This window comes from Thioclava sp. DLFJ5-1 (assembly GCF_002020115.1).
Lineage (GTDB): Bacteria > Pseudomonadota > Alphaproteobacteria > Rhodobacterales > Rhodobacteraceae > Thioclava > Thioclava sediminum.
In genome coordinates, this window is sequence record NZ_MPZU01000002.1 from 564493 (window position 1) to 619209 (window position 54717).

The following is a 54717-nucleotide window of genomic DNA, read 5'->3' on the forward strand; positions in this document are numbered from 1 at the left end:
AAAAGCTGTCCGAGGTGCGACAGGGTGTCTGGAGGCAAGATGGCGGGACATGGGTATGAATCGGGGCGGCTGAACCTGCCCTTCGTGGGAATTTCCACTTTCGGCAAGCGCGCTTACGTGGCCGATTGGCATGCGATCGAGGCGGATGTGGCGGTTATGGGCGCGCCCTTCGATTTCGGCACCCAGTTCCGCCCCGGCGCACGGTTCGGGCCGCGGGCGGTGCGCGAGGCCTCGACCCTGTTCTCCTTCGGCCATGCCGGGGCTTACGATCACGAGGACGACGCGACCTATCTCGGGCCGGAGGTCACCATCGTCGATATCGGCGATGCCGACATCGTCCATACCGACACGGTGAAGAGCCACGCCAATATCGAGACCGGCGTGCGGGCGATGCTGAAGGCGGGCGCGCTGCCGGTGGTGATCGGCGGCGATCATTCGATCAATATCCCCTGCATCCGCGCCTTCGCTGAAGACTGCGCCGAGAAGGGCCCGATCCATATCCTGCAGATCGACGCTCATCTCGATTTCGTGGACGAGCGTCACGGCGCGACCGAAGGCCACGGCAACCCGATGCGCCGCGCCGCCGAGAAGGGGTACGTCTCGGGGATCACCGCACTCGGCATTCGCAACGTCTCCTCGACCTCGAAGGAGGGCTATGACGCCGCCCGCGCGATGGGCGACGATTTCCTGAGTGTGCGGCAGGTGCGCAAGCTGGGGGCCGAGGGCGTGCTGGCCCGCATCCCCGACGGCGCGCGGATCTATGTCACGATCGATATCGACGGGTTCGACCCCTCGATCGCGCCCGGCACCGGCACGCCGAGCCATGGCGGGTTTCTCTATTACGAGGTGCTGGAGGTCCTGCAGGGCGTGGCGAAGCGGCACGAGGTCGTGGGCATCGATCTGGTCGAGGTCGCCCCCGATTACGACCCCACCGGCTCCACCCCGATCCTTGCCGCGCAAGTGCTGCTGAATTTCCTCGGCTTCATCTTTCATGCGCGACAGTCCGGCGGTGCGCCTGCGGCAGGTTGAGGGAGCCTCCGGCGGGGATATTTTCCTCAAGGAGAAGGGTTAACCGGGCAGCACCCAAAGGGTCGCTCCGAGGCTATGCGGCTGCGCGCCGGTGCCCAGTTTGAAGCGCATCCGCCCTGCCCCGTCCTCGCTATCCACCGCGCCGAGATCGAGCTGCCGGATCCCACGCGCCTTCAGCCGCAGCGCCGCGTGCCAGAGCATCAGGTTGTGCGCGCCCGACCCGCGCCCCTCCGGCCCGGTCCAGCCGACATGATAGCTCGCCCCCTCGCCATGGAGTAGGAAGATGCCGCCCGCGAGGCGCTGTCCCTTGGAATCCTCGATGCGCAGCGCGAGAAGACCCGCCGGGTTGTGATCCGCCCAGGCGCGCGTGAAGCCGGGCGGCAATGCGCGGTAGCCACGCGCCCGTTGCTGCGCGGCATCGGCGGCGAGAAGCCAGTCGATCTCGGGCTCCAACCTCACCCGCAGCCCCACGCGCTCCGCCGCCGCCAAGCGATTGCGCCATTTTCCGGCCAGCCCGGCGCGCAGCGCCTCGGTCTCGGGCTGCAAGGACCAAAGCGCATGGTGGCGGGGCGTGATCAGCGGGACCAACCCAACCCCGGCCATCGGCGCGTCCGGCGTCGCGAGGATGATCCCCCATCGGCGCGCGATCCGGCGCAGCACCGCGATTTGGAGAGAGCGATCAAGGCCCGGAGCGAAGACCGGCCCGCGCGACAGAAGCCACAGCCCGCCGCGCCCGATCATCTGGGCCAGTGCGATCCGCCTGCCCTCATGTGTGATCTCGAGCCGCAGGACGCGCCGCCCCCGCGCGGCAGCAAGCGTCCCATAGAGCGCCGCTTGCTGAAAGGCTGGCGGGCGCCCCGGCGCAAGCGCGCGCAACGCCCGATCCCAGCCCGCATCGGGGCCTGACAATTGCGTGAGACGGACAGGTTTCATCGCCGCCATTAAGGCTTGCTTTACCTAAGCTGGGGTTAATGACGGCGTGAAACATGACAACCCTGAGGCGAAATGGCCCGCGCTCCTGAAAATCAATCGCGCGCAAAGCGCAGACAGCCCCCGCCTGCCGGAACGTCGTTGCAGGCGCGCAAGACCGACGGGCCGCCACATCTGCCAGCTCCACGTGCCACGCTTTGGAGTGCGGTTTTGGTCGCGCTCTTCGGCGCGGCTCTCTGGCTCGGCCTTCTTGCGATTCTCAAGTTTTCCAACGGCTTCTAAACGCTTCAGTTCAGAACTTGACGCGAACGTCACCTTCGAGTGGCCGCAAAGACACATTTTTCCGTGCATGCGGGCAACAGAACGTGACGTCATCGTGAAGCGCAGATTGATTTACACCTTCCGGCTGGTAGCGTCAGCGAAAGGAATTCCTTCGAGACGTTAGGATCTCCTTCGGGACACGTTAGGGAAGAGGAACATTATGAAACGTGTGATGACTTCGATGGCCGCACTCGCGATTGGCGCAGGCGCGGCCCATGCGGGCGGGGTGGAGCGTTCGACGCAATCGGTCGGCATCCTGTTCGAGCAGGGCAACTACGCCGAAATCGGCTTCGGTGCGTTCAATCCGGACGTGTCGGGTTCGGTGAGCTACGGACCCTTTGGCAACCCCTCTTCGGGCGACATGGCGCCCGGCTATGGCACGGTGAGCCTTGGTTACAAGCAGCATCTGAGCGATCAATGGGACCTCGCGGTTATCTTCGATCAGCCGATCGGTGCAAAAGTGAACTATCCCGCTCAGCCCGCTCCGCCGGCAGGCTATCCGCTCGGTGGTTCTCAGGCATCGATCAAGTCCGCGGCTATTACGGCACTGCTGCGCTACAAGATGCCGAACAACGTATCGTTCTACGGCGGTGTTCGTAGCGAGAGCGCGTCGGGCAAGGTTTCGCTTCCGTTCCTGAACTACAAGATGAAGACTTCGGACGAGACCGATTTCGGTTATGTCGTCGGGGTGGCTTGGGAGAAGCCGGAAATCGCGGCACGCGTGGCTCTGACCTACAACTCCAAGATCACGCATGATTTCAGCGCAACCGAAGAAACCGTCGCCGGTACCTTCAATTCGAACTTCGAAACCACCGTACCGGAATCGGTCAACCTCGAATTCCAGACCGGGATCATGAAGGATACTCTGCTGATGGGCTCGGTTCGCTGGGTGCACTGGACCCAGTTCGATATCTCGCCCAACGCATACACGCAGAGCCCTCTGAATGGCGGCGTCTATGGTCAAGGTGCGCTCGTCGAATACACGGACAACACGATCACCTACAATCTCGGCGTTGGCCGTCGCTTCAACGACCAGTGGTCGGGTGCGATCATGTTCGGCTACGAGAAGCACACCGGCAAACCGACCGGGAACCTCGGCCCGACCGATGGCTTCAAGTCGGTCTCGCTGGCTGCAAGCTACCAGGCGACCCAGAACATCAAGGTGACCGGCGGCGTTCGCTATGTCGATATCGGCGACGCGACCACCAATGGCATCAACGGCGACTTCACCGGCAATGACGGTTGGGGCGCGGGCCTGCGCGTCGGGATCAACTTCTGATCGCAAGTCACTGAAAAATTAGGAATAGCCCCGCTTCGTGCGGGGCTTTTTCTTTGGACCTCGGCAATGCCGCAAGTTCCGGGTGGTGCGTGTCGCTGCCGCCCGCTAGATCGAAGCGATGAAACACGCACCCGCCCCTTTATCCCTCACCCCGCTCGCCTGGGCGCTGCTCGCGGCGCTGGCGCTGATCTGGGGCTCGTCCTTCCTGTCGAACCGCGCGGCCCTAGAGGGTGCGGGCGTCTTTACCGTGGTCTTCCTGCGCGTGGCCTCGGGGGCGGTGCTGATCTGGGCCTATATCGCGCTGCGCCGCCTGCCGGTGCCGCGGCACCCGATCTATCTCGGGCATTTCCTGATCATGGGGCTCTTGAACAACGCCATTCCCTTCTCGCTCATCGTCTGGGGGCAGAAGCATATCGATAGCGGGCTGGCCTCGATCCTGAACGCCTCGACCGCGATCTTCGGAGCGCTGGTCGCGGCCGTTGTTTTCACCGACGAGCGGCTGAGCGCGCGCAAGGCCACCGGCATCGCGGTCGGCTTCGCGGGCGTTGTGGTGGCGATCGGACCGGATGCGCTGAAAGGGTTCGATCTGACCTCTGCCGGCCAAGTTGCCGTGCTGGGCGCGGCGCTGAGCTACGGCTTCGCCGGAGCCTATGCGCGCTTTGCGATCAAGGGGTTACGACCCGAAGTTGCAGCGGCTGGGATGCTCACCGGCGGCGCGATCTGGACCCTGCCGATCCTGCTTTTCACCGAAGGCGTGCCGAGCTTCGACTATGCGCCCTCGGTCTGGATCGCGATGCTTTGGCTCGGCTTCGGCTGTTCGGCGCTGGCCTACCTGCTCTATTACCGCATTCTCGCGATCGCAGGCGCTGCCAACCTCGCCCTCGTCACACTCCTGATCCCGCCCGTCGCGATCCTTGCGGGCTGGGCGATCTATGGCGAACGTCTGGGTTGGGCGGAGGCCTTGGGCTTCGCGATCCTCGCGCTTGGCCTGATGATCCTCAACCGCCGTCCCAAAACCCCGTGACGCGCGCGCCTTGCCGGGCTACACCGGGGCGAAAGACCAATGGGGACGACATGATCTATTCCAATCGCGCCGAGTGGCTGGCCGCCAAATCGAGGAAGGTTGCGCTGTTCGGCATGTCCGGCCTCGGCAAGACCTGGGCTGCGAACCTTCTGCGCGACGAGGGCTGGTTCCACTACTCCGTCGATTACCGGATCGGCACGCGCTACATGGGCGAATATATCGCCGACAACTTCAAGCGCGAGGCGATGAAGAACCCGTTTCTGGCGGAGCTTCTGCTGTCGGACTCGGTCTATATCGCGTCGAACATCACGTTCGAGAACCTCGCGCCGCTCTCGACCTACCTCGGCAAGCCCGGTGATCCTGCCAAGGGCGGGCTTCCCTTCGAGGAATATCTGGAACGGCAGAGCCAGCACCGCACGGCGGAGATGGCGGCGCTGCTGGATACGGCGCATTTCATCGACCGCGCGAAGCAGATTTACGGGATCGAGAATTTCCTGTGCGATTCCGGCGGCTCGATCTGCGAGGTGGTGGACCCCGACGATCCGGAAGATCCGATCCTGACCGCGCTGTCGCAGAACCTGCTGATGGTCTGGATCGAGGGCTCCGACGCCCATACCGAAGAACTGATCAACCGCTTCTCGCGTGCGCCGAAGCCGATGTATTATCAGCCCGAGTTTCTGGCCGCGAAATGGGCCGAATATCGCGATCTGAAAGGCGTGGCGGAGACGGAGGTCGACCCCGACGATTTCGTGCGCTGGACCTATGCGCAGGCGTTGGCGCATCGTCAGCCGCGCTATGCGGCGATGGCGAAAAACTGGGGCGTGACGATCCGCGCCGAGGATCTCTACCTTGTCCGCGATGCAAAAGATTTTACATCGCTGATCGCTGATGCTTTGCCCGCGTGAGCCAAGACGCTTCACGCATCACTTTAACTTCACCCTGTAAGAGACTGAGAAACAATGCCGATCAAGTTGCCTGAAAACCTCCCCGCCTTCGACATCCTGTCGCGGGAAGGCGTGATGGTGATGTCGCCCGAACGGGCATCCCGGCAGGAAATCCGCCCAATCCGGATCGGCCTTCTCAATCTCATGCCGAAGAAAATCCAGACCGAGAACCAGTTCGCCCGGCTGATCGGAGCGACGCCGCTGCAGATCGACTTCCAGTTGATCCGCATGAGCGAGCACCAGACCAAGAACACCGCCGCCGCGCATATGGAGGAGTTCTACCGTCCGTTCGAGGAGGTCGAAGCCACCGGCGAGAAGTTCGACGGGCTGATTATCACCGGCGCCCCGATCGAACATTTGCCTTTCGAGGAAGTGACTTACTGGGAAGAGCTCAAGCGGATCTTCGACTGGACCCAGACCCATGTCTTCTCCACCTTCGGCGTGTGCTGGGGCGGAATGGCGATGGCCTATTACTTCCACGGCGTGAACAAGCATATGCTCGATCACAAGGCGTTCGGCTGCTTCCGGCACCGCAATTGCGCGCCCGCCTCGCCCTATCTGCGGGGCTTCTCGGACGATCTGCTGATCCCTGTCAGCCGCTGGACCGAGATGCGGCGCGACGAGCTGGAGGCGGCGGGGCTGGTGACGCTGATCCATTCCGACGAAACCGGGCCCTGTCTGGTCGAAGATCGCGCCCATCGTGCGCTCTATATCTTCAACCATCTCGAATATGACAGCGGCACGCTGAAGGAAGAATACGATCGTGACGTCGCGTCGGGGAAACCAATCAACGTCCCCGCGAATTACTATCCTGAGAACGACCCGAGCCGGGTGCCAACCAACAGGTGGAAAAGTCACGCCCACCTGCTTTACGGCAACTGGATAAACGAGATTTATCAGGAAACGCCGTATGATCTGGCCGAGATTGGTAACTAGCCTTGTCGTGTTGCTGCTCATCCTGAGCGGCGCGACTTGGGGGTTGGAGAGCTGGCGGGCCCGCATGGCGGAGCAGCGCTATCCGCCCAACGGCATCTTCGTCGATGTAGGCGATCAGCGCGTGCATATGGTGATCAAGGGCGATCACGGTCCTGCGGTAGTGTTGATCCACGGCGCGTCGGGCTCGGCCCGCGATCTGACCTTCGATCTCGCCCCGGAACTGGCGAAACGCTATCGCGTTTTCGTGCCCGACCGTCCGGGGTTTGGCTATTCCGACCCGTTGCCCGCGGATCAGGACACGATCGAGAACCAGGCCAAGCTGCTGCAGAAAGCGACCAAGATGGCGGGCGCGGACGATCCTATCGTGCTCGGCCATTCCTATGGTGGCGCGGTGGCGATTGCATGGGCGGTGTATCAGCCCGACACGCTCTCGGGTCTGGTGCCGGTCTCCGCGCCTTCGCATAGCTGGGATAGCGGGCTGCCGCTTCTCTATGAGATCACGTCGCCGCCGATTGGTCAGGCGGCTATCGTGCCGCTGATCTCGGCTTGGACCCCGCCTGCGATCATCCGCTCCGAGGTCGAGAGCGTTTTCACGCCGCAGGAGATGCCCATTGGCTATCTGCACTGGTTCGGCCCCGGCATGACGCTGCGGGTACAGACGATGCGGGTGAATGCCCGTCAACGCGCCAGCCTGAAGTCGGAAATTCAGGCGATGATCCCGCATTACCCCGATCTCGACCTGCCGGTGGTCTCGGTTCATGGCACGGCCGACACCATCGTGGGCGAGCAGATCCACGCGGTGCCGTTCACGAAGGAGGTGCCGGGGGCGGAACTGATCTCGCTCGATGGGATCGGCCATATGGTTCCGCATGTCGCGTTGCAACAGACGGTCGCCGCGGTGGATCGTGTGGCCGAGCGCGCGGGATACGATATCCCGATGCGCCCGGCGGCGGAATGAGGGGCGACTGAACGCCGCCTGCGCCCCCACCTTGCACGCACGTCACAGACATGTGGCGCCGCTTTCTCCGGATGCGGCGCCGCTTGCACCGCCTCGGCCCGCGCAGCATACTGCCGTGAAACGACAAAAGGCAGATCATGGCCAAGGACAAGAGCGACCCGCCGTTCGACATCCCCTTCGTGGGCGACATCACCCGCTACCTTGAAGACGAAGCGCCCGACGCCGTGCGCGAGGCGATCGAGGAGGCGGGCAAGGATGACATGCTCTCGCCCTCCTATCCCTATGACGAGGAGATGAAGCGCAAGAAATACGACCGCCAGATGGAGGCGCTTCAGGTCGAACTGGTTAAAATGTTCTGGGACGCCAAGGAGACCGGCAAACGCATCGCGGTGATTTTCGAGGGGCGCGACGCGGCGGGCAAAGGCGGCACGATCGGACGGATGCGGCAGAACCTGAACCCGCGCTCGGCCTATGTCGTGGCGCTGCCCAAACCCACCGAGACCGAAGCCACGCAATGGTATTTCCAGCGCTATATCGACTGGCTGCCCGCGGCGGGCCAGATCGCGATGTTCGACCGGAGCTGGTATAACCGGGGCGTAGTCGAGCATGTCTTCGACTTCTGCACGCCCCAGCAGCGCGAGCATTTCTTCTACCAGCTCCCCGATTTCGAGAAGATGCTGGTGGATGACGGGGTCATCCTCGTGAAGCTCTGGCTGAACGTGGACCGCGCAGAGCAGCTGCGTCGTTTCCTAAAGCGCGAGAAGGACCCGCTCAAGCAGTGGAAGCTGAGCTGGATCGACGTCGAGGGGCTCAAGCGCTGGGACGCCTATTCCGAGGCGATCCAAGAGACGCTCGAGCGCTCCGACACCGACCATGCACCCTGGACCGTGATCCGTTCGGACGACAAGAAACGCGCCCGGATCGCCGCAATCCAGACGGTGCTCAACGCGGTCGATTACGCTCATAAGGACCCCGAGGCGATTGGCGAGATCGACGAAAAAATCTGCGGCGGCATCGACGTTCTGAATGTCTAAGCAAGGCTATCATCACGGCAATCTGCGTCAGGCGCTCGTCGCCTCCGCGCTGGAGCTGATCGAGGAGAAGGGCCCGACCGGGTTCACGCTCTCGGAGGCGGCCAAACGCGCAGGCGTGACCCCGGCGGCGGTCTATCGTCATTTCGAGGGGCGCGAGGATCTGATCGCGGAATGCGCGCGGCAGGGCTATCTGATTTTCGGCGATCTTCTGGATCACGCATGGAACGGCGGGAAGCCTTCGGCGCTGGCGGCGTTCTCTGCCGTGGGCCGGGCCTATCTCGCCTTCGCCCGGAAATATCCCGGCCACTACATGGCGATGTTCGAAAGTGGCATCTCGCCCAACCGCTCGCCCGACCTTGCCGCGGTGGCGAGCAAATCGAGCACCGCGATGGAACGCGCGACGCGGGCCCTGATGGAACATGTGCCGCCGGCTAAACGCCCACCCGTCGCGATGGTCGCAGCCCATGTCTGGGCCATGAGCCACGGTGTGGTGGAGCTTTACGCGCGTGAGGGAAATCGCTCGCCCTACGCCCCCGAGGATCTGCTGGAAAGCGGCATCGGCGTCTATCTGCGCGGCCTCGGCCTGATCGCCCCGGATTGAGCCGCCCTGCCCCGATTTTGCCGCGCCGCGGCATCACCCGCGCATAGAAAACGGGCGGAGGTTTCCCCCCGCCCGCGTAGATCAGACGATCCGCCTGAGATCAGAACTTGTAGGACGCGGTGAGGTTCAGCGTCGTGGTGTTCAGATCGTTAGTGGTGCCGTCGAAGTTGTTGCCGTCACGATAGTCGAGCTCGGTCCCGACGGTCCACTTCGGGTTGATGGCGTATTTCATGCCGATACCAACCAGCGGAACGGTGTCGGAATAGCCGTTGCCCGCACCGTCTTCTGCGTCGACATAGGACGCACCGAGCGTGCCGTAGAACAGCATGTTGTTGTAGGGCGCACCGGCGATCATCTTGAGGTCGGTCATCGATTTGACCTTCGCACCGGAGTTGCTGTCGTCGATGTTCGCAGCGTTATAGGCCAGTTCGCCACCGAGGACATAGTTGCCGAAGTCATAGAGGTAGCCAGCGTGGGCACCGCCGACGACGCCGTCGCCGTCGATCGACTCGTTGGCTTTGCCGTAGCCGAGTTGAACACCGGCGTAGAAGCCGTCCCAGCTGAACTGTGCGGGCGCCACTGCGACCGGTGCCGGGGTGACCTCGGGGGCCGGTGCCGGGGTGGTGTAACCGCCCGCCATTGCGGCGGAGCCAGCGAGTGCCAGAATGCTCGACGTAACGATGATACGTTTCATGTTTCTCTCTCTCCTGTCTTGGGGGTTCATCCCCCGTTGAGACGTTTTGGATCAGATCCGTTGCCCGGACCTATGCCCCCTGAATGCGAAATCAATCCGGTTGGTTCCAAGCATGAGCGGCGCTTTGCCGAACGTGTCACAAGACGTGATCGAACTGGCGAATGCTGCAGGCGCAAAATGCATTGGCAAGACTGGACAAAGCGGGGGTTCCTTTGGTTAATGAACACACGTTCATTTCCAGGGAGGATCACATGGAGTTGAGTGAAATTCGTGCCGTCATCACCGGCGGCGCCTCGGGTCTCGGGGCTGCGACCGCCCGGCACTTCGCTGAGTCGGGGGCCCAGGTGACGCTCTTCGACCGCGACCGCGCGGGGGGCGAGGCCTTTGCTGCCGAGATCGGCGCGACCTTTGCCGAGGTCGACGTGACCTCCGAGGACAGCGTCGCCGCCGGGATCGCCGCCGCCTTCAAAGCGATGGGCGGCATCGACGTCGCCGTCAATTGCGCGGGCATCGCCACCGGAGAGCGCGTCGTGGGCCGCGAGGGGCCGCACCGGCTCGAGAGCTTCGCGCGCACGATCGACATCAACCTCGTGGGTAGCTTCAACGTCGCCCGTCTCGCCGCCGCCGAGATGGCCCGCAACCCCGGCCCTGAGCGCGGCGTGATCGTCAACACCGCCTCCATCGCCGCCTTCGACGGGCAAAAGGGTCAGGCGGCCTATGCAGCCTCGAAAGGCGGCATCGTCGCGATGACCCTACCGCTGGCCCGTGATCTCGCCAGCCAGGGCGTGCGCTGCTGTGCCATCGCGCCGGGCATTTTCGCCACCCCGATGATGAAGGGCCTACCGCAGGAGGTGCAAGACAGCCTCGCCGAGGAAGTGACCTTCCCGAAACGGCTCGGCGATCCGTCGGAATACGCGAAACTCGCCGGTTTCATCGTCCAGAGCGGCTATCTGAACGGCGAAGTCATCCGCCTCGACGGGGCGCTGCGGATGCGTTGACCTCACGTTTATGACGGCTTTGCGAAGTATCTGAAAATTTCGTCGAAAAACGGGTTGCAAGGGCGCGCGAGGGCGGCTAAATCCCGCCCTACAAGACGACCCCTGATGCGGAGAGGTGGCAGAGTGGTCGAATGCGGCGGTCTCGAAAACCGTTGTCGGTGAGAGCCGACCCAGGGTTCGAATCCCTGTCTCTCCGCCACTTTCCTTTTTGCATTATAACGAAATTCCCAACAAAATAAGGGCTTTCAGCGAAAAGGAAGCGGCCATTCGCGGCCTATGGTCGGTTTCAGGTTCACACTCAGGTTCACAATTGGGTTCACATTTGCCGCTTGGCAAAACCCCCTCGAGCGGTCAGGATGCGAGCGTTCTGAGAGAGATTCCCCGTGGCCAAGATCAAGCCCTTCCTACGCGATGGCGTCTATTACTTCCGAAAGCGCGTGCCGCGCCGCTACTCGAGCGTGGAAGCGCGAACCATCATCAATCAGTGCCTATGGACCGACAGCCTCGATATCGCGGATCGCAAGGCCCCCGAAGTCTGGTCGCGCATGATCGATGGCTGGGAAGCGAAGCTGCGCGGCGAAACCTCCGATGCCGAAGAGCGCATGGAAGCCGCGATGGATTTGGCGCGCACCCGTGGCTATCGATATGTCCGCGCCGATGAAGTGGCCCGCCTGCCGATCGATGAGGTTCTCAAGCGCGTGGAGAGCATCAAGCGGCCCAATGGCACGATCGACAAGAAAGAGGCCGATGCAGCTCTCGGCCTCGTGGCCCCGCCCGAAATCACGCCTAACCGCGCGTTTGAACTGTTCTATGAGGTCGCCGCCGATAAGCTGGTGGGCAAGAGCCAGGATCAGCTGCGCCGCCACCGTAACCCGCGCATCAAAGCTACAAAGGAGTTCATCGAGGTTTGCGGCGACAAGCCACTCGGCGAAATCACCACGTCGGACATGTTCGATCTGCGCAACGCGCTGATGGAGCGCGTTCTTCGCCAAGAGATTGCGGCGGATACCGCGAACAAATCCATGACCTACCTCAACGCCATGTGGCGCGAGGTCGCCCGCGCGAAGGGCATCAAGCTGCAATACGAGAATGACGGCCTGATGCTCCGCTCCAACGCCAAGAAGAAGACCCGCCCGCCCTTCTCCGACAAATGGATCACGGAGCGCCTACTCGCCCCCGGCGCGCTCGACGGGCTCAACACCGACGCCCGCATGATCCTCTTGGGCATGATCAATACCGGCTATCGGCCAAGCGAAGGGGCCGGGCTCGATGAGAGCACGATCGTGCTCGAGGCCAAAACGCCTCATATCATCATCAAACCCGAACCTTGGCGATCGCTCAAGAACGTCCACAGCGAGCGCACGATCCCGCTGACCGGCATCAGCCTCGAGGCCTTCCGTGAGGCCAAGCAAGGTTTCCCGCGCTATCGCGAGAACAGCGCCACCCTATCGGCCACGGTGAACAAGTTCCTTGAGGAAAACGGCCTGCTCGAGACGCCCAACCATGTCATGTATTCGCTCAGGCACTCGTTCGAGGATCGTATGCTGCGCGCGAAAATCGATGAGCGGATCAGGCGCGACATGCTGGGCCACACGCTCAACCGGGAACGCTACGGCGACGGCGGCGGGATTGACTATATCGCCACCCTGCTCAAGAACTTTGCTCTCTGAGAGTCGTCACGTCACATGATCAACAAGTACTATTGGATAGTTTAAGTTTAGGCAGTACGCGGGTATGGTCGGATTTGTTTACGAGTGACCTTCTTCGTACCCGCCACTGAACGTTGAAGGTGAATTACCTGGTCACGGTGCGTGCGGGGCATGTTGTGACCAGACACCTCGAACAGCAACCGCTCTAAATACTGCCCCCCAATAAAGTAGCGATCGCCGCTGTGGTAGCTTTGCAAAAGCAAATATTTTTTTGACCGATTTCCAGCTCCAAGGTGGTTCCCTCCACGTCGTACAGCGCCGAGACAGGTCTGTTATGGCTAATAACCTTGCACTCCATCCCCGCCCGCCAATTTAGCGCGGCGCGTGTTCACTGTTTTCTACTGAAGGTAATCTATTGCCTCTTGGCGATGATACCAGACAGCAACCGCTGTCCGGTTATCCAAGCCGAGCTTACTGATGATCCGATGCATGTGGATCTTCACGGTGTGCTCGGAGACCTGAAGGCGATCCGCGATGATCTTGTTCTGCTGACCGTATGCCAGAAGTTGCAGGACTTCCCGCTCGCGCCGCGTCAGTGTGTCCATCGCGCCAGGCAACGGCTCCAGATCCAGGCTCGGCTCAGCAAGCTTTTTCGTGACCGCCGTAGACACCGTCACTCCGGGTCCAAAAAGCGCCGGCGGGACAAAGTGCCCACCTGACAGGATGATGCGAAATGTCAGCATCCAAGTCGTGATGTTGATATTCATCGGCAGAAGGCTTACCTGATCGAGCAGGGCTCCGGATCTAAGGATATCCATTGCCTCCCGTCCAAGCGTATCCTCGCTGTACGCGATCGCGAAGCGCATGCGCGAATGAGTTTTTCCCCGTGTCTCGATGAACGATTTCAGTTCTGCGGCACCGCCTTCCTCCACGATCAAGGCGCAAACCCTGCCGCCATTCGGATAGTGGGTATCGTCATCCATGCATTGACGGACATCCTCAAATTGATGCACGCGATTCAGCGAGATCTCTGGCATTTCGCCCTCGAGCGCCCGCATGACCACATCGCTGAAGAGCCCCCGCGACCCCACGAAACAAACACTTGGCCCATGCCTGCGCCGCGGCGCAACTTGAGACACCCCGCTGAAATTTCCAATGTTGAGCGTGTTCATATCCCCTCCGACCTTCAGCCTCCCCAGGCTTTAACTAAGCAGAATAGCACCGCCACGTGAGCGCGCTATCCAACTAATGGTATATGCGGTCATAGGCGATTTCAGGTTCATTGCTGCTCGAAAGTTGTGCTCTTCAAGAAGCAGACAAGTTTGCCTTCGAGCGCGAAAGTAGCCGAGACACCGTGAGAATCCTTTCGCCTCGCAGAGCTAATACGACAACAAGGGTATCGACTGGACGCGGACGAAAACCGCAAAGACGCCTTTGCACCGCACCGGCTGCGGCGACACATATGGCGATGACAACTTTTCTCGGCTTCCGGTTGGCGCACAATCTGGTACCCCGGCCAGCACCCGTCGAACCGCGAGGGGCCCAACGCTACTGCAGCTTCCAGACGGCCAGGTGCGTCTGCGAGTCGCATCGAGTTGGACGCTACCGCTTGGTTCAGAAGAAAAGGCCACTTCCTGCGCACTACTGACATTCGAGGCCAAAGGATGGAACTGCTATCTATTCGGGACGTTCACAATAGTAGCGTTTTCCGGTCAAGCCTTGGAAAGCCAATCTTTTCCAAAGTTTAGAGGCTAGATCATGCACCGAGATAACGCCAAGGTTCTCGTCGTCGAAGACGAAGTGATCATCAGAATGGACCTTACTCTAGGGCTCGAGGACATGGGTTTCGAGGTCGCTGAAGCAGACTCCGCGAGTTCTGCGCTCGAGCTGCTCGACTCTGGACTGGAGATCGACATACTGGTTACAGATATAGATATGCCCGGCCGAATGAACGGGGTCGCACTTGCGGCAGAAGTTCATAGTCGAGCGCCCTCGTGCCGCATAATCGTTATCTCAGGAGGCTCAACTCCGAAGATCAACGAACTACCAGAATGCTGCGTATTTTTTTCGAAGCCGCTAACCCCCTGCGACTTAGTTACAGCCTTTGACTAAAATTCGAATAAGATCAATCCCACTCCTAAGCGGGAAGCAGCATCGACTGAAAGCCGCGTCAATATTCGATCCTTGTTTCTCCGCCCCAAAACCTCTTAACAGGACCATTTGTTGAAATATGCTAAATGTGTGATGCTACGACCCGATTGTTTGGGGGCAAAGCACAGGCGGCGTAGGGTACAGTCGTCGCTCTCCCAAGACCATTTGGAATCGCTGATTTCAACTTACTCCCAGCCTGCAACGCACATCGAGTAGATTTCCTTGCCAAACTCGATCGTTACATTGGTCGCCTTTCGGTAAGAATGCTGAACCGGAAAAGAATATGCGTAATTAATTACGTTGAGATAAAGTTCTAATTCTGACTTTGAAACTGGATTTTCTTTTTGAGTTTGAGAAGCGGCTTGATATGCTTCGCTTATCGGCACCCCTTTCTGCCGCATGTACATAACAACTTGGCCGAACTCGTTCCAGTCACCACATTCTTGTGTCGTGTATGCAGCTGCAGGACTGACAAAGACACTAGACAGTACGAACGCAATGCAAACGTAAGCTTTCACTTCGCTTTCCTCTCCGCGACGACGTTTAAAAGAGCCTCGATTAGATGCACCTGCTGCTCAAGCTCGCTCTACAAGCTCGAGCTTCAAAATTAAATTTTGAGGCCCAATTGTAACACATTGTCTGGCCAGTTAGAGACTTCCCAAGTTGGTACGCTCACTCCGGTCAACTTGACTCTCGGCGGCGCGGGCGCGATCGAGCGCGGCCTCGAGCTTCTTGTTCAGATCAACGGCGCGCTGGCGCAGGCGGCTGTTCTCCTGCCGCACCAGAATGGAGTTTTCGGCTGCCGCGTCATACTCCCGGCCCAGCGAGGCGATCATCCAATAGGCGCGTTCCTCGAGGTCGCCGCCCTGCGAGTGGTGAAGCGCCTGCATCAACTCGGCGCGCGCTTCCTTGTGGCATTCCACGAATTTGCACTCAGGCATCGAAAATTCCTTTCAGTGTCTTGTCTGGCGAGCCATGTCGCCGATCGATTGCGTGGCAACGGAACATGACTTTTCCCGTCGCGTGACTGACTTCGTAGGTGTGGAAAACGAGGGGGCCGCAGATGTTGGAAAGCACCCGATCAGCCGGGGAAAACGGCTTGCCGCGACCGGCTGAGGGCTCGAGCTGACGACGCATTGCGTTGCCGTCGATCAGCAGCTCGTCGCCCGGTCGCATCTGATCGATTATCTCGCTCAGAAATCCCAGATAGGTGCCCTTCCCCGCGATGATCATCTAGCCGATCCTCTCGAGGTCTTCCTTGCCCTCGAGCGGGCGATTGATGTTCACGCGCTCACCGGCGTTTTTCCCGGCGAAGAAGGCCGATATCGCGGGCTTGCGCTGCTTGCGTGGCTTGTGGTTCTTGATGCCGGGCTGGTGCTCGGCCATGTATTCGGCGATCACCGCCTCCTTGGCGACGACAAGGGCGGTGCCGGTCGCGCTCGAGGCCTGTGCCTGCTCGCGGCGCGCGATTTCGCCCTCGAGGAGCTGCGCAACGCCCAGGGCGAACCCGTGCATGAAGCTCAGCCGATACTTGGCCTTGGGTGCCAAAGCCCAGAGCTTGCGCCAATGGTTGCGATACGCCCGCTCGCTGGCAGCCTGCACCAGCTCGCTGAGGTAGATCGCAAACTCCACGTCCTCGGGCTGACCGGCCCACAGGTTTGCGCCCCCTTTGGTCATGGCCGCGCAATGGGTATAGGCCCCGATCTGGAACCCGCAGACCTCGAGGGCCGGATGCAGCCGCACCCGCCCCGCGTTGTGCATCCCCTCGATTACGCCATCGGACCCGCGCTCGATGATATCCTTCTCGGATATCTCATGCTCGGCCATCAGGCGCGCGGCGCGCGAGGCCGCTGCGGCGACTTCCGCCTCGCTCGAGGCCTCATCGGACGCGCGCGCGCGGAGCGCCTTGATCCGGGCGATGATTTCGCTGCGATCGGCCATCAGATCGCCCCCTCGAGCACGGCGGCGAGGAAGCTTCGATTTTCGCGGTGCTGCTTCTGCTGCGCATAGCGCTTGATCGCGATCACCACGCCATAGCAGGCCATCAGATAGGGCATCAAAACGCCTCCTTCATGTGGAAGAAGTTCTTGGGCAGAAGGCCGTCGCGGTGCATCGCGCGCAGCTGATCTTGACTGAACCGATCAGTGATGGAGCTGCGCAGCAGCGCGCGCCGGGTTTGGCGCTCGCGCTCGGCGCGCGTGTCATGCGCCGGCTGCGGCAACGCGACCACGCTTTCGGCGGGGCTGACCTCTTTTCCAGCCTCGGGCTCGGGGCTTTCCTGCGCGCTCAGCTCGCAGCCCTCATAAACCAGCAGCTCCATCTGAACGCCTGCGCGCACGAGGATCGCCACGGCGCATTCGCGGTTCATCACACCCAGCTTGCGGCGGATGCTCGCGAAGTGCGATTTCACGTTGCTCTCCGAGCAGCCAAGGCGATGCGAACACACTTTCAGCGGCAGCGTCATGAGGGGCATTACCTGCCGCTCGGCCTCAGTAAATTCGGGCAGATTGAAGTCAGCGTTGGAGACGAATTTCATCCTAAAATTCCTTGCTCTGTGGGTTAAGAAGTGAGGCGCAGGCGGGCCCGCGCGCGGGCAATCGGGTCGGACTCGATTTCGGCTTGTGCGGCGACAAGCTCGCGCTCGATCCGTTCGAAAATCGGAAGGGCTGCCGGGTCGGTGTCGCAGACCTCGGCAATGGTCATGAGTGCGGCCTCGAGGCGCTTCACCATCGCGATCCGGGCGGCTTTATCGGCGATCATCAGTTCGCCCCCTCAGCGATCGGCGCTGGCGAAATGATCGCGGCATAGGTCGCGGTGGCGGCGGTGCATTTGTTCCACTTGAGGGCCACGGCCTCGGCCTTGCGCATCGCCTCTTCGCGATCATCGGCATCAACCTGAATCTTCGCGGTCATGAGGTATTTGACAGTGACGGTGTGACGCTTTGCCATTGGGGGCCTCGAGGGTGTTGGGAGAGGGTGAGCGGGCCGGGCCACCCTGGCCCGCTCGGTATGTTCAGATTTCCGGCGCGGCGCTCAGCCACAGGGCCAAGCCACCGCCCAAGGCGAAGCCAAAGCCCAGCGTCACAAGATGCGAGAGCACGGTGGCCAGCAGGTCGAACGTGAGGAGCGGATCGCGCTTAGGCATCAGCCCATCCCCAGCGCAGATTTGTAGAGGTCGAGAATGGCATCCTCTTCGGCCAGATCGTCTTTGTCGCGCTTGCGCATGGCCACGATCTTCTTGAGCACCTTCGTGTCGTAGCCGCGGGCTTTCGCCTCACTCAGAATGTCCTTCTGCTGTTCGGCTACGTCCTTCTTCTCGGCCTCGAGGCTCTCGTATTGCTCAATGAACTGGCGCAGCTCGTCGGCGGTGACGTTATAGGCTGCGTCCGACATTAGGCCCGCCCTTCCACGTCAGGCAGCGCGCGCAGGAGCGCGGGCAGCGCCTTGGTTGCAGCGTGATAGCGGGCCGGGATTTCGAGCGACTCGCCGGTCTTGGGGTTGCGACCCTGGCGTGCCGGGCGCAGCTTGGGCGTGATCCGCACCAGCCCGGAGATTTCAAACTCCTTGCCGGTGGCCATACAAAGCGTGGCCTCGGACTTGAGAGCATCGAGCGCACGTTCGGCGTTGGTCTTCGTCATGCCCGTGCGCTCGGCGATTGCATCGATCAGGTCTTGCTTTTTCATTGTCTTCCTCAGTGGTGGTCGAAGGTGAGTTCTTGGGTGAGCTGCGCCCCGGCGCGCAGGGCATCGCGGCCAAAGTCATGCAGGGGCGACGACAGCGGGGTGTCATAGGTGCGGCGCGAGACGCGCAGGCGGCTTGTCCAGCCCCGCGCCCTGCAAGCCCCGGCAACGCGCTGTGCGGAGACGCCCAAAGCGGCGGCGATATCCTGCACGGTCACGTTCCATTCCAGTGGCTCGCAGAAGCGCCAGACCAAGAAGGCGAAGGCTTCGCGCCGCCCCTTGATCCGGGCCCGCTCGCTGATTTCGAGCGGCTCGTTCATGCGCCCTGCCCGTCTTCGTCGCCATCGGGCGCGCCACCCTCGGCTGCGGCAGCGTCAGCTGCGGCGCGGGCTTCGGCCTCGGCGCGATCCAGCTCCTCTTGGGTCGGGTGCTGCGCGGCCTTGTCCTTGAGGTAGGCGAGCCGCTGGCTATAGGCCTCGCGGGCCTTGTTCTTGTCGTTGCCGGTCAGCTTGCCGCAACGCGCGCCCGCAGCCGTCAGCTCCTCTTGGGTTTCGCAGGCCTGAACCTCGGCGAGCACTGTCTCGAGCGTGACCTTTTCCTCAGGCTCATCGCCGCCAGTCAGCTTGGACTTCGTTGCCGCGCTCTTGCTCTTCGGCTTGGGTTTGCTCGGCGCGTCACCGGCAGGCGTCACGTCGCGCATCACCGGCATGTCCTGAGCCTCTTCGGCGACGTAGAGGCCGCGCAGCACGTCAGGGAAGGTGTCACGCAGCGCGAAGCCGCGCGCACGCATCTGCAACATGCGCTTGGGGTAGGTCTTCCACGGGCCATCTTTGCGGCTCAGACCGGCCTTGTCGGCGTCGGCCATCGAGAAGGTGCTGACAACCTCGCTGGGATCGCCCTTGCGCTTGACGGTGCAGGTCGCCGTCATGCTCTCTTCGTCCAGCTCCTCGTTCATATACTCGAGGGCACCAGAGGCGCGGCACAGGCCCAGAACGGTATCGCCCCAGAGCGAGGGACGGCCATTGATAACGGCGATCGACTGCATGGCCTGCAAGGGCGCAAGCCCCAGCTCGGTGCCCCACTGGATCGCGACGAGGATATTGCCCGGCTTGCCTTGGAAGTCCTTCGGAACGATCGAGCTGTTGGCCAGATAGTCGGCCACCTTCAACGCCTCGTCCAAGCTCTTCGGGCTCAGCATCGCGTTGCCGGTTTGCAGGCGCACCGGCGCGGCACCGTGCGGGACAACAGCGAATTGCGAGCTGTCCTGAGCGGGCTGCATTTCGGCGTCGTAATGCGTCACTTGGGTTTGCTGGTTCATTCTGCTTGCTCCTTCTTTTCCTTGATGCGCAGCACGCGGTTGGTGCCCTCGCGCAGATACAGACTGTGAATTTCGGGGTGGTCGGCCTTGAGCGCCTTGGCATCGAAGCGGTTGTTGGCCTGCGTCTTCCAAGTCGCGATCGGCGAGCCCATGTCAGTGAGGATTTCGCTATCGCCAAAGGCGGTGCAGATTTTCACCTTCTCGGCCTCAGCCTCTTTCTCGAGGGCTTTGATCTGGTCCTTGAGGTCGGTGTAGCGATCGACGCTCTGCGCCGTCTCAACGGTGGCGGCGAGTTCCTTCTTGGCGACGTGCTTGGGCCAGCGGGCCATCGCATCGGCGACGGTCTGCGGATCGGGGGCCACCTTCGCTTCCACCAGCTCCCAGAACGCGGCGGCGCGCTCGAGCAGCGAGGCGAACATTTCGGGATCGGCATGGACGGTGTAATTGCGCCAGTCGGAGCCGCCGATCAGCACAGCAATGTCCGTGCGTTCGGTCTTCGTGATGCCCATATACCAGTGGGTTTGGAGCAAGTAGCTCTCAGGCACATCATCGGTGCCCTCTTCGCCCCAGAGCGACGACGCGAAGCCGTTGGCGGTCTTGCACTCGAGCAGGCGATCGGTGGTCAGCTGGTAGTCCTTCCAGCGCACGGTGCCCGCGATCTTCGGATTGACCACAGCGCGATCGATATTGGCCACGGCAAAGGGATAATCGGGGTGCTGCATCTGCGCGTTCACGCGCTGCACCTTCACGCCCATGCGCTTCGCGTATTCCTTGGCAACCAGCTCCTCGAGCAGTTGGCCCCAATAGAGCCACGGGCTCTCTTTGTATTTGCGCTCTTCGGCCTCGAAATCGATCGGCTGGGTCTTGCTCTCCCAGACGCCATAGGGGGTTTGATACTTCGACAGGCCGCAGATCGCGGCGATATCAGAGCCACCGATCCCTTTCTGGCGCGCGCGCAAAAACTCTGCGCGGGATGGTTCGACAGACATACGTTTCTCCTTGTTTTCTTGGGGGGGTGGCTCAGTGAGCCTCGATCATTTGCGGATCGACATGCTGCGCGGCGGTGAGCTGCCCGAGCGGGTTGAGCCAGCAGAGCAGGCCGATCAGGATCAGAGCGCTAAAGCCAAACTGAACGATTTCGCCGAGGCGCAAGCTGCGCTCTTCGCGGATCGCCTCGTCGTTCAGTTCCGCTTGCGGGGCGCTGATAGGGCTTTCCAAGTAAGCAAGGCATGCGTTAAGACGGGCCTCGCCGTGGTGCTGAGCCATGTGCGGTTCTCCATTGTCGGGAACGTATCGGCGTGAGGGGTCCAGCCTTGCGCCGATATTTATTTCAGCCGGTCAGTTTCCACCGATCCGGCCACTCATCAGCCCCGCCGTGGAAGCCCTCGATCGCAAATCGTGCATCGAGGTCGATTAGCGCGTTGCGGTCCTCTTCACCCTTTTGGACAAGCGACAACGAAGACGCTTGAGCGCTCCGAACTTGCTCGCCTATTTGGACGTCGAATCCCGTCACTGCCTTGCCTTTCATTGGGGCTATGGGGAATCTACCTACGCTCAGTGATGATTTATTACAAGAAAAAGTTTGCTGTAGGAAATATTCTACAGCGACGTAGGAGGAATCCTACAAGAATCATTTTGCAATTTTTCGCAAAGGGCTTCGGGAAAGTCTCTGCTGCGACTAAGCAGAAGCTCACGTGAGCCCACAAAGAAAAAGGGCACCGCCACCGGTGCCCTAATGCAGTCTCCGTAAGGGATGATCTTTACCCTAGCCGCGCCCCTTAAAGCCGCCGAGCCAAGTCAGGCGGCAGATACAGCATCACTGGCGCACACCAGTTCAGCTGAACATCGAACATCGGAACCGCGCCGGGATTCAAAGAAATCAGATGGAAGGTTTTCGGCGTCTCACCGAGCCTGACAATCTTGACCCAAGTCTTGCCGCTCGCATCACCAAGAACGCAAATCCGGCCTAAGAACCCCTCCGGGTTAAGTCTTTTTTTCGCACCATAGAAAAGGATGCCACAGTCTTCGTAGTAAGGCGCAAAATGGCTGCCGAACACGCTCAAGGCTTCGACGTTCTTTCCCTCTAGCACGTCCGGGCGCGCAATCATCTCGCGTAGAGGCTTGGACTTGAAATCGTAGTTCACCTGATCGCCCTGATGCAGCGCACCCACCACACCCTCAATAGGAATACTGGTAGTAGTCGCCTCGCGTGAAAGCAACATGTCGGACGGCTCAACACCGAAAATCTCAGAAAGCTGGGTGAGCGTCTTTGGTCCTGGCAAGCGCTTGCCCGTCTCTAGTTGGGATATATAGCCGCGCGACAAGCCGGAGGCCGCAGCAAGCCGGTCTATCGTCCACCCGCGCTCCTTACGGAGCTTTTTCAAATTCAGCTTCATGCTCACTGTTTCGCATGGAACAAGAAAATGATCCACATATCTAAACAGCGCTCCCCCCTTGCCTTCCTGCTTGCCCTCTGCAAACATACGGTATGGCGTACAATCTGAAAAACTACCTCCGGGATTCGGGCACAACTCAAAGCAAGATGGCGAGAGTTCTCGGGATCTCGCGGCCCTACATGTCCCAACTAGTAGGTGGCACTCGCCGCCCAGGGCGAGAAGTTGCAATCGCTATCGAAACGGCAACTAACGGCGCTGTTCCAGTCAAATCATGGGCTGCGGAAACGGCGCGAAATGCCTCCGCTCTCAGAGAGGTATCATGAGCCTCACCGACGATATCGAGGCGTTCTGCGCGCGCCACAACCTCAAGCCCTCTTCAGTCTGCCAGATGGCCTTCAAGTCGCCGCGCTTCTTTGAGCGCGCCAAGAAGCGCGAGCAGGACATGGCCAAGAAGGCGAAGGCCTTCGACGCCTTCACCAAGAGCTATGAGGGCGCTCAGGAGGATGAGGGGGCGCAATGAGCACCGGGCCACAACCGCCGCGCAAATGCGGGCGGTGCGGCAAGCCTGCACCCTTTCTCTTCATGCAGCCCGGCCCCCGTTCGCAGCGCACTGACCCCACCGTTATCGCCGCCTGTGGCGAGCACCGCGCAAACGCGCGGGCAGCATGGGCCAAGCGTTACGGCATTAAGGACAAGACCTCATGACCATCGCCCTCCCCCTGACCTTCGGCGGCTGGCAGATCATCTTCGCCGATCCGCCGTGGCGGTTTGCCTCTAACTCCAAGGCCAAGCCGGGCCGGAACGCCATGCGGCATTACGAATGCATGACGTTCAAGGAGCTGCAAGCCCTGCCGGTGGCCGAGATTGCCGCGCCTGTCTCGCTTCTGTGCATGTGGGTCACGGTGCCCTTTGCCGAGCATGGGTATCAACTCTCTCGCGAATGGGGGTTCAAGCCCGTCAGCCAGCTGGTGTGGCCCAAGCAGCGGATCGCCACGGGCTATTGGGCCCGCAACCGCCATGAGTTCATCATCATTGCCAAGCGGGGCCGGTTCCCCTGCGAGCGCCCTGCGCTCTTCTCCGACAGCGTGATCCCCGGCGATCAGCGCGACCACTCGCGCAAGCCTGAATGGCCGCAAGAGCAGATCGACAAGCGATTTCCCAACATGCGCAAGCTCGAGCTGTTCGCGCGCCGGCCTCGAGCTGGCTGGCAGGTCATGGGCAACGAAACCGAGAAGTTCGAGGGGATCGGCCAATGATCCAGACCAACGGAAAGCGCGAAACCCTCTTCGTCTCCACCGCGCAAGGCCTGCGCGACGGGCTGGGCGTCGAGGATATCGCGATCAAGCACGGGCTCGATGTGCGCGACGTGCGCGCTGAGGTCGCCCGGCTGCGCCGGATCGGCGTTGTCGGGCGCTTGCGCTGCAATCAACGAAAAGGGGCAGGAGAATGAAATACGAGCTGGAAGCTGACCTGTGCCGCGATTTCCTCACCACTGTGCCCGCCGACTGGACCGCATACCCCGAGGCCTGCAACTTCGATATCGTTCTGGCTCACAAGCATGGCGCGCGGATCGGGATCGAAGCCAAGCTGCGCCTCAATGCCAAGGTGATCAATCAAGCCCTCGAGGGCATCGACTGGAAGAGCGGGCCCGATTTCCGCGCCGTGCTGGTGCCCTTCGCCAGCGACGACATGGTGCAGCTCTGCCAGAGCCTGCATCTAACCGTGATCCGGCTCTATCGCTCCGAGGGCGGCACGCATAACCCGGCGAACAACTGGGCACCGGGCAAGCAGTTCGCACGCGGGCGGCTCTATTCCACGCCCGGCCTGCCGGAGTTTCCCGAGGCCTTCGATCTGTCGCGTGTCTGGCTCTATCGCGATCGCTGGCATGACTTCTCGCCGGTCGAGGCCCTCGAGCTGCCTGACTTCGTGCCCGATGTGCAGGCCGGATCGTCGGCACCGCGCAAGCTCTCTCGCTGGAAGATACAGGCGCTGCGTCTCGTCTGCCTGATGGAAGCCCGCGGCCAGCTGCGCCGGTCGGATTTCCTTGCGGCTGGTGTGAGCATGTCGATGTGGAGCCAATCGCACTGGATCGAGAGCACAAGCACGCGCGGCATCTGGGCCAAGGGGCGCAACTGGCCAGCTGAGCGCTGGAAGGCCGAGCATCCCGAGGCATTCCCCCAGATCGAGGCCGATTTCCCGAAATGGGCGGCTGAGCACGCGATCGGGCTCGAGGCAGAGCCCACGCAGGGGGTGATGCTGTGAAAGTGCCCGCCTACATCGCCCGCCCCGTCGACGGATCAGCCCCCGGCCTGCCGCGTCAGCTTACCGGCAAGCGCAAGCGCGAGGATCGCGAGGGGCCCGTGCATATGGACGTGCTAGAGCGTCTCCTCGAGGTCTTTCCGGCCCCGGCCAGGGTCCACCACTCGCCCAACGAGATTGACCTGAGCGGGCGCAACATCGCGCGTCAGATCGCCAAGAATCGCGAGCGCGGAACGCTGTCGGGCTTTCCTGATTTCGTCGTGTTACTGCCCGATGGGATGGCGATCTTCATCGAGGTAAAGGCCCCCACGGGCGGCAAGCTGAGCAAGGATCAATCCGAGCTGCGCCGCGACCTCGAGCTGATGGGCTTCCGCTATGCGGTCGTGCGCTCCGTGGATGAGCTGGACGCCGCCCTGCGCAGTTGGGGGTTCATCACATGAGCGGAGGCACGATCAATATCGCCCGCGATCTGTGGGACGATCCAGACTTTCCGAATGAGAAGTTCTCCGAGCGCGAGGCATGGATTTGGCTGATCGCTGAGGCCGCCTGGAAGCCCCGCCAGAAGCGCGTGGCCTCATGCGTGTTCGACCTTCAACGCGGGCAAGTTGCGCTATCCGTGCGCTTCGCTGCGCAGGCTTGGGGGTGGTCCAAGAGCCGCGTGCAGCGTTTTTTGCAGCGTCTCGTTGAGCGGGACAAGGTAGTGACGCAAAGCGGGACAGGCGCAACCATCGTAACCATCTGTAATTACGACGAATATCAGTTTGGCCAGCAGGCGAGCGGGACAGCTACGGGACACGGGCGGGACAGCAGCGGGACAGCAGCGGGACAAACGATAAACAGGGAATCAATAGGTGGTGGTGGTAGCGCGCGCGCGCACACACACGAGGGACCGATCCGGGGGGAGGCAGGCCCAGCCGATGCGCCCAGCTATCGCGAGCGGGTTCTCGAGGCGATGGGGGTTGGTCCTGATGGGATCGCAGGCCCCTCGAGCTGGATCGGAGGACAAGGCGACATGGCTGAGGCACGGCGATGGCTCGAGCTGCCCGGCATCACCGAGGACGTGGCGATCGCGGAGGTCCGAAGCGTCATGGCATCCAAGCGCGATACCGGCCCGCCCGGATCGTTCAAGTATTTCACCAAGGCGATGCAGAGGCTTTCGGGCGAACTCACCGCCGACCAACTCAAACCGATGGAGGCTCAGGATGGGCACACCAACACTTCACGAGCGGGTAGCTCAACACGTCACACCCGAGGGCGCAGCGCGCATGATAGCTTCCTGCGGGGCTTTCAAAGCGCATCCAGTGACTTCGACGGCTGAGTTTGATCGGCTCAACGAAATCGTGGCGCAGCTCACCCGGCCTGCAACCCGTGAATGGATCGTGGGCCGTATGGCTGCCCTGTTGGTCCATTACTACACCGCCGAGCTGCCTGAGAAGGTCAACCGGGCGATCGGCAACGATTGGGCGCACGAGCTGGAAGGCAAGCCTGCATGGGCGATTTCCAACGCCTGCCGATGGTGGATGAGCGCGGATAACAGCTTGCGTCGCAAGAAGCCCCTGCCCGGCGATATCTCCGAGCGCACGGATCGCGAGCTGGCCCGCATCCAGACGGCCAAGGTCATGCTCGAGCGCGGTGTGCAGCCCATGAAGCAGATCGAGGCAGAGCCACGGGGTCAGGCAATCCCGATCGAGCGCCGTCGAAAGGTGGCCCAAGAGCTGCTGAGCAAGGCCACAGCAAGCACCAAGCCGTCTAAGCCTGCCCAAAAACGTGAACCGGAGTAAGCCATGCGGAACTGTAAAAAACTTGAAACCGACCCTGTGGCCGCGGCTGAGCTGGAACCCGGCACCCGTCCGAAGCCCGGCAGCGAGCTGGCCAACAAGCGCAGGGCTTGGATGATTGAGCAGAAGGCCAAGGGCTATTCGATCTTGGGCATAGGGCGCGCCCTTGGGATCAGTCATGGTTCGGTCATGAGCGCAATCGCCGTTGCCGGTCGCGGCGGGCCCAAACGGCAAGGCGGATCGAAGGAGGCAGCCGCCAGCAATCGCGCGCGCTTCCGTGTCAGCCGTGAGAGCCCCAAGAACGGGCACCAGTATGCCGACCTGCACGCTCAGGGGCTCACGGCCACCGTCGCCGCCCGGATGCGTGGCGAGGCCCCACAGACGGCGCGCCGGTGGGCAGAGGATCACGGGCTCGAGTGGGCCGATGGCTGGAAGCGCAAGACGCCTGAGCACCGCGAGCGTGGGGCTGCAATGCTCAATTCGCCCGAGGTCATTCAGAGGCGAGCTGAGGCGATGCGCAGGCGGGCCGCTGATCCGACTGTCAGCAGGCTGGCCAACCTCACCCCTGCCGAGCGCGAGGTTTATGACCTGTGCCGCGCCAAGCACCTGAGCCCGTCCGAATCCGCACGCATCGCCGGGCGTCCCGATCTGACGCTCGAGGCATGGGAGCGCCGCCAGAAGCTCGAGGCCGCTCTCGCCAACGCCTCACCCGAGGAAATCATGCTTGCCCGTGCTCGAGTGCGCGCCGAGCGCCAACAGGAGGAGGCGCATAGGTCGGCATAGAAAACCTTACTTTGCGTGAAGCGCTTGGAGCTGCCATCTTATAGACCGGTAGCGACAAAGGATATTTTGCATGTCCGATTCTTACAGAATTTTCCACGCAAACCTTGATGATGAGGTTCACACGGCGATCGCGCGGGTAAAAGCCGATCCAGCCGACATAAGAGCATTCGATGAGTGCATCCAATTACTCATGAGACGGAGCAACATCGAGCGAAACGCTGCAGTGCGGCTTCTTAACTCTATGATCAACAGCTGATCTGCCATGACCAAGCCCTCGAACATCTATGAGAAAATCCTCGCATGGGGATACGTCAGAATCGATGAAGGCGTGACGTTCCAAGAGTTCGAGCAGCTGTTGATGCAATCCAGCTACGAAGCTCGTGAGCAGAGAAAGCTAGCGCTGTTCGTGGACATGTTTGAACTTCGCGATGTGGGAAGGCCCCCGCAGCATGTTCTGATCGCCGCGGCAGAGCGCGGCGATCAGTTCACGCTCACCTTGGATGCAACTTTCAAGCACCTCGAGAGGGTAGAACTTCAGGAGGCGCGCGATGGGGCGCGAAAAGCAATCCTCTGGGCGACAGTTTCACTCTTGGCCACCTGCGTGATCGGGATAGCCCAAATTGCAATTGCCGTACGCTGATTTCACAAAGCGATACGTTCAACTCACATCTGCAATCTCAGAGGTCATTGAAGACCACCAATTCATAAGCGCCCCTTGGGTGAGGTAAGCGAACATATGGAGCAGCATTGGCGTATCCTCAGCCCGCCATGATGCGTTTAAAGTTCCCGTAGCGATTCCCATGGGCTTTTCTACGTGAATCCCATTACTAGAGCTCCTTGGTGGATCGCACATTGGCATGGGAAACGGGATTCCCGCATGAAGAGCGCGCGATCGAAATTGGTAGATTGCTCTAAAAGCATTTTTAAGTTTTCTCGGCTCGAAATCCAATTTTTCCCAAGTTGGACGGCTTGGAGGCTCTTTAGGAGAAAATTCAACCATGAAGGTCGTAAACTTACTTGTCGCTCCGATCACCCCCGATAAATATTTGGCAATCTCAGGAACGTGTTCCTCAGCCCCTCGCTCCTCCAAATAGCGAACCATTGGCTCAAAGCTAAACCTAAGCCTTTCCACGTCAGTTCGAACATCTCCATCCCAATGGTTCGCAGCTGTTTCTACCGCTGCGACCAGCAGCAGCCAGGACGTCTCAGGGGAAGTATCAGCTATCCAAAGCGCGTTCTGATATAGGCGTGCAGCCTTGACCAACGCAGTGGCCGCAGCGGCAGGTAGCATCGGGTAAGTTCCAAGGTTTCCTAAGTCATTCAGATGACAAGTTCGATTCAAGCGAGGAATCTGCGGCGGCTTACGCAAGGCTGGCAACATGGGCTGATGGGAAGCATCGTGAGCGCGCGGGCGGCCAAGCGGGTCATCGTCCAAACCAAACTCTCGATCGACAGGACCCGCGACTACTCGAACATCAAGCAACAGCGCCACCAATGCGGCGACTTCATCAAATGGTGTTCCTCCATGATAGTGGGAATCGTTAGTATCGAGCGGAACGCTTACGTCATTTGCGATATGCCATTCGGTTCTTAGAACTATGCTTGGTTTGAGCTCATCGCTGCTCCCATGGCGAGTTGCGGGAACAGTATTCAAGAAGCTGTAAGGGCCTAGGTTACGCTTTTCTCCTACGAACCGGGCGTCTGAGTATAGACGCATTTCGATGACATAGGGAGCTACTGAGCCGCCAAGAGCTGCCTTCCAATTGCTCCAACTCAGAGGAGCCGTAACCTCGGAGGTTCCTTTGCCTTCCAAACTGTATTCCTCTCATAAATATCTATCCACCTAAGCTAATTCGTTCAGCAAACCTCGTGCAATCGGCGTTACCACACAGCAGGGCTTTCGCTTTGTCTAACTCGACGCCCAGAGCAGCAACCAAGACCATGATCCACCCAAGATATCGCGGCGGATTGCCAAGTGATCGCTACCTGTGCGAATGTGTGAACCACATTGTGAACCTCACTAGGCCACACGCCCGATGCCCCTCACCCCGAAACAGGCTGCGTTCTGCGCGGAGTATATCATCGATCTGGATGCGACGAAGGCCGCGATCCGGGCGGGATATTCTGAGCGCACCGCAGGCCAGCAGGGTTACAATCTCCTGCAACGCGAGGACGTGAAGGCAGACGTTCAGCGGCTCATGACCGAGCGCGCCGAGCGCACGAAGGTGACAGCCGACGAAGTGATCAACGAGCTGGCCGCGATCATGCGCGCCAAGGTTTCCGACACGCTCTCATGGGGCACCCGGCCCGTGACGCTCAAGGTCGGAATCGCGCCGATCGATCTGCCCTATGTCGACGCCATCGACAGCGCCGATCTATCGCCCGAGACGCTGGCGGCGGTGTCCGAAGTCTCTCTGTCCGACAAGGGCGCGTTCAAGATCAAGATGCACGACAAGGTTGCCGCGATCGACAAGCTCATGCGCCATCTGGGCCTCTATGAGCGCGACAACGAGCAGAAGGCTGATGCCCTCTCCGAGCTGATCGCAGCAGCACAGGGCACCGGCCTGAGAATTGGCCCCAATGGGCCCACCAACGGACAACCCCAGCCGCCTGCCGAAGAGGCCGGATCATGAGCTGGGCCGTGGCGATCGCATATCTGCGCTGGCAGCTCGAGGAGCTACGCGAAGCGATCGCCGACTGGATCGGGGGGCCAAGTGTGCGCCAGCGCCACAGGGATCGCCTGTATCTCGCCTATTGGCGCGTGCTCGATCAGGTGAACCATCAGCGCATCGAGCAGCTGCAACAGCAGGTTCGCGCCCTCGAGGCCGCAGCTCAGCACGGGGGAAAGCGATGAGCATTCACCCCATGCCGATCCCAACCGAGCCGCTCACCCAGCCCCTGCCCATGCCTCATACCGAGGCGGAATGGGCCGAGGCGCTGGCCGATCCGATTTGGCGGCTCTGTTCGGGCTGCCTTTACAAGATCATGGTCAAGACGAGCGACGACGACGATGGGCAGGTTTTCGTCAAGCCATTCTTACCCAACGTGAACCAGCTCAAGTTTCTTCGCGAAATGCACACGCGCAACGTGATCTTGAAGGCGCGCCAGCTGGGCTTCACCACCTTCGCCTGCATCCTCGGGCTCGATCAGGCGCTTTTCGTGGGCAATCAGCGTTGCGGGATCGTGGCGCAGACCGTCGACGTGGCAGCCGACATGCTGCGCGACAAGGTGAAGTTCGCGTGGCTCAACCTGCCTGAGCCCCTGCGCCTCAAAATGCCGCTCAAGCGCGAGAGCGCAAAGGAGCTGCTATTCGGGCACAACAACAGCTCGATCCGCGTGGCCACATCAATGCGCGGCAGCACGATCCACTACCTGCATATCTCGGAAATGGGCAAGATCGCCAAGCAGTATCCCGAGCGCGCCAAGGAGATTGTGACCGGCTCCTTGCCCGCCGTGCCCAAGACTGCGATCGCGACGATCGAGAGCACCGCGGAGGGCACCAGCGGGGAGTTTTACAACATCGCCAGCAAGGCCGAGGCGCTCGCTCAGGCGCAGCACCGCGCCTTTCCCGGCCAGTTCCAGTTTCATTTTTTCCCGTGGTTTCAAGACCCAGGCTATGTGGCCGATCCGACAACCACCGCGATCAGCGCCACCCAGCACGCCTATTTCAACAAGCTCGAGGGTGAGTTGGGCATCAAGCTGCCCCCGGAGAAACGGGCGTGGTATGTCGTGCAGCTCGAGAATGATTTCTCAGGCGACATGCACAAAATGCGGCAGGAAATGCCGTCCTCGAGCGCTGAGGCATGGTCGCGTTCGACCGAAGGCACCTATCTCACCCCTCAGCTGGTGGGCGCACGCAAGAGCGGTCGCATCGGCAAGGTGCCCTATCAGGAAAGCCTGCCGGTCTACACGTTTTGGGACATTGGCGCGGGCGATGGCACCGCGATCTGGCTCATGCAGCAGGTCGGCATGGCCTCGCACTTCATCGGCTTCATCGAGGGCTGGGGCGAAGGCTACAGCTACTACGTCAACAAGCTGGCCGAGACGGGATATGTCTTCGCCAATCATCACCTGCCTCACGACGCCAACCAGATCAGGCAGATGCAAAGCTCCGTGGGCTCGCCCCTTATGATGCTGCAAGAGCTGCGCCGGGATTGGTCTTTCGTCGTCGTTCCGCGCGTCCATGACTTCCAAGCAGGCCTCACGATGCTGCGCCAGAAGTTCAGCGAAGCATGGTTCGATGAGGAAGGGTGCAAAGAAGGACTCACGCACCTCGCACTTTACCACAAGAAGTTCAATACCCGACTGGGCACCTACATAGACAGCCCGGAAAAGGACGAAGGCGATTCCGAAGCGCCTGACGCTTTGCGACAATGGGCGCAGGGATTTGTGCCGCTTCGCGCCTCGCGTGGAAGCGGGGGGAACACTCAACCATCACCAACAGCAGCTAGTCGCCGGAGACGGCGGCGCAGAACAGGTATGACCGCATGAAACGTGCTCTTTCATTCGGGTCGGGGATCACCGACTTGCTTATCAGCTTCTTCGCAGGGGATACGAAGATGCCGACGATGGCCACGGGCCAATCCACGCGCACCACCGCGCAGCTCAAGGCTGGCAAGACGCCCCCGCATATCCATCACTGGACGCGCCAGCTGCGCCGTCAGGAAGCTCGTCTTGCGCGGAAAGGACGGGTGATCTGATGCGCGATTTCTCCGAAGCCACCCGCCCGCAGTTGGCCCCCTTCGATGGCGAGGCCAAGCTCACGATCGAGCCCGCGCCCAATGGTGGCTGGCTCGTATACGAAAACCCGGTGCCGAGCGTGCCTGAGCTGACCAAAGACGCCGCATCCGCGTATCAGTGCGCAGGCTCCGCGATCTTTCACCGGCCAGTCCAGCCCTCCTCGCAGCCTGAGCTGACCATTGCTGAGCCGCAGCTGATCGGGGCCTTCTCCAACGCTGATGATCTGATCGATGCCTTGAGCCTCTCGCTCGCACCGCATCGGATCACGCAATCCGAGGAGCGCATGAGCTGGGGCATCGACTTGGCAAGCGGCGAAGACCGCGCTGTCTGGGCGATCCATTCGCGCCAATGCGGCAAGCAGGCGGCAAAGGCCCGCGCTGCCGAGCAGGACGCGCCCTATCCGCCGCCCCACGACGAAGCCCAATGGCCGGCGAGCTTGCTCGAGCGTGCCCGTGTGAACGAGCAGCCATACGAGGCCGATGGCGTAAAGACTGCGGACACCACCCCGCTCGAGGTCGTGCCGCTGTGCCATGTGCAGGTTGTCGAAAAGCAGCTTCGCGCGAGCTTTTCCGAGGTCGTTCGGGCCTCTGAGCGTCTCGAGCGCGTGATCGAGGTCGGCGACGGTGCCACGCTGCACACCGCCTATCAGCGGCTCAATGAGTGGGTTCAGACCCATGCGCGCCTGTTGTCGACGGCGTTCGAAACCACCCCCAAACGGACCTGATTGGAGAACCTCATGCCCGCCCCCACGCTCCTGCTGAACGAACGCCCGCAGCTTGATCTGGATATCCGTCATTTCGAGCACCGTTCGGGCAATATCCTCGTGATCGGGTCGTGGCTGATGGACCACAAGGCACACCGCACCGAGCCGTGCTTGGTGCTGATCGACGCGCGCCGCGACCCTCGTCGTATTGGCAAAGGGGCGCGGCGCGCGGTGCCCTGTGTGATTCCGCTCAACGAGGCTTGGCGCTGGACCCTCGAGCGCGGCGATCCCGCGCATATGTCCCGCGTCATTTCCGAATGGATCGGTGACGGTCTTCTGCCCGGCGACGTGGGCGACAAGAAGTCCGTGTTCCGCGTCCTCGATGCCATTCAGTCGCGCCTGCGCGATCTGTATTTCATGCCGCCCCTGCCCATGAAGGCGGCTCTGCGTCACTCGATCACGCCCACCAACGTGATCGGCGATGTGACAATCACCGAGAGGGATAGCGGCAAGGTCGTTGCCGAAACGGAGATCACCAAAAATGCCTCTCGATCTTGATTTCAGTGGTGGGGCGATCCTGTCGCCCAAGGGCAAGCGCTACCGTCGACCCGGTGAGGTCATGTTTACGCGCGACGGTGCGACCCGTGCCCACAAACGCCAGACGCTTCCATTCGATAGCGCCGAGGACGGCAAGCAGCATCCCTTCACGCACCTCGATGGGGCGCGTGCAATGGCGCTGCATCGCCGCCTGATCGCGATCTATCGCTATGAGCTGGAACGCCAGACCGACAACCGCGCTCAAATGTCGATCGATGAGGATATGTATGATCATATCCAATGGACCGCCGAGGAGATTGCCGAGCTGGAAGCGCGCGGCCAAGCCGCGCTGCAATTCAATCTGGTGCAGACCACGATCAACTGGGTGCTGGGCAGCCAGCGCCGGGCTGAGACGGATTACAAGGTGCTCCCGCGCCGCAAGGACGGCTTGAAGTCTGCCGAGCGCAAGAGCGAGCTTCTGCGCTTCCTGCGCGACGAGAACGACAGTGCGCAGGAGGAAAGCCTTGCGTTCGCTGATGCCGTGAAGGTCGGGATCGGCTGGCTCGAGACAGGCCAGGGCAATGCGGCTGACGGGCCGCTCGTGTTCGATCGACACGAGAGCTGGCGCAATATGCTCTGGGACAGCCGCGCCAAGAAGGCCGATCTGCGCGATGCCCGCTATGTCGCCCGCGTGAAATGGCTCGACCATGATATCGCCTGCGCGAAGTGGCCCGATCGCCAAGGGCTCCTCAGCATGTCGACCGAGGATGCCATTCTCACCGGCACCATCAGCGATCTTGGCGATGATGCGATGGATGCGCCCGAAATCGATACCACCTTTGGCGCAATGGAAGTCACCAGCGGCGGCTTCGACGTGCGCAAGCGCATCCGCACGATCGAAATGTGGTTCCGTATGCCCGTCAGCGTGCCGGTCATGTCGGGCGGCGACTTCTCCCGCGAGATTTTCGATCCTTGGTCCAAGGGCCACTGGACCGAGCTGATGGAGGGCCGCGCCACGCTCGTTGAGCGCGTGCGTGAGGTCGTTCATTACGCGCTCATGACCGAGAAAGGCTTGCTGGACGTGCGACAGTCGCCCTATCGGCACAACCGTTTCCCCTTCACCCCGATCTGGGGCTATCGCCGGGGCCGCGACGGGCTGCCTTACGGGATGATCCGCGGCTTGCGCGATATCCAACGCGATCTGAACAAGCGCGCTTCCAAGGCGCTGCACGCGCTCTCCACCGTGCGCGTGACCGCCGAGGATGGGGCCGTGGATGATATCGAGGAGCTGCGAGAGGAAGCAGGTCGGCCCGATTCCGTGATCGTCTACAAGACCGGCCACCCTGCCCCGAAGATCGAAACCGACCGACAAGTCGCAGATGCGCATATCAACCTCATGAGCATGGATGCGCAGATGATCCAGCAGGTCGGCGGCGTCACCGATGAGAACATGGGGCGCACCACCAACGCCACCAGTGGCAAGGCGATCGTGGCCCGGCAGGATCAGGGCCAGCTGGCAACCTCGCTCTTCTTCGACAACCTGCGATCGGCCAAGCGCCTGCACGGCACCAAGAAGCTGATCAACGTCGAGCAGTTCTTTACCGAGCGCATGGAGTTTCGGATCACCAACGCGCGGGGCAACCCCGATTACGTCACGATCAACGGCGGCGTGCTGGGCGATGCGATCGACATGTTCAAGGCCGATTTCATCATCGCCGAAGAGGATTGGCGGGCCACCACCCGGCAGGCGCAGGCCGCGCAGCTCATGGAGCTGATGCAGAACCTTGCCAGCACCAGCCCGCAGATCGTGATCAAGACCGTCGACCTGTTGGTCGAAAGCCTCGATGTGCCCAAGCGCGACGAAATCGTTAAGCGCATCCGGCAGATCACCGGCGTGTCCGATCCTGACGAAGACCCCAACAACCCGAGCCCGGAGACGCAAGCCGCGCAGGCTGCCGCCAAAGAGGCTCAGGACATGGCCAAGCGCACCGCCGAAGCCGAGCTGTCCAAGAAGGAAGCCGATGCGCAGAAGGCGCGCGCAGACGCTGCCCGCAACTGGATGGGCCTGCGCACCGATAACGTCGAGCAGCTCATGGGGGCCGTGAAGGTCGCGATTGAGCTGGGCGGGGCCGATGCAATCGGCGCTGCCGTCGACGGGATCATGAAGACGAGCACCGACGAGTCGATCGCGATGGCCTCTGCCGTGCTCCAAGACCACCCCGACCAAGCCACCGGGGGGATGCACTTGCCCGAAGGGACCAACGCGCAGCCCGGCCAGCCGCAGCATGTGCAGATCAATGGCCCGACCGGCCCGGAACCTCACACGCCCGGCCCGGAAGTCAACGTGGCCGACATGCCCCAAGGGGCCGGTACCCCGGCTCCCACGCAGACCATCAACGCCTAACCTGCCAGCGAGGAAACAATCATGGCTAAGACCGAAGCCGACGACGCGACTACCGCCGAGGACAAGAACGAGGACGCGATCAGCAACGCCAATGACGACGAGCTGCGCGACATGGGCCTGCCGCCCAAGTTTACGCTCGATGGCCTCAAGAGCTTCCTCACCAAAGAGGAAATCGATCGCCTGAATGAAGACGGCGATAGCGTCTATGACAGCAGCGCCACGTCGCCCGAGGATGAGGACGACGAGGACGATCCTGATGCGGACAACGAGGACGACGAGGACGATCCCGACGCGAACGGCGAAGACGAGGACGATCCCGACGCCAGCGGCGAAGACGATCAATCCGATGCGCTCGAGCTGGATATGCCCGACGACATGGCCAAGATCGCCGAACCGCAGCTGCCGCAGGCCGATTTCGAGGGCCTCAAGTCTGCCGTGGAAGCCTCGCGCAAGGAGCTGAGCGATCTGCGCGAAGCCTACGAGGACGGCGACCTGACCGATGAGGAGTATGCGGAGAAGGAAGAGGAGCTGCACGACAAGATCGCCGATGCCCGGCTGGCGGTCAAAGAGAGCGAGCGCGACACGCAGCGCGCGCAGGAGAGCTATGCTGAGGCATGGTATGCCAAGGTCGACGCCTTCACCCGCGCCAACAACGCCTTCGCCTCTCAGGAGCCGATCGCACAGCTGGGCAACCGATCGGCGATCGAGGTCTTCGATGAGGCGCTCAAGGAAATCAACAAGCACCCTGGCTATGCCAATATGTCGATGGATCAGCGCATCCAGATGGGCGCGCGCATCGCCAACGCATTCGTGCTGCAAGAAACCGGCAAGGGGCTGACGGGCAAACCGGCCAAGCCCGCCAAGGCCGACAAGAAGGCGACCGCAGAAGACCGCGTGCGCCAGCAAGGCAAGCGCCCCGATGCTCCGAGCACGCTGGGCGATGTGCCCACCGCGAGCGACACCACCGCCAGCAACGGGCTTTTCGAGGCAGCCGACCGCGCAACCGGCCTCGATGGTGAGGCAGCTTATGCGTCCATGACGCCCCAGCAGCGTGAGGCTTGGCTTCGCGGGGCTTGATGATCCGCCCCTGCCCGTCGCGATCGGTGGGCAGGGGCAAATACCGAAGGGACAAAGGAGCAGCCTATGTGGATGCGCAACGTGAAAATCTCCCAGCCCGTGCGCATCCGCGTCGGTGATCTGGAAATCTCCATCTTCAAGATCGGGGAACGATCCGCGCGCATTGGTGTGGATGCTCCTGATGGCCAGCTGATCGTGCTCGAGGAAGGGCTCGAGCACATTCACGGCACACCCAAGCCAGAGGGCTAGGCAGTCCGCCACACCCCTTCGCATGACGCTACCTATGGGCGCTCTCAGGAAGATGCGCCCATATTTATTGCGTGTGTGAACCTGAACGTGTTACAACAGCCCCAGACGCCCCGCATAGGACGTGCCGGAAGTCGCAAACCCAAGGTCTGTGACAGAAGGAGACACCCCTATGCAGACGAATATTTCCGTGGGCGATCCCCGCGCGGTCAAGCGTTGGGCCACCGCTCTCGCCGAAGACACCGAAAAGCAGATGTATTTCACCCGCTTCGTCGGTGAGGGTGAGAACAACATCATTCAGCGCAAGGTCGATCTGGAATCGGACGCGGGCGACCGCATCGATTACGACCTGTCCATGCGCCTGCGCGGTGGCATGACCTACGGCGACGATAACGTCGAAGGTCAGGAAGAGAACCTGACGTTCTACAGCGACGAGCTGCGCATCGATCAGGCCCGTAAGGGTGCTGATGCCGGTGGCCGCATGTCGCGCAAGCGCACGCTCCACGATCTGCGCAAGATCGCCAAGGACCGCACCGCCGAATACGTCGCCGAATGGTTCGATGAGCTGAAATTCGTTTACCTGTCGGGCACGCTCGGCGGCATCAACGAAGATCGCAAGATCACCCGTCAGTTCGCGGGCAACCCGATCGAAGCTCCCGATCCGGCGCACATGCTCTACGGCGGCTCGGCCACGTCCAAGGCGACCCTCACCGCAGCTGACACCATGTCGCGCGATCTGATCGAGCGCGCCGCTGTCCTGCCGAAGATGATGAACGCGATTGACCCCGATACGGTCAAAATGTCGCCGGTCAACATCGACGGCAAGAAGGTGTTTGTCATGCTCATGTCGCCCTTCCAGACGCACGATCTGCGCATCGAGAAAGGCGAGCTGTCCTGGGCCGATATCCAGAAGGCAGCCACCACCGCCGAAGGCCGCAAGAACCCGCTCTTCGATGGCTCGCTGGGTATGCTGAGCAACATCGTGCTGCACGAGCACGAGAACGTGCGCCGCTTCGATGATTACGGCGCTGGTAGCGACGTGACCGCAGCTCGCGCGCTGTTCCTTGGCCGTCAGGCCGGTGTTGTCGCCTACGGCGAGGCTGGCAACGGCACCCGCTTCCAGTGGGAAGAGGAGCTGAAAGACGCCAAGAACCGTGTGGCGATCTACGCCGGCACGATCGCTGGCTTCAAGAAGACCCGCTACAACGGGCGCGATTTCGCGACCGTGGCGATCGACACCGCAGCCAAGAACCCGAACCCGGTTTCGGTCTAATGCGGATGGCCCGCGCGGGATGATCCTGCGCGGGCTTAACCTCTAGCGGACGCGAAAGGATTGCCCTCATGTCCATCAAGAAGTCGAACTACACGAGCGGCAATGGCCGCCCGCAACTGCCCTCGCCCTACGTGTCGAACGTGCCCACTGAGGTGCTGATCACCCACACGTTCAAGGAAGGCGTGGACCCCACCGATATTCTCGAGCTGGCTTACCTGCCGCCCTATTGCCGCATCATGCACTGTGAAGTCATGGGCGAAGGCATCGACGCGGCGACCACGCTCGATATGGGCTTTATGACCGGCGAAATCGGCTCGATCGATGCAAACCGCACCGTGGGCGATGAGCTGGGCAGCGATCTGGATCAGGCGAACGGTGCCATGCTCTTCCCGATCGATCTGGCCAAGATCGAAAGCGCCGAAGTCGCCCGCTCGATCGGCGTCGTGGCTCACGCTCCGATCGCAGCTGGTTCCGCAAAGCTCCACGTCAAACTGCGCTACGCCACCGGCTCCTAAGCCACGGCAGCGATCACAGGCCCGGCCAGATCAGGCCGGGCCGCTCACATAGAAGAGGGTAGCCCCCATGAAGATCGAATGTTTGCAGCACCGCAAAGGCGGCTCTGTCATCACCGTGGGCGGCAAGCCCTACAAGTTCAAGCCGCTCAACGACGAGTTCGGCGCGCCGCATGTCGGCGAGGTTGGCAATGCCGATCACGCCAAGGCGCTCCTCGCGATCAAAGAGGGATTCCGCGAATACCTCGAGGAGAACGACGAGCCCGCGCAGGAGCCCGCCAAAGAGCCGATGCAAGAGCCCGCCAAGGAACCCGATGCCCCGGCGACCGACGCGACCGAACCGGCGACCGATCCCGACGCAACCGAAGCTGGCGAAGGTGGCCCGCTCCCCGCGCTCGATGAGCTGAGCGACGACGAGCTGAGCAAGGCCTATCAGGAGCTGTTCAACCAAAAACCGCATGGCCGCGCCTCCCGCGACACGATCATTCAGAAGATCGAGGAAGAGGAAGCGCGCCTTGAAGCTGAGGCCGAGGCCAACGCCGCGGCGCAAACCGACACCAAAGAGGCCTAATCGGCGCTCGCTCAGAAGGAACTAACCCATGCCGTTCACCGCCGCATCCATCATGAAACGCGCCTCCACGATCCTGCAAGATGCAGATGCGGTGCGCTGGACCGCTGTTGAACTTCGCGACTGGCTCAACGAGGCGCAGCGCTCGATCATCATCGCGAAGCCCAATGCCCTCTCCAAGACGATCACGATCGATCTGGAAGAGGGCACCAAGCAGCCGGTTCCTGACAACGTGGCAATCCTCTCGCGCGTCATGCGCAACGTCTCCGGGTCGGGCAAGGCGATCAAGACCCTGGCCCGGCGCGAAATCCTCGATAACCAGGTGCCCAACTGGCACAGCTCCGATGGCCTGCCCTTCGCGGCGGACGTGTCGATGGTCTGGCAAGATGAAATGGGGATGCGTGAGTTCTACGTGATCCCCGGCAATGACGGCACCGGCCAAATCGAAGCGATCGTGGGTGTGCAGCCGACCAATGTTCCGCTGCCTACGGGTGACGTTCTCGACATGGAGAACTACGACGCCGAGCTTGATTTCGATGATAGCTATCAGGGCATCTTGCTCGATCTGGTGCTCTATCGGGCCTTCTCCAAAGACAGCGCCTCGCCTGACGCGGCCAACCGCGCGCAGGTCCATCTGGGCGCGGCAGTCTCGCAGATGCAGGCCGTGGGCAATGCGCAAGCCGCCTACAGCCTCGCAAACCACTACGGCTCGAGCATGATGGCTGCGCCTGCCCCGGCACCGCAGCAGTAAGGGAGGGCTGAGACATGGCCGTGAACATGGTTCGCACGAGCGTGCTGTTGCCGCTGGTGCTCGCAAAGGCCCATGACTGCCCGGCCATGCTTGCCGAACAAGCCCTGCGCTTGGCGGCAATCGAGCTGTCCGAAATCTCGAGGGCGTGGCGCTATGTCACGACCCTCGAGGTCGCGGACAACACCGCGCAGCTCGTCGCCCCGGCTCATACTGCGATCCATGAAATCGAGTTCGCGGAGTTCAACGGCCAGCCGCTCAAGCCGGTCCAGTTCTCCACGATCGACAACGAGCGCGAGGGCAAGCCCAAGTTCATTTCCCAAAGCAGCCCCGGCGAAGTGATCCTGTCGCCCTTCCAGCCCGGCACGCTGCGCGTGAGCGTCTTCCTCAAGCCCCTGGCCACCGTCGCCTATGGTGAAGACGCAAGCGATCCGCTCTTCGATGCCAACAACATCATCCCCGATTTCTATGCCTCGCTGCATGGCTCGCTCTTGGCCAAGGGTGCTCTGGGCGAGGTTCTGGCCACGCCGGATTCCCCGTGGACCAACAAGCGCGAAGCCGCCCGCTATCGCGGCGAGTTCCAGCTCGCCCTGCAATCGCAGTTCCGCGCCAACATGCGAGGCCAGCAGCGCGCACCGATCCGCACCAAGTTCAGGGACATGTGAGCATGAAGGTCGATATCAAAGGCTTCGGTGGCGAGCAGCCTCGCGTCGATCCCTACTATCTGCCCGACACCGCCGCCGTGACCGCGCGCGATGCCCGTCTCACGCGCGGCACGATCGCGCCCATGAAGGGCGGCAAGCAGGTCACGGTTCTGCCCGTCACGCCCGGCTCCAAGCTGGGCGCGATCTACCTGCACAATGGCGAATGGTTCTCGTGGTATCAGCCCGTCAAATGCGCCCCCGGCCCCGTCGCGACCGACCGTCTCTATATCTCGCGGACAAGCGATATCCCGCAAATGTTCACGGGCTATCATGAGATTCAGCTGAAACTGCCCAACCCCACCGGCGCGCCCGGCGCAGCCCATGAGGACAGCGAGCCCGTCGACCCGGATATCGCGGTCTGGGTCAGCTATTGCTACACCTTCGTGACCAATCTGAACGAGGAAACCGGGCCCGGCGCGAACAGCAACCCGCTGCGCTGGAACGAGGGTGTGCAGATCAATCTAACCTTCCAGCCCACCGCTCCGCAGATCGGGGCCCGCGACAAGATGTATCGCCGCATCTATCGCTCGGAGACGAGCGCGAGCGGGATCACAGATTTCTATCTGGTGGCCGAGATTGATCCGTTCCTCACGAGCTGGTCGGACCTATATGGCGACAATCCGATCATGGAAGCCTTGCCGACCAAGCATTACGAGCCCGCGCCCGATGATCTGCGCCAAATCACCGCGCTGCCCAACGGCATGATGGCGGGCTTCTCGGGCCGCGATATCATGTTCTGCGAGCCCTACATTCCGAGCGCATGGCCCCCGGATTATGCACTGACGCTGACCGACGATCCTGTCGCGCTGGTGGCCACTGGCACCTCGCTCGTCGTGCTGACCAATGGCCAGCCCTACATCATTCAGGGCACGACGCCCGACGCCATGACCATGAGCAAGGTGGAGGTCACATTCCCCTGCGTTTCCGTCTTGAGCGCCGTCGACATGGGCTATGCCGCGATCTACGCCAGCCCGCACGGTCTGGTGAAGATCAGCGAAAGCGGGGCGCAGCTGATCAGCGAGAAAATCTGGGATCAGGATGCGTGGGATGCGATCGATCACGCCTCGATCGCTGCCGCGCGCTGGGGCGATCAATACATCTTCACCTATGATCTGGTGGACGGTGGCCGCGAGCTGGCAATCCTCAACCCCACGGATCAGCCCACGCTGGTGAAGAGCTCAATCTCCGCACGCGCGCTCTACACTGCCAACGATGGCACGCTCTATTTCCTCGATGATGATGGCCAGACCGTCTATGAGTGGCACGCGGGCGCGCCCATGCCCTACGAGTGGAAGTCCAAGCCCTTCCGCTTCAACGCGGCCACCGGCTTCTCTGCGATCTATCTCAAGACGCTCGCTCGAAAGGCCCCGAAGTTCCAACCTGACGGGGCCCATGTGATCGTGCAGGAGCGCGCGATCGCCGTGCTTGGCGGCGTCGATGTGGCCAGCCAGTCGAGCGATGATGTGACGCTCGAGGTCGATGCGGCCACCCTCAAGAGCGACGGTGCCGATAGCGTCACGCTAGATTTCAACCCCGTTTCCGGCGACGACTTCAAGCTCGAGGTCTATGGCGACGGTGAGCTGATCGTGACCCACGACAAGGGGGCCGGAAAGCTCCTGCGCGTGCCCGCTGGCGAGTATTACGACTGGCAGCTGCGCGTCACCGGCACCGCCGAAATCCTCAATATCGCGATCGGCCAATCAGCGCGGGAGGTCGGGCCATGACCATTCCCGCGATCTTGCAAGAAAAGCTCTACGTCCTGTTGGGCGAGCGGGGTGACAAAACCCGTCATGCCGTGCGCCAGTCCGAGCTGACCGCAGCTGTCAACGGGGCCGTGACCAATGCGCGGGGCAAAGCCCTGATCGATGCGCGCAAGGCCGCGGCTGATGCCAAGAGCATCTATGGTTCGACCCAGTTCTCGGTGAGCAACACGCAAGTGCTCGCAACCAATATCAAATCGGCCCCGGCCACGCTGGTGAGCGAGACGGTATCGGGCTTCGCCACGGGCGGGTTTCAAGCGACCTTCTTCTGCACGATCGACACGATCCCGGTGCCGGCCAATGTCTTCGGCGCGATCGAGCTACGGATCAACGGCTCGCTTCTGGCGCGCCAGCTCTTCGGCATCGAGCCCGCAAGCGGCGTGACCCACTACAAGCTGCCGGTATCGCTCACCGGCGTGTATAACGGCACTGACGAGGCCCCCACCATCGAGGTGCTGGCCTACTCGGTCGATCCTGACGACGACACGATCGCCAGCGACACGTTCTATGTGCTGGGCGCGCGCCTCTCAATCGCGGGGGCGAGCTGATGGCCTTTGTCTGGATCAACCCGCGCACTGGACGCACCACCGTCTCCAACAAGCCGCCCCATGACCGCGACGTGCCTTATGGCGAGTGCGCCGATCACGAGACTGCCGATAGCGTCTATTACGACTGGGATCATGGCACGGCGCGCGCGGTGCCGCGCTCCCCTGGCTCTGGCCATGTCTTCGATCCCAAGGCGGGCGCATGGCGCGACACCCGCACCGATGAGCAGCTCGCCCATGCCCTGCGGGTGCGCCGCGATCAGCTCCTGCGCGAGAGCGATGGGCTTCTCGCCAATGATCGCCCCCTGCGCCCCGGCCAGCGCATCGATCTGGTGGATTACCGCCAAGCCCTCCGTGACCTGCCCGAAACTGTCACGGACATGAGAAACCCGGTCTGGCCGACGATGCCCGACTGATGAAGAGAGGAAGACCATGAGCAAGATTCAGTTTGTCACCGACAACCAAGACGCCAACCTGCAAGCCGCGCTGGCACTGACCGGCTCGCAAGGCTTCATGGAAGATGCCCGCGCCGTCGCAGCCTACGAGCCCGGCGAAGAGGGCCAGCCCGATCAGATCGTGGGCGCATTCGTCTACGAGTGCTTCCGAGGCAACCGCGCCGAGGTTCATTTCGGCATGGCCAACGGGCGACCGCTCACGATGGAGCTGGTTCAGACCGTCAGCCTGCTTGCGTTCCACCCCAAGGCCTTCGATCTGGATCAGCTCTTGTTCCGGGTCCATCCGGGCAACGTGAAGGCGATCTGCGCGCTCCTCAAGATCGGCTGCGAGTTTGAGTATCGCGATCGGGGTTCACTTGTGGGCGGTCACGATGGTATCGTTCTTTCACTGTATCGCGCGAACGTGGCACCTGCCGGGCCACCTTCCAATGACACCCCCGATAACGGGCATTGAGTAGGAAACCGGCATGGGCGGATCATCCAAACCGAAAGTGGCCAAGGTTCTCACCGATGGCATGAAGGCTGGCGGCAATCAGGCCGCGCAGACGGGCCGCGCAGCTTGGGACTGGTTTACCGGCACCCAAGCCACGCGCGCGAACCAATGGGCCTCTCAGGACCGCCAGAACTGGCTGCAAAACTATCGCCCGCTCATGGATCGCTTTGTCGAGCAAGTGGGCCAAGACAGCGCGCCCGGCGCGATCCTCGAGGCAGGCAACAAGGCCGAGGCCGATGCCGCTCAGAAGATCAAGACCGCGCAGGCCACCCGGCTTCGCCAAGCAATTTCGATGGGCGTTAATCCGCAGTCGGGCCGCTTCGCTGCCGCGACCGAAAACGGCGCGGTCGATGAGGCGCTCGCCCGCGTGGGCGCGCAGAACCAAGGACAGATGCAGCAAAAGCAGCTCGCCAATCAGGAAATGCTGCAAGCCGCGCAGATCGGTCAGGGGATGCAAAGCTCTGCCAGCACCTATCTGGGCCAAGGCACGCAGGCGTTTCAATACGGCGCGCAAGACCTCCTCACCGGCCTCGATGCCAAGATCAAGGGTCACACCCCGATCGTCTCGAGCGGCGGCGGTGGCCAATCCAGCAGCCCGTGGGGCGCGATCGGCTCGATCGCAGGCCTTGGCATGTCACTGTTCTCTTCGAAGGACTTCAAGGAAGGCAAGGAAGAGATTGGCGAAGGCGAGAGCCTGGGCGCGATCCGCAAGCTCAATGTCGAACGCTGGCGCTACAAGCCCGGCATCGCGGACGGCGGCGCGCAGGATCATATCGGGGCCTATGCCGAAGACTTCACCCGCGCTACCGGCCAAGGCGACGGCAAGACGATCGATATCGCCAGCGCGATCGGCCTGACGATGGGCGCAATCAAGGACTTGGACGCCAAGGTGAGCGCGATCGCTGACCACATGGCCCCGCAGCGGAGGGCCGCATAATGTCGTTTCTCGATAATCTCGGTGCCTTCGCCAACGGGTTCTCGACCACCTACGGCGCGGTCAATGGCAACCCGACGCCGGGCATGGGGCAAAGCGGCAGCGGTGGCGGCTCGACCTCCACCAACGCGGCCAAGGGCTCGGAAGCCCCCAAGCCGATCGATTACATCAAGGCGGCGATCACCGGCCAGCAGCTGCCGCAGCTGGGCGTGCGCGCGATCGGCGCGGCGGGCCAGCAGGGCTACCGCGCCGATGGGAGCTATGATCCCAATCAGGAGAAGGCCGACGCGAGCAAAACCACGACGCCGACCAAGGCCACGACCCAGCAGACGGGCTATCAGCGCAACACTGGCGGGTCCAAGCTCTCTGGCAACAAGCAGCAGTTCATCGACATGATGATGCCGCACGCGCTCAAGGCCAGCGAGGCCACGGGCGTTGATCCCCGCATTATCGTGGCGCAAGGCGCGCTCGAGACGGGTTGGGGCAAAAGCGCGCCCAACAACAACTATTTCGGGATCAAGAGCCACGGCAAATCGGGCGGGTCCAGCCAGACCACCACCGAGTATGTCAACGGCAAGCCGGTGACGGTGCAAGACAGCTTCCGAGGCTATGCCGATCCGGGGGCATCCGTGCAGGACTATGCAGACTTCATCACCGCCAACCCGCGATATGAGGGGTTCCGGGCAGCCGATGGCCTCGATGCGCAGATCAGCGAACTGGGCAAGTCGGGCTACGCCACCGATCCGGCCTATGCCAGCAAGATCGGCTCGATCGCCCACGGCATCCCTATGCCTTCGGTGAGCCCGCCCGCGATGCAGACCACCGACAACAGCAATCTCATTCTCGGCGCAGTCCGAGGCAGCCTGTAAGGAGCAAGCCAGATGGCAGATTTCGGAACCGCCCTATCAGGCTTGGTCAACGGCTTCGTTGGCGGCATGGACGTGGGCAACCGCTGGAAGGACCGCAAGCGCGAAATCCACCAGCAGGAGCTGCAAAACCAGTATGCAGCCAGCGAAGAGAAGCGCCGCGAGGAAAACCAGCGCATCGCAATGGAGCGTGCAGCTGATGAGAACCGCGCGCGCGATCTGCAAAACCAATGGGATCAGCAGAAGTGGGGCGACAACCAAGATAACCGCGCGGTCGGTGCCGCCGCGGCTGACGCCACCCGCGCGGGCATGGAGCGCCCTGCCCCGCTTGGCGCATTCCCCGGTGCCAAGCCGATCGATACGCCGCAGGCGCGCAACGCCAATGCAGGCCCGCAGGTCCAAGCAGACGCGCCCCAGCAGCCGCAGACCGCAGATGCGGGCCAGCCCGATCCGGGCGCGATCCCCTCGATGCCCTCGCTTGCGCCCAAGCCGGGTGACACGCCCGAGGTCACGCAAGCCGCCCCCGGCGCGGCGATGCCCACCTATGACAGCCCGGTGCAGGTCGGTGCGGGCGATCAATCGCAATCGCAATCGAGTAGCTCGAGCACGGGATCGACCGGCGAGGACGCGCCCCCCGATCCTGTGCGCGTGCTCAACTCGCCCGATCGTAGCGGGCCGCGCTTCGCGCCGGTGGACCCCGCTGCACCGATGCCGCGCAGCAAGCCGAGCCAGCCCGCAGCTCCCCAGCGCTCGAGCGCGCCGCAGGCGCAGCCCAACGTCGCACCCAAGCGCGCGCAAACCGACTACGAGCGCGCCCAAGCAGCTGCGCATCAGGCCAGCCAGAACCCGGCCAAGCGCTACGAGCAGCCGATCCCCAACACGCCGGCCAATGCGTTCGAAGGCGTCACCCCCGATCAAGCCGTCACCACCGGGCCCGATCGCTCGCGGGCGACCTTCGCAGGCATGGACCCGCGCGCGGCACAGAAGACGCTGGAGCAGCCCGCGCAGCGCCCGGCGCAGCGCCCCTCGATCGCCGATGCGGTTCACCAGCGCGCCACCAGCCCCCAGATGCCGGTGCCGGGCGGCAGCCCCAACGTGACGCCCTCCGGGCAGCCGGTTACGCGCCCGCAGCCTGCCGCCCCTGCACCCCAGCAGAGCGCAGCACCGCAGAAGCCCGCAGCGCCCAAGCCGCAGCCCGCACAGGGCGACGGTGGGGGCCTGATCCCGGCCACCGATCCCAATCACCAATGGGGCCAAGTCGGCGGCATGGGCTCCGATATCGGGCAGATCGCGGCTCATATGCGCGACAATGCCCGCGATTTCAGCGGCGGCGTCGTGCGCGGCACCGAGCAGCTGGTCAACACCGTGCCCGATATGGTCAATTCGGTGATCAACAACCCGATCCGGGGCATCGATCGCTATGTGACCGGCAAGGATCATGTGGGCCGGATGCAGCGCGTTGATCTGAATGGCGATGGATCGCGCGAGAGCTATCCCGGCCAAGCGGTCAAGGCGGTGGACTTCCACAACGACACCGCCGACATGCCCGAGCTGCAAGCGCAGAAGGCCAAGAGCGATCAGGCAGCCGCACATGCCGAACCGCAGGTCAACGCGACGGGCAAGCCCACCGCGCAGCAAGCCGGTATGGCCCCGAAGGACAACCCGTCGACCGTGGCCGCGATCACCCCGGCAGATGCCTATGCCAAGGCCCTGCCGACGCAAGCCGCGCGCGAGACGCAGGCGGCGGGCGAGACGGCCACCAATGCGCTTGGCAATAACGATCCGGGGTTCAATGCGGCTGCGAGCGCGCTGCCCACGCGCGATCTTGGGGTCGCGCTCAACGTGCCGCTCTCCGCAGGCAAGGCCAGCACGATTTCGAACAAGTGGAAGGCGAGCTTTGCCGAGAACGGCGTGCCGATGATCGTGGACACCATGATGCGCCAGGGTAATTTCGATGATGCGCGCAAGTTCACCGAATGGGCGAAGGCCGAGAAGACCCAAGCCGGGATGAACAAGTTCTTCCTCGCCGTCACCTACGCCAACGCGGGCCAGACCGATCAGGCCGTCAACGCGGTGATGGATGCCTACAACACGGCAGGCTATTTCGATGATGGCTATACGGTCGACAAGAAGCGATCGAAGCTCATGCGCGACCCGAATGGCAACGTCAACGGCGTTGATATGGTGCTCTTCAACAAGCAGACTGGCCAATATGAGCGCTCGCAGCGCTCGCTGGGAAACTTCCTGCGCGACGGGATCATGATGCTTTCGCCGGAACAGGCCTATGCCGCGACCGCCGATGCCGAGGCCGCGCAACGCAAGCAGATCGCAGACATGGCCGCGAAGAACGCCGAGACGCAGCGCGATATCCTCAAGAAGCGCGACGAGCAGTATACCCAAGCCTCGATCGATCGCGCGCAGAAGGCCGAGGATGCCCGCACCGGCATGATCACGGACACGCCCGATCAGGTTCGCCAGCTCGCTCAGTCGATCTACAAGCAGAACGTCGATCTGAACGGCACGCCCAAGATCACCATGCAGCAGGCGGTCGAAGAGGCTCAGCGCGCCTTCACCGGCCAAGGGGGGCAGCAGCCCGGCCAGATGCCGATCCTGCGCCGACCGCAGTAAGGGACAGCTACCGTTCGCCGCTTGCGCACCCTGTAACGCGCCGAGCGGCAGCTATGCGCAAGGAGCGGGCTTTGCAAAGAGACTATAAGGCACGCTATGTTGCGGAGACGATTTAAATGAAGGAATGCCAAATTATGTCCGAGAGCGTTTTCCAAGTTCCAACATGGAAATGCCCAGTTCATGGCGGATTCGGTAACCTGAACCGATGCCCTTGGCCGAAGTGCAAGCACGGCGTCGAGGCGAATAGCCTTCAAGTTCCCAGGTTGCTCGGGGGGGAGACGATCGAAACTTTTCATAGGGTCAAATGGATCGGTCTGGACGGAGACGAATACTATGACTGGCAGACCGAAGCGCTACCAAATTGGTTTAAAATTGGCCGACCTTACAGCTATTTTGCAAACAAGATCAAAGAGAGCGTGAGACTTGATCAGATGTTCCACTATACATCTGCGGATGGCGCTCTTGCGATCCTTCAATCCGGGCGTATGCGCTTCACAGACTATTCCTATCTGAACGATACTCGAGAGATTACCCACGGCCTTGATGTTGTTCGCTCTGTACTGGAAGATGAGATAAGTGTCTCTGACTCGCCCGCTTTAACCGACTTGAAGTCGCATCTAGATGATGTAGACCCCTTCTCTCCCTACAACATATATACGACTTCCTTTTCATCGGACCCTGACAGTCTGAGCCAATTTCGTCTTTACGGCCCCGTAGCGCTGGGATTTGAAGCGAATCCAAATGGCTTCGGTTTCTTCAAGGGCGAAATCCATTTCGACCGTATTGTATATGACCCGGAAAAACAGGCCCAGCTGATCCGGACCTTTTTAAATATCTTGAAGCAAAGTGAAGACAAAGACGCAGCATTGATCGAGAGTAATGCATCAAAAAAAGTTACGACAGACTATCTGACTAGTCATTTGCTTAACATCACTTCCTTTTTTAAGCACCGCGCATTTTCAGATGAGAGAGAAGTCCGGCTGGTGTACTCTGAGCCACAGAAGATTATGGAAAAATTTGGACAACTGACTGCAAGAAGACAGTTTCGGGCTACTGGTGGCTTGATTGTTCCCTTCACCGATACCTTTGACATGTACCAGCCATCCTTCTCTGACAAGGAAGAGCAACTTCCCCCAAAGCTTCCACTTAAATCAGTTATTATCGGCCCCGTGACACAGGCGGAAGCGCTGGCCAACGGGATGCGCAACTTGCTCATCGCTGAGGGTTATCATGATGCAGTGGTATCTCTATCTGAGGCGCCGTTCAGAACCTAGTCTCTGCTGGAATCTATAGCGCAACTTACCCGATAGCTATGTCCGCTTCGCGCTTAATCGGACGAATGCAGCTGCGGCGAAACTTCGGCGAGGCCTCGGGTAGCTTGGGCTCGAAACGGTCATTCGCTCCGGGCCCACTGCGGCGTGCCGTGTCGCAAATGCGTCGTTAGCGATATGCGCAAACTCGGTGCATCAGGCGCTTAAAATCTTGCTTTGAAAATTGAGAAGCAGCATTCAATTGCGCGCGGCCTGCACTAGACCAAAACGTGAACATCGGCTAGGTCAGCGGTATGGGAAAGCTCCACGTCGCTCATCGCATCGTCACCCGTAACGCGCTCGATCAGATCACGCGCGACGAGCCTTATGACGACTTCGTGCAGGCCCGCGCCGCCTTCGACACGCTCGAGGCTGCGCCCGGCGAGACGATCACCATGCAGCACGGGGCACGCGTCATTTTCACGAAGGAAGCGGCGCTCCCCAAATAATGTGTTTCGCTTGAGCGCGAACCCCCTCATGTGCCATAAGATAGGAAATCGGCTCACATAGGACGTGCGAGCCATAGATGCACAAAGAGGGCTCTATGGCTGATAATTCCTATGGCACGTCTCCCATTGGCGCGGCGCTTTCGCAACTTGATGGGCCCCAAGCCCCGGCTCAGCCGAAGACCCTCAAGGATGGGTTTGAAGCCCTCTCTCAAGAAACCTCGATCCCGCCCAACGTGCTCATGGCCGTTGATTGGGCTGATGGCGGCAAAGGCGATCTGACCAAGGCGCGCTCCAACGCGGATTTCCTGAAATCGAAGATCGCGGGCGGTGCCTCGATCGATCAGGCGCTCACCGACCTCAAGGGCGGCGATGCCGATGCAGGCGGCAAGCTCCTCAACATGAGCTACGATATCGCCGATCAGCTCTATCCCGACCCCAACGCGCCCGCGAAGCCTGCGCCCGCCAAGGATGATGGCTCTGGCTTGATCGGGACTGCGAAGGACACCGGCAAGGCCCTCGCAGCTGGTGCCGCACAGGCCGCAGGCGGGGCCGGTCAGTTTCTGGGCGCGATGGCCGATGATGCTCTGCGCGGCTTGCAGAAGGAAAACAAGGCCGCAGGCGACACCGGGCAGACGATCGCCAAGCCCTATGAGACGAGCGGCGCGCGCGAGCTGGGCCGCAAGGCGGGCGAGTGGGGCAATAAGACCTCGCAGGATATCACGGACACCATGTCGCCAGCGGGCAAGAAGGCCACCGAAGGCTTTCAGCCGGGCGGCGATCTTATGCACCCGTCGACGTGGACCCTTGGCCCCGATCCCTCGATCCGGGGCGCGGTGCAAGGTGCCGCGCAGGCTGGCGGCTCCCTCCTGCCCGTCCTTGGCGCAAGCGCTGTGGGCGGGGCCCCCGCTGCGGCAGTCGCAGGCGGTGCCATGTCGGGCGGCGAAGGCGCGCAACAAGGGCGGCAATACGTCCTCGAGGCAGCCAAGCGCAACGGCAAGGATGGCGAGCCCATCATCACGCAGATTCCCGAATGGCAGAAGCTCAAAGCCGAGGGCATGACCAACGATCAGGCCACCGCCACCTTGGCGATGCGCGCGGAATCGGATGCCGGGCTGGCGCAATCGCTGATCGGCGCGATCGGCAGCGCGGGCCTGTCGAAGATCATGGGCGCAGCCGAGGGCAAGATCGCGAGCGGCGGTATCGGCGCGCGGATGCTCAAGAAGGGCTTGGCCGCAGGGGCCGAGGAAGGCGGCACCGAGACGCTCGAGGGCATGGGTGCAGGCGCAGGCACGAAATACGCCACCGGCGATCAGACCATCAATCCCACCGAGGGCTCTTTCGGTAACTTCGTTCTGGGCGCGCTCAGCGGTGGCCCTGCCGGTGCCGTGGGCGGCGCGCTCACCCCGCGCGAGGATCAATCCCAGCTCCCGCAAGAGGGCGAGCAGCCGGGCGATCCGCTTCTTGGGCTGCCCGCCCCTGACAAGCAGCTTCCCCCGCCAGACAAGCAGCTCGCAAAGCCTCAGCTGCAACTGCCCGCGCCCGACGCGCCCAACGAACAAGGCCAATACGCTGGCGAAGGCGTGGGCCGCACCGAACGCCCAGGCACTCATCAGGGCTTCGATCTGCAAGGCCGACCTTACGCGCCCGATAGCAACCTCCTCCCGCCGCCCGAAGGTCATGTGCCTTCTGCGCCGCCCGAGCCCGATCAGGCCGGTCAGGGTTTCCATCCCTATGCCAATCAGGGCCGGGGCCGCGTCGAAGGCAATGCGCGCCCGAATTTCGAGCTGCAAGGCCGACCCTACCGCGAGGGCCAGAACCAGCTGCCCGCGCCGGAACGCCCGGTGTTGGGTGCCCTGCCCGCGCCCGATGGTGCGCCGCAGCTCTCCGGGCCGCAGGCGCAGCCGCAGATCACCGATCAGCGCCCGCAACAGATTACCGACCAACGCGCCCCTGTGGCGCAAGGAACCACTGAGGGCGACGGCAGCGCTCTCGGTGCAGCTCCGACAGCATCGCCTGAGTCTTCCTCCCTCTCAGGCAATGGTGATGCTGTCGGGGCGACCCCCGACGATAACGCCGGTCCCATGCAGCAGATCGCGCGCAACATGGCGGCATCGACCCCGCAGGCTCCCGAGCCCCAAGCCCCGCCGCCGCAGCGTTTCCCCGATCACAAGCCCGGCGATCGCGTGGAGCTGGCCAACCCGGAAACCAACGCGCTCGAGTCCGCGGTGTTCATGGGTGAGAACGAAACCGGCCCGCTCATGCGCATCAACGGTCAGCAGGTCCAGCTGACCGATCAGCAGTTCGATACCGCCCGCAACGACGCCGAGCAGATCGCGAAGGCGCAGAAGGAAGCGAGCAAACTGCGCACCAGCAAGGGGAGCCAGCCGCAGGCAGATCAGCCGCAGCCGGGCCCGATCGCGCAGGCCGAACAGGCAGCTGAGGGCCACCCCGCCCCCCTTCCCGATCAGCCGCAGGCGCAGATGCAAGCGCCCCAAGCCGATCCCCAAGCGCCCCAAGCTGAACCCCAAGCGCTTCAAGGCGAACCCCAAGCGTCCCAAGGACAGCTCGAGGCAGCGCAAGCGCAGCCGGGCGAGCCGCCTGCCCCGGCACCGTGGGTTGCGCCGATCCGAAAGAAGGCCGCTATTCTGCGCGGCTACCCCGGCGACACCCCGCCCGAGGTTCCCGGCGTGAGCTTCAAGCACGACGCGAAGGCCGGTGGCTGGATTTTCTCGCGCAAGCACAGCGATAAGGTGCAGCAGGCCCTTGGCGCGGATTCCGCGATGCCCGATGCCGGGCTGCCGCCGACGCCGAACGCGCAGGCCGCACAGCCGCGCTCGAGCGCCTTGCCCAAGGCTCTCAAGAAACCACTGACCAACTATTTCGCCAAGCGTGGCATCGATCCCAACGGGCCCGCTGGGCGCGAGCTGCAAGCCAATGGCGTCACCCCGCGCACCGCACCGCGCCTCTTCAAGAACGGTGGCCTGCAATCGCTCGACAACCTGCCCGCCAACGAGCATCCCGAGCTGAATGGCATGTTCGACAGCTCCACCGGCGATGGCTATCTCGATCCGAATGCGCTGGAACAAGGCCTGATCCGTGAGAGCCACGGCGAGGCGCAGATGATCGGCGATCAGGGCGTGGCCCACGATATCGCCCGCTCGCGCGTGGAGGCCGACCGCGCCGCGCAGATGGGCGAGCCGTCGCCGGTGCCCGATATGTCGATGAACGGCCCGAGCAAAAGCTCGATCCCATCGCGCAATGAGGATATCAGCACCGACAGCGAGCGTTTCCACGCCGTCACCAGCATGGTGCGCGCAACCGCCGACCATCATGGCGTTTCGCTAAGCCCCGATGAGCAATCCTCTCTCATTGGCCAGCTTGAACGTGATGGCGGCAGCGTCGAAGATGCCCTTTACGAAACCCTGATGCGGAGTGTGCGCGATGGAGACGAACAACCAGCAGCCGATCAACCGCGAGACGTGGCAGAGCCGCCTTTCGGAGACGGAGCGCCGCTTGGCCGATCCGTCGACGCCCGAGCACCTGAAACCCAAGCTGGAACAGGCGCGGAAACTGGCCAAGAACGTGCTCGCGCGCGGGACGGAGACGCACGCCAGCAGACCCAGCAAGGGCTAAGCCCCAGCGACACGGCGCTTTCCGAAGCTGATCAGAAGATCGTGCGGGCCGCTCAGGCCGAGGGCGAGACAGTCGCACCCGAGGAGCTGCGCGCGATCCGCAAGGGCGCGAACTTGCGCCAGAGCCCCGAGGATGCCACCCGCAGCTACCTCGAGCACCGCAAGCTCGAGAGCGATGGCCCGGCAAAGCGCGCCGATCTGGACGTGACGCGCGGTGAGGAGGCTTACCGCAACACGTCCTTCAACGCAGAACGCCACGCCGAGAGCGACGTGCGGTCCTATGTGGAAGCGGTCAACGGGCTCAAGCAGGGCATGGAGCCGCTGGCCAAGACCGACGCGCAGAAGGCCGTTCTGGATGCCGAGGTTGAGCGCTACCGGCAGGGCTATATCAAGCATCAGAATGCGATGTGGAGCGCCCGATCGCGCGTGGCCTCGCCGATGATCACCGGCCCGGCCAAGTTCCCCACGGCACGCAACCAAAAGGCGCTCGATCGAGAACACAAGCGCACCACCGAGTTCCTCGATTGGGACAAGAAGGCCCGCGCCTCGATCCGGCGCGCGCTGTCGGATGCCCGCCCCGATGAGGCCGAGGCCAACGACGAATGGAAGCAGCTCGAGCGTCAGCTGATGGAAAGCGTGGCCTCGCTCAAGGCGATCGACACCGGCGAGTATCGCGGCGGCAATCGCGCGCTCTTCGCGCAGAACCTCAAGGGGCGCGTGGAGCGGCTGGCCAAGAACGGCCAGACCGATCTAGTCGACAAGGCGCTGACCTTCCTGCGCGAAGCGCCGGCCAAATTCGACATGCCCAAGCCTATCTTCACCGATCGCGCATCGATCTGGAAGCTGGGCGATGAGGCGAAGGCACGCGCCAGCAAGCAAGAGGCGGCAGCCGCCGAAGGCCCGCGCGAGGTTGGCACCTTCGATGGTGCAGAAGTCTGGGCCGATCCGCGCATCGATCGCGTGCAGATCACGATGGATCAGCGCCCCGATAAGACCGTCACCGGCGACCTGAAAAAAGAGGGCTGGAAGTGGAGCCGCGCCAATGGCGCATGGCAGCGCAAAATGACCAATGCCGCGATCGCCAGCGCGCGCCGGATCATGGGCAAGCACTATCCCGAAGCCGAGACGCAGGCCGCGCCCGCAGAGGCCGCGCCCGCAGAGGCCGTGCAAGCCACCCCCGAGGCCCCCACGCATCAGGAGTTCACGCAGGCCGCGAAAGACGCCGACCCGAACCCGAGCGAGGGCCAGAAGGAAGCGGGCAACTACAAGCTGGGCCATATCGGATGGAACGGGCTCGATCTGTCGATCGAAAACGCCAAGGGCTCCAAGCGCCGCGGCGTCGATGGCAATGGCGAGAAGTGGGAAACCACCA

63 protein-coding genes and 1 tRNA gene (1 of these 64 only partly in view) are annotated in these 54717 nt (G+C 62.0%); 44 read left to right on the forward strand and 20 right to left on the reverse strand.

What is annotated here, in order from left to right:
- Positions 1-39 precede the first annotated feature (39 nt).
- Entirely contained in the window at positions 40-1029 is a 990-nt protein-coding gene (speB, locus tag BMI86_RS09945) for an agmatinase (protein ID WP_078541135.1), read from the forward strand.
- A 39-nt stretch (positions 1030-1068) separates the two neighbouring features.
- Here the strand turns inward: speB and BMI86_RS09950 are convergent, their stop codons facing one another.
- Positions 1069-1962 carry a GNAT family N-acetyltransferase gene (locus tag BMI86_RS09950; RefSeq protein ID WP_168173831.1) on the reverse strand — a complete coding sequence of 298 codons (894 nt, stop codon included), beginning with the start codon at positions 1960-1962 and terminating at the stop codon, positions 1069-1071.
- Positions 1963-2440: 478 nt separating this feature from the next.
- Between BMI86_RS09950 and BMI86_RS09955 the strand changes: the two genes are divergently transcribed.
- The 7 genes from BMI86_RS09955 (at position 2441) to BMI86_RS09985 (ending at position 9056) form a co-directional block, all read left to right on the forward strand.
- Positions 2441-3559 (forward strand): outer membrane protein transport protein, encoded by a 1119-nt coding sequence (locus BMI86_RS09955; RefSeq protein WP_078541137.1) that lies wholly within the window; start codon positions 2441-2443, stop codon positions 3557-3559.
- A 118-nt stretch (positions 3560-3677) separates the two neighbouring features.
- Positions 3678-4583, forward strand: coding sequence for a DMT family transporter (locus tag BMI86_RS09960; protein WP_078541139.1), 906 nt, complete (start codon positions 3678-3680; stop codon positions 4581-4583).
- Positions 4584-4633: 50 nt separating this feature from the next.
- The gene (locus tag BMI86_RS09965) at positions 4634-5488 is read left to right on the forward strand and encodes an ATPase (protein ID WP_078541141.1); all 855 of its coding nucleotides are present in this window, start codon (positions 4634-4636) and stop codon (positions 5486-5488) included.
- A gap of 54 nt (positions 5489-5542) precedes the next feature.
- Entirely contained in the window at positions 5543-6463 is a 921-nt protein-coding gene (gene metA / locus BMI86_RS09970) for a homoserine O-succinyltransferase (RefSeq protein WP_078541143.1), read from the forward strand.
- Entirely contained in the window at positions 6438-7421 is a 984-nt protein-coding gene (locus tag BMI86_RS09975; protein WP_078541145.1) for an alpha/beta hydrolase, read from the forward strand. The genes metA and BMI86_RS09975 overlap by 26 nt, the downstream gene beginning before the upstream one ends.
- A 137-nt stretch (positions 7422-7558) precedes the next feature.
- Positions 7559-8455, forward strand: coding sequence for a polyphosphate kinase 2 (gene ppk2 / locus BMI86_RS09980; protein WP_078541147.1), 897 nt, complete (start codon positions 7559-7561; stop codon positions 8453-8455).
- Positions 8448-9056, forward strand: coding sequence for a TetR/AcrR family transcriptional regulator (locus BMI86_RS09985; RefSeq protein WP_078541149.1), 609 nt, complete (start codon positions 8448-8450; stop codon positions 9054-9056). The genes ppk2 and BMI86_RS09985 overlap by 8 nt, the downstream gene beginning before the upstream one ends.
- A gap of 100 nt (positions 9057-9156) precedes the next feature.
- Here the strand turns inward: BMI86_RS09985 and BMI86_RS09990 are convergent, their stop codons facing one another.
- The gene (locus BMI86_RS09990; RefSeq protein WP_158522152.1) at positions 9157-9750 is read right to left on the reverse strand and encodes an outer membrane beta-barrel protein; all 594 of its coding nucleotides are present in this window, start codon (positions 9748-9750) and stop codon (positions 9157-9159) included.
- A 251-nt stretch (positions 9751-10001) separates the two neighbouring features.
- Between BMI86_RS09990 and BMI86_RS09995 the strand changes: the two genes are divergently transcribed.
- The 3 genes from BMI86_RS09995 (at position 10002) to BMI86_RS10005 (ending at position 12418) form a co-directional block, all read left to right on the forward strand.
- Complete coding sequence (locus BMI86_RS09995; RefSeq protein ID WP_078541151.1) at positions 10002-10748, forward strand: SDR family oxidoreductase; 747 nt, start codon at positions 10002-10004, stop codon at positions 10746-10748.
- Between the two features lie 109 nt (positions 10749-10857).
- A tRNA-Ser gene (locus BMI86_RS10000) sits at positions 10858-10947 on the forward strand.
- Between the two features lie 184 nt (positions 10948-11131).
- Positions 11132-12418: a tyrosine-type recombinase/integrase gene (locus BMI86_RS10005; RefSeq protein ID WP_246831685.1), complete on the forward strand. Its 1287-nt coding sequence runs from the start codon at positions 11132-11134 to the stop codon at positions 12416-12418.
- Positions 12419-12795: 377 nt separating this feature from the next.
- Here the strand turns inward: BMI86_RS10005 and BMI86_RS21560 are convergent, their stop codons facing one another.
- The 17 genes from BMI86_RS21560 to BMI86_RS10085 all read right to left on the reverse strand — a co-directional run bounded on the left by BMI86_RS21560 (position 12796) and on the right by BMI86_RS10085 (position 21941).
- Positions 12796-13569 carry a response regulator transcription factor gene (locus BMI86_RS21560; RefSeq protein WP_078541153.1) on the reverse strand — a complete coding sequence of 258 codons (774 nt, stop codon included), beginning with the start codon at positions 13567-13569 and terminating at the stop codon, positions 12796-12798.
- Positions 13570-14733: 1164 nt separating this feature from the next.
- The gene (locus tag BMI86_RS20955; RefSeq protein ID WP_143594749.1) at positions 14734-15066 is read right to left on the reverse strand and encodes a hypothetical protein; all 333 of its coding nucleotides are present in this window, start codon (positions 15064-15066) and stop codon (positions 14734-14736) included.
- A gap of 129 nt (positions 15067-15195) precedes the next feature.
- Complete coding sequence (locus tag BMI86_RS10020) at positions 15196-15489, reverse strand: hypothetical protein (RefSeq protein ID WP_078541156.1); 294 nt, start codon at positions 15487-15489, stop codon at positions 15196-15198.
- A complete protein-coding gene (locus BMI86_RS10025; protein WP_078541158.1) occupies positions 15482-15781 on the reverse strand; it encodes a hypothetical protein in 300 nt (99 codons plus the stop codon). The genes BMI86_RS10020 and BMI86_RS10025 overlap by 8 nt, the downstream gene beginning before the upstream one ends.
- Positions 15782-16489, reverse strand: a complete 708-nt coding sequence (locus tag BMI86_RS10030; protein WP_078541160.1) for a DUF2786 domain-containing protein — start codon at positions 16487-16489, stop codon at positions 15782-15784. It abuts the gene before it with no gap.
- Between the two features lie 115 nt (positions 16490-16604).
- On the reverse strand, positions 16605-17084 hold the full coding sequence (locus BMI86_RS20960) for a LuxR C-terminal-related transcriptional regulator (RefSeq protein ID WP_143594750.1): 480 nt from the start codon (positions 17082-17084) through the stop codon (positions 16605-16607).
- A 23-nt stretch (positions 17085-17107) separates the two neighbouring features.
- Positions 17108-17308 (reverse strand): hypothetical protein, encoded by a 201-nt coding sequence (locus BMI86_RS10040; RefSeq protein WP_078541162.1) that lies wholly within the window; start codon positions 17306-17308, stop codon positions 17108-17110.
- Positions 17308-17496, reverse strand: coding sequence for a hypothetical protein (locus tag BMI86_RS10045; RefSeq protein WP_078541165.1), 189 nt, complete (start codon positions 17494-17496; stop codon positions 17308-17310). Before BMI86_RS10045 ends, BMI86_RS10040 begins: the two co-directional genes overlap by 1 nt.
- Positions 17497-17560: 64 nt before the next feature.
- On the reverse strand, positions 17561-17692 hold the full coding sequence (locus BMI86_RS21565) for a hypothetical protein (RefSeq protein ID WP_281480114.1): 132 nt from the start codon (positions 17690-17692) through the stop codon (positions 17561-17563).
- Positions 17692-17940: a DUF2312 domain-containing protein gene (locus tag BMI86_RS10050; protein WP_078541167.1), complete on the reverse strand. Its 249-nt coding sequence runs from the start codon at positions 17938-17940 to the stop codon at positions 17692-17694. Before BMI86_RS10050 ends, BMI86_RS21565 begins: the two co-directional genes overlap by 1 nt.
- Complete coding sequence (locus BMI86_RS10055) at positions 17940-18230, reverse strand: HU family DNA-binding protein (protein WP_078541169.1); 291 nt, start codon at positions 18228-18230, stop codon at positions 17940-17942. The genes BMI86_RS10050 and BMI86_RS10055 overlap by 1 nt, the downstream gene beginning before the upstream one ends.
- An 8-nt stretch (positions 18231-18238) precedes the next feature.
- Complete coding sequence (locus BMI86_RS10060) at positions 18239-18547, reverse strand: hypothetical protein (protein WP_078541170.1); 309 nt, start codon at positions 18545-18547, stop codon at positions 18239-18241.
- On the reverse strand, positions 18544-19545 hold the full coding sequence (locus BMI86_RS10065) for a recombinase RecT (RefSeq protein WP_210402715.1): 1002 nt from the start codon (positions 19543-19545) through the stop codon (positions 18544-18546). The genes BMI86_RS10060 and BMI86_RS10065 overlap by 4 nt, the downstream gene beginning before the upstream one ends.
- Positions 19542-20534: a lambda-exonuclease family protein gene (locus tag BMI86_RS10070; RefSeq protein WP_078541171.1), complete on the reverse strand. Its 993-nt coding sequence runs from the start codon at positions 20532-20534 to the stop codon at positions 19542-19544. Before BMI86_RS10070 ends, BMI86_RS10065 begins: the two co-directional genes overlap by 4 nt.
- A gap of 31 nt (positions 20535-20565) precedes the next feature.
- On the reverse strand, positions 20566-20811 hold the full coding sequence (locus BMI86_RS10075; RefSeq protein ID WP_078541173.1) for a hypothetical protein: 246 nt from the start codon (positions 20809-20811) through the stop codon (positions 20566-20568).
- A gap of 64 nt (positions 20812-20875) precedes the next feature.
- The gene (locus BMI86_RS21240; protein ID WP_168173832.1) at positions 20876-21073 is read right to left on the reverse strand and encodes a hypothetical protein; all 198 of its coding nucleotides are present in this window, start codon (positions 21071-21073) and stop codon (positions 20876-20878) included.
- A 250-nt stretch (positions 21074-21323) separates the two neighbouring features.
- Positions 21324-21941, reverse strand: a complete 618-nt coding sequence (locus BMI86_RS10085) for a helix-turn-helix transcriptional regulator (protein ID WP_168173833.1) — start codon at positions 21939-21941, stop codon at positions 21324-21326.
- 319 nt (positions 21942-22260) lie between these two features.
- Here BMI86_RS10085 and BMI86_RS10095 point away from each other — a divergent pair, with 319 nt between their 5' ends.
- The 9 genes from BMI86_RS10095 to BMI86_RS10140 all read left to right on the forward strand — a co-directional run bounded on the left by BMI86_RS10095 (position 22261) and on the right by BMI86_RS10140 (position 27401).
- Positions 22261-22461: a hypothetical protein gene (locus BMI86_RS10095; RefSeq protein WP_078541182.1), complete on the forward strand. Its 201-nt coding sequence runs from the start codon at positions 22261-22263 to the stop codon at positions 22459-22461.
- A 181-nt stretch (positions 22462-22642) separates the two neighbouring features.
- Positions 22643-23197: an MT-A70 family methyltransferase gene (locus BMI86_RS10100; protein ID WP_143594751.1), complete on the forward strand. Its 555-nt coding sequence runs from the start codon at positions 22643-22645 to the stop codon at positions 23195-23197.
- Positions 23194-23391: a hypothetical protein gene (locus BMI86_RS10105; RefSeq protein ID WP_078541183.1), complete on the forward strand. Its 198-nt coding sequence runs from the start codon at positions 23194-23196 to the stop codon at positions 23389-23391. The genes BMI86_RS10100 and BMI86_RS10105 overlap by 4 nt, the downstream gene beginning before the upstream one ends.
- Entirely contained in the window at positions 23388-24203 is an 816-nt protein-coding gene (locus BMI86_RS10110) for a hypothetical protein (protein ID WP_078541185.1), read from the forward strand. The genes BMI86_RS10105 and BMI86_RS10110 overlap by 4 nt, the downstream gene beginning before the upstream one ends.
- Entirely contained in the window at positions 24200-24640 is a 441-nt protein-coding gene (locus BMI86_RS10115) for a VRR-NUC domain-containing protein (protein WP_078541186.1), read from the forward strand. The genes BMI86_RS10110 and BMI86_RS10115 overlap by 4 nt, the downstream gene beginning before the upstream one ends.
- Positions 24637-25518: a hypothetical protein gene (locus tag BMI86_RS10120; RefSeq protein ID WP_078541188.1), complete on the forward strand. Its 882-nt coding sequence runs from the start codon at positions 24637-24639 to the stop codon at positions 25516-25518. The genes BMI86_RS10115 and BMI86_RS10120 overlap by 4 nt, the downstream gene beginning before the upstream one ends.
- Complete coding sequence (locus tag BMI86_RS10125) at positions 25502-25981, forward strand: hypothetical protein (protein WP_078541190.1); 480 nt, start codon at positions 25502-25504, stop codon at positions 25979-25981. Before BMI86_RS10120 ends, BMI86_RS10125 begins: the two co-directional genes overlap by 17 nt.
- Before the next feature lie 3 nt (positions 25982-25984).
- Complete coding sequence (locus BMI86_RS10130; protein ID WP_078541192.1) at positions 25985-26761, forward strand: hypothetical protein; 777 nt, start codon at positions 25985-25987, stop codon at positions 26759-26761.
- A 262-nt stretch (positions 26762-27023) separates the two neighbouring features.
- A complete protein-coding gene (locus tag BMI86_RS10140; protein ID WP_078541195.1) occupies positions 27024-27401 on the forward strand; it encodes a hypothetical protein in 378 nt (125 codons plus the stop codon).
- An 18-nt stretch (positions 27402-27419) separates the two neighbouring features.
- On the opposite strand, the gene BMI86_RS20965 is transcribed toward BMI86_RS10140, so the two are convergent.
- Positions 27420-28415 carry a hypothetical protein gene (locus BMI86_RS20965; RefSeq protein WP_168173834.1) on the reverse strand — a complete coding sequence of 332 codons (996 nt, stop codon included), beginning with the start codon at positions 28413-28415 and terminating at the stop codon, positions 27420-27422.
- Between the two features lie 382 nt (positions 28416-28797).
- Between BMI86_RS20965 and BMI86_RS10150 the strand changes: the two genes are divergently transcribed.
- The 24 genes from BMI86_RS10150 to BMI86_RS10265 form a co-directional block, all read left to right on the forward strand.
- Positions 28798-29394, forward strand: coding sequence for a terminase small subunit (locus tag BMI86_RS10150; protein WP_078541199.1), 597 nt, complete (start codon positions 28798-28800; stop codon positions 29392-29394).
- Positions 29391-29615: a hypothetical protein gene (locus BMI86_RS10155; RefSeq protein ID WP_078541201.1), complete on the forward strand. Its 225-nt coding sequence runs from the start codon at positions 29391-29393 to the stop codon at positions 29613-29615. Before BMI86_RS10150 ends, BMI86_RS10155 begins: the two co-directional genes overlap by 4 nt.
- A complete protein-coding gene (locus BMI86_RS10160) occupies positions 29612-31252 on the forward strand; it encodes a hypothetical protein (RefSeq protein ID WP_078541203.1) in 1641 nt (546 codons plus the stop codon). Before BMI86_RS10155 ends, BMI86_RS10160 begins: the two co-directional genes overlap by 4 nt.
- Positions 31249-31461 carry a hypothetical protein gene (locus BMI86_RS10165; protein WP_078541205.1) on the forward strand — a complete coding sequence of 71 codons (213 nt, stop codon included), beginning with the start codon at positions 31249-31251 and terminating at the stop codon, positions 31459-31461. The genes BMI86_RS10160 and BMI86_RS10165 overlap by 4 nt, the downstream gene beginning before the upstream one ends.
- On the forward strand, positions 31461-32225 hold the full coding sequence (locus BMI86_RS10170) for a hypothetical protein (RefSeq protein WP_078541207.1): 765 nt from the start codon (positions 31461-31463) through the stop codon (positions 32223-32225). The genes BMI86_RS10165 and BMI86_RS10170 overlap by 1 nt, the downstream gene beginning before the upstream one ends.
- Before the next feature lie 12 nt (positions 32226-32237).
- Positions 32238-32762 (forward strand): hypothetical protein, encoded by a 525-nt coding sequence (locus BMI86_RS10175; RefSeq protein WP_078541209.1) that lies wholly within the window; start codon positions 32238-32240, stop codon positions 32760-32762.
- Positions 32746-35145, forward strand: a complete 2400-nt coding sequence (locus tag BMI86_RS10180; RefSeq protein WP_078541211.1) for a hypothetical protein — start codon at positions 32746-32748, stop codon at positions 35143-35145. The genes BMI86_RS10175 and BMI86_RS10180 overlap by 17 nt, the downstream gene beginning before the upstream one ends.
- 21 nt (positions 35146-35166) lie before the next feature.
- On the forward strand, positions 35167-36222 hold the full coding sequence (locus BMI86_RS21245; protein ID WP_078541212.1) for a hypothetical protein: 1056 nt from the start codon (positions 35167-35169) through the stop codon (positions 36220-36222).
- 66 nt (positions 36223-36288) lie between these two features.
- Positions 36289-36471: a hypothetical protein gene (locus tag BMI86_RS10190; protein WP_078541214.1), complete on the forward strand. Its 183-nt coding sequence runs from the start codon at positions 36289-36291 to the stop codon at positions 36469-36471.
- Positions 36472-36640: 169 nt separating this feature from the next.
- The gene (locus tag BMI86_RS10195; RefSeq protein ID WP_078541216.1) at positions 36641-37741 is read left to right on the forward strand and encodes a N4-gp56 family major capsid protein; all 1101 of its coding nucleotides are present in this window, start codon (positions 36641-36643) and stop codon (positions 37739-37741) included.
- A 68-nt stretch (positions 37742-37809) separates the two neighbouring features.
- On the forward strand, positions 37810-38256 hold the full coding sequence (locus BMI86_RS10200) for a hypothetical protein (protein WP_078541217.1): 447 nt from the start codon (positions 37810-37812) through the stop codon (positions 38254-38256).
- Positions 38257-38323: 67 nt separating this feature from the next.
- Positions 38324-38824: a hypothetical protein gene (locus tag BMI86_RS10205; protein WP_078541219.1), complete on the forward strand. Its 501-nt coding sequence runs from the start codon at positions 38324-38326 to the stop codon at positions 38822-38824.
- 28 nt (positions 38825-38852) lie between these two features.
- Positions 38853-39572 carry a DUF6682 family protein gene (locus tag BMI86_RS10210; RefSeq protein ID WP_078541220.1) on the forward strand — a complete coding sequence of 240 codons (720 nt, stop codon included), beginning with the start codon at positions 38853-38855 and terminating at the stop codon, positions 39570-39572.
- Positions 39573-39586: 14 nt separating this feature from the next.
- The gene (locus tag BMI86_RS10215; protein WP_078541222.1) at positions 39587-40234 is read left to right on the forward strand and encodes a hypothetical protein; all 648 of its coding nucleotides are present in this window, start codon (positions 39587-39589) and stop codon (positions 40232-40234) included.
- Between the two features lie 2 nt (positions 40235-40236).
- On the forward strand, positions 40237-41997 hold the full coding sequence (locus BMI86_RS10220) for a hypothetical protein (protein WP_078541224.1): 1761 nt from the start codon (positions 40237-40239) through the stop codon (positions 41995-41997).
- Positions 41994-42581: a hypothetical protein gene (locus BMI86_RS10225; RefSeq protein WP_078541226.1), complete on the forward strand. Its 588-nt coding sequence runs from the start codon at positions 41994-41996 to the stop codon at positions 42579-42581. Before BMI86_RS10220 ends, BMI86_RS10225 begins: the two co-directional genes overlap by 4 nt.
- On the forward strand, positions 42581-42994 hold the full coding sequence (locus BMI86_RS10230; protein ID WP_078541228.1) for a phage tail assembly chaperone: 414 nt from the start codon (positions 42581-42583) through the stop codon (positions 42992-42994). The genes BMI86_RS10225 and BMI86_RS10230 overlap by 1 nt, the downstream gene beginning before the upstream one ends.
- A 16-nt stretch (positions 42995-43010) precedes the next feature.
- Complete coding sequence (locus tag BMI86_RS10235; protein WP_078541230.1) at positions 43011-43487, forward strand: hypothetical protein; 477 nt, start codon at positions 43011-43013, stop codon at positions 43485-43487.
- A gap of 13 nt (positions 43488-43500) precedes the next feature.
- A complete protein-coding gene (locus BMI86_RS10240) occupies positions 43501-44463 on the forward strand; it encodes a tail fiber domain-containing protein (RefSeq protein WP_078541233.1) in 963 nt (320 codons plus the stop codon).
- Positions 44463-45329, forward strand: coding sequence for a glucosaminidase domain-containing protein (locus BMI86_RS10245; RefSeq protein WP_078541235.1), 867 nt, complete (start codon positions 44463-44465; stop codon positions 45327-45329). Before BMI86_RS10240 ends, BMI86_RS10245 begins: the two co-directional genes overlap by 1 nt.
- Before the next feature lie 12 nt (positions 45330-45341).
- Positions 45342-47954, forward strand: coding sequence for a hypothetical protein (locus BMI86_RS10250; protein ID WP_078541237.1), 2613 nt, complete (start codon positions 45342-45344; stop codon positions 47952-47954).
- A 134-nt stretch (positions 47955-48088) separates the two neighbouring features.
- Positions 48089-49228, forward strand: a complete 1140-nt coding sequence (locus BMI86_RS10255; RefSeq protein WP_078541239.1) for a DUF2971 domain-containing protein — start codon at positions 48089-48091, stop codon at positions 49226-49228.
- Between the two features lie 290 nt (positions 49229-49518).
- Entirely contained in the window at positions 49519-49713 is a 195-nt protein-coding gene (locus BMI86_RS10260; protein ID WP_078541241.1) for a hypothetical protein, read from the forward strand.
- Between the two features lie 95 nt (positions 49714-49808).
- On the forward strand, positions 49809-54717 hold the 5' end (the start) of the coding sequence (locus BMI86_RS10265; RefSeq protein ID WP_078541243.1) for a PLxRFG domain-containing protein. The gene runs 8879 nt beyond the window's last position; the window shows 4909 of its 13788 coding nt (coding positions 1-4909); its start codon is at positions 49809-49811; the stop codon falls past the right edge of the window.

Excerpts from the sequence above, each read along its gene's own strand:
- speB (WP_078541135.1), top strand. The coding sequence starts at position 40 with ATGGCGGGACATGGGTATGAATCGGGGCGGCTGAACCTGCCCTTCGTG.
- BMI86_RS09950 (WP_168173831.1), bottom strand. The coding sequence starts at position 1,962 with ATGAAACCTGTCCGTCTCACGCAATTGTCAGGCCCCGATGCGGGCTGG.
- BMI86_RS09955 (WP_078541137.1), top strand. The coding sequence starts at position 2,441 with ATGAAACGTGTGATGACTTCGATGGCCGCACTCGCGATTGGCGCAGGC.
- BMI86_RS09960 (WP_078541139.1), top strand. The coding sequence starts at position 3,678 with ATGAAACACGCACCCGCCCCTTTATCCCTCACCCCGCTCGCCTGGGCG.
- BMI86_RS09965 (WP_078541141.1), top strand. The coding sequence starts at position 4,634 with ATGATCTATTCCAATCGCGCCGAGTGGCTGGCCGCCAAATCGAGGAAG.
- metA (WP_078541143.1), top strand. The coding sequence starts at position 5,543 with ATGCCGATCAAGTTGCCTGAAAACCTCCCCGCCTTCGACATCCTGTCG.
- BMI86_RS09975 (WP_078541145.1), top strand. The coding sequence starts at position 6,438 with ATGATCTGGCCGAGATTGGTAACTAGCCTTGTCGTGTTGCTGCTCATC.
- ppk2 (WP_078541147.1), top strand. The coding sequence starts at position 7,559 with ATGGCCAAGGACAAGAGCGACCCGCCGTTCGACATCCCCTTCGTGGGC.
- BMI86_RS09985 (WP_078541149.1), top strand. The coding sequence starts at position 8,448 with ATGTCTAAGCAAGGCTATCATCACGGCAATCTGCGTCAGGCGCTCGTC.
- BMI86_RS09990 (WP_158522152.1), bottom strand. The coding sequence starts at position 9,750 with ATGAAACGTATCATCGTTACGTCGAGCATTCTGGCACTCGCTGGCTCC.
- BMI86_RS09995 (WP_078541151.1), top strand. The coding sequence starts at position 10,002 with ATGGAGTTGAGTGAAATTCGTGCCGTCATCACCGGCGGCGCCTCGGGT.
- BMI86_RS21560 (WP_078541153.1), bottom strand. The coding sequence starts at position 13,569 with ATGAACACGCTCAACATTGGAAATTTCAGCGGGGTGTCTCAAGTTGCG.
- BMI86_RS10020 (WP_078541156.1), bottom strand. The coding sequence starts at position 15,489 with ATGCCTGAGTGCAAATTCGTGGAATGCCACAAGGAAGCGCGCGCCGAG.
- BMI86_RS10025 (WP_078541158.1), bottom strand. The coding sequence starts at position 15,781 with ATGATCATCGCGGGGAAGGGCACCTATCTGGGATTTCTGAGCGAGATA.
- BMI86_RS10030 (WP_078541160.1), bottom strand. The coding sequence starts at position 16,489 with ATGGCCGATCGCAGCGAAATCATCGCCCGGATCAAGGCGCTCCGCGCG.
- BMI86_RS20960 (WP_143594750.1), bottom strand. The coding sequence starts at position 17,084 with ATGAAATTCGTCTCCAACGCTGACTTCAATCTGCCCGAATTTACTGAG.
- BMI86_RS10040 (WP_078541162.1), bottom strand. The coding sequence starts at position 17,308 with ATGATCGCCGATAAAGCCGCCCGGATCGCGATGGTGAAGCGCCTCGAG.
- BMI86_RS10045 (WP_078541165.1), bottom strand. The coding sequence starts at position 17,496 with ATGGCAAAGCGTCACACCGTCACTGTCAAATACCTCATGACCGCGAAG.
- BMI86_RS21565 (WP_281480114.1), bottom strand. The coding sequence starts at position 17,692 with ATGCCTAAGCGCGATCCGCTCCTCACGTTCGACCTGCTGGCCACCGTG.
- BMI86_RS10050 (WP_078541167.1), bottom strand. The coding sequence starts at position 17,940 with ATGTCGGACGCAGCCTATAACGTCACCGCCGACGAGCTGCGCCAGTTC.
- BMI86_RS10055 (WP_078541169.1), bottom strand. The coding sequence starts at position 18,230 with ATGAAAAAGCAAGACCTGATCGATGCAATCGCCGAGCGCACGGGCATG.
- BMI86_RS10060 (WP_078541170.1), bottom strand. The coding sequence starts at position 18,547 with ATGAACGAGCCGCTCGAAATCAGCGAGCGGGCCCGGATCAAGGGGCGG.
- BMI86_RS10065 (WP_210402715.1), bottom strand. The coding sequence starts at position 19,545 with ATGAACCAGCAAACCCAAGTGACGCATTACGACGCCGAAATGCAGCCC.
- BMI86_RS10070 (WP_078541171.1), bottom strand. The coding sequence starts at position 20,534 with ATGTCTGTCGAACCATCCCGCGCAGAGTTTTTGCGCGCGCGCCAGAAA.
- BMI86_RS10075 (WP_078541173.1), bottom strand. The coding sequence starts at position 20,811 with ATGGCTCAGCACCACGGCGAGGCCCGTCTTAACGCATGCCTTGCTTAC.
- BMI86_RS21240 (WP_168173832.1), bottom strand. The coding sequence starts at position 21,073 with ATGAAAGGCAAGGCAGTGACGGGATTCGACGTCCAAATAGGCGAGCAA.
- BMI86_RS10085 (WP_168173833.1), bottom strand. The coding sequence starts at position 21,941 with ATGAAGCTGAATTTGAAAAAGCTCCGTAAGGAGCGCGGGTGGACGATA.
- BMI86_RS10095 (WP_078541182.1), top strand. The coding sequence starts at position 22,261 with ATGAGCCTCACCGACGATATCGAGGCGTTCTGCGCGCGCCACAACCTC.
- BMI86_RS10100 (WP_143594751.1), top strand. The coding sequence starts at position 22,643 with ATGACCATCGCCCTCCCCCTGACCTTCGGCGGCTGGCAGATCATCTTC.
- BMI86_RS10105 (WP_078541183.1), top strand. The coding sequence starts at position 23,194 with ATGATCCAGACCAACGGAAAGCGCGAAACCCTCTTCGTCTCCACCGCG.
- BMI86_RS10110 (WP_078541185.1), top strand. The coding sequence starts at position 23,388 with ATGAAATACGAGCTGGAAGCTGACCTGTGCCGCGATTTCCTCACCACT.
- BMI86_RS10120 (WP_078541188.1), top strand. The coding sequence starts at position 24,637 with ATGAGCGGAGGCACGATCAATATCGCCCGCGATCTGTGGGACGATCCA.
- BMI86_RS10130 (WP_078541192.1), top strand. The coding sequence starts at position 25,985 with ATGCGGAACTGTAAAAAACTTGAAACCGACCCTGTGGCCGCGGCTGAG.
- BMI86_RS10140 (WP_078541195.1), top strand. The coding sequence starts at position 27,024 with ATGACCAAGCCCTCGAACATCTATGAGAAAATCCTCGCATGGGGATAC.
- BMI86_RS10150 (WP_078541199.1), top strand. The coding sequence starts at position 28,798 with ATGCCCCTCACCCCGAAACAGGCTGCGTTCTGCGCGGAGTATATCATC.
- BMI86_RS10155 (WP_078541201.1), top strand. The coding sequence starts at position 29,391 with ATGAGCTGGGCCGTGGCGATCGCATATCTGCGCTGGCAGCTCGAGGAG.
- BMI86_RS10160 (WP_078541203.1), top strand. The coding sequence starts at position 29,612 with ATGAGCATTCACCCCATGCCGATCCCAACCGAGCCGCTCACCCAGCCC.
- BMI86_RS10165 (WP_078541205.1), top strand. The coding sequence starts at position 31,249 with ATGAAACGTGCTCTTTCATTCGGGTCGGGGATCACCGACTTGCTTATC.
- BMI86_RS10170 (WP_078541207.1), top strand. The coding sequence starts at position 31,461 with ATGCGCGATTTCTCCGAAGCCACCCGCCCGCAGTTGGCCCCCTTCGAT.
- BMI86_RS10175 (WP_078541209.1), top strand. The coding sequence starts at position 32,238 with ATGCCCGCCCCCACGCTCCTGCTGAACGAACGCCCGCAGCTTGATCTG.
- BMI86_RS10180 (WP_078541211.1), top strand. The coding sequence starts at position 32,746 with ATGCCTCTCGATCTTGATTTCAGTGGTGGGGCGATCCTGTCGCCCAAG.
- BMI86_RS21245 (WP_078541212.1), top strand. The coding sequence starts at position 35,167 with ATGGCTAAGACCGAAGCCGACGACGCGACTACCGCCGAGGACAAGAAC.
- BMI86_RS10190 (WP_078541214.1), top strand. The coding sequence starts at position 36,289 with ATGTGGATGCGCAACGTGAAAATCTCCCAGCCCGTGCGCATCCGCGTC.
- BMI86_RS10195 (WP_078541216.1), top strand. The coding sequence starts at position 36,641 with ATGCAGACGAATATTTCCGTGGGCGATCCCCGCGCGGTCAAGCGTTGG.
- BMI86_RS10200 (WP_078541217.1), top strand. The coding sequence starts at position 37,810 with ATGTCCATCAAGAAGTCGAACTACACGAGCGGCAATGGCCGCCCGCAA.
- BMI86_RS10205 (WP_078541219.1), top strand. The coding sequence starts at position 38,324 with ATGAAGATCGAATGTTTGCAGCACCGCAAAGGCGGCTCTGTCATCACC.
- BMI86_RS10210 (WP_078541220.1), top strand. The coding sequence starts at position 38,853 with ATGCCGTTCACCGCCGCATCCATCATGAAACGCGCCTCCACGATCCTG.
- BMI86_RS10215 (WP_078541222.1), top strand. The coding sequence starts at position 39,587 with ATGGCCGTGAACATGGTTCGCACGAGCGTGCTGTTGCCGCTGGTGCTC.
- BMI86_RS10220 (WP_078541224.1), top strand. The coding sequence starts at position 40,237 with ATGAAGGTCGATATCAAAGGCTTCGGTGGCGAGCAGCCTCGCGTCGAT.
- BMI86_RS10225 (WP_078541226.1), top strand. The coding sequence starts at position 41,994 with ATGACCATTCCCGCGATCTTGCAAGAAAAGCTCTACGTCCTGTTGGGC.
- BMI86_RS10230 (WP_078541228.1), top strand. The coding sequence starts at position 42,581 with ATGGCCTTTGTCTGGATCAACCCGCGCACTGGACGCACCACCGTCTCC.
- BMI86_RS10235 (WP_078541230.1), top strand. The coding sequence starts at position 43,011 with ATGAGCAAGATTCAGTTTGTCACCGACAACCAAGACGCCAACCTGCAA.
- BMI86_RS10240 (WP_078541233.1), top strand. The coding sequence starts at position 43,501 with ATGGGCGGATCATCCAAACCGAAAGTGGCCAAGGTTCTCACCGATGGC.
- BMI86_RS10245 (WP_078541235.1), top strand. The coding sequence starts at position 44,463 with ATGTCGTTTCTCGATAATCTCGGTGCCTTCGCCAACGGGTTCTCGACC.
- BMI86_RS10250 (WP_078541237.1), top strand. The coding sequence starts at position 45,342 with ATGGCAGATTTCGGAACCGCCCTATCAGGCTTGGTCAACGGCTTCGTT.
- BMI86_RS10255 (WP_078541239.1), top strand. The coding sequence starts at position 48,089 with ATGTCCGAGAGCGTTTTCCAAGTTCCAACATGGAAATGCCCAGTTCAT.
- BMI86_RS10260 (WP_078541241.1), top strand. The coding sequence starts at position 49,519 with ATGGGAAAGCTCCACGTCGCTCATCGCATCGTCACCCGTAACGCGCTC.